At 67.2% G+C, this 55,787-nt stretch carries 51 protein-coding genes and 1 other annotated feature (1 of these 52 running past the window's edge); of the genes, 21 read left to right on the top strand and 30 right to left on the bottom strand.

The window, feature by feature from the left end; genetic code table 11:
- Positions 1-789 (bottom strand): TRAP transporter substrate-binding protein (locus ACTZWU_RS10820; RefSeq protein WP_444737370.1); only part of this gene is annotated, 789 nt, incomplete at its 3' end.
- A gap of 114 nt (positions 790-903) precedes the next feature.
- Between ACTZWU_RS10820 and ACTZWU_RS10825 the strand changes: the two genes are divergently transcribed.
- Complete coding sequence (locus ACTZWU_RS10825) at positions 904-1,581, top strand: IclR family transcriptional regulator (protein WP_444737371.1); 678 nt, start codon at positions 904-906, stop codon at positions 1,579-1,581.
- Between the two features lie 170 nt (positions 1,582-1,751).
- Here ACTZWU_RS10825 and ACTZWU_RS10830 read toward each other — a convergent pair whose 3' ends face one another.
- From ACTZWU_RS10830 to rsgA, 3 genes are all read right to left on the bottom strand, one after another.
- Positions 1,752-2,603 carry a universal stress protein gene (locus ACTZWU_RS10830; RefSeq protein WP_444737372.1) on the bottom strand — a complete coding sequence of 284 codons (852 nt, stop codon included), beginning with the start codon at positions 2,601-2,603 and terminating at the stop codon, positions 1,752-1,754.
- Positions 2,604-2,614: 11 nt separating this feature from the next.
- Positions 2,615-4,111, bottom strand: a complete 1,497-nt coding sequence (locus ACTZWU_RS10835) for a SulP family inorganic anion transporter (RefSeq protein WP_444737373.1) — start codon at positions 4,109-4,111, stop codon at positions 2,615-2,617.
- Between the two features lie 72 nt (positions 4,112-4,183).
- Positions 4,184-4,239, bottom strand: a sequence feature (sul1 is cis-regulatory element that is thought to sense ions involved in sulfur or methionine metabolism; They are found in Alphaproteobacteria).
- 201 nt (positions 4,240-4,440) lie between these two features.
- Positions 4,441-5,481, bottom strand: coding sequence for a ribosome small subunit-dependent GTPase A (gene rsgA, locus ACTZWU_RS10840; protein ID WP_444737374.1), 1,041 nt, complete (start codon positions 5,479-5,481; stop codon positions 4,441-4,443).
- A gap of 220 nt (positions 5,482-5,701) precedes the next feature.
- On the opposite strand from rsgA, the gene ACTZWU_RS10845 reads away from it, so the two are divergent.
- Entirely contained in the window at positions 5,702-6,733 is a 1,032-nt protein-coding gene (locus ACTZWU_RS10845; protein ID WP_444737375.1) for a fatty acid desaturase, read from the top strand.
- A 65-nt stretch (positions 6,734-6,798) separates the two neighbouring features.
- On the opposite strand, the gene ACTZWU_RS10850 is transcribed toward ACTZWU_RS10845, so the two are convergent.
- The gene (locus ACTZWU_RS10850) at positions 6,799-8,031 is read right to left on the bottom strand and encodes an aminopeptidase P family protein (protein WP_444737376.1); all 1,233 of its coding nucleotides are present in this window, start codon (positions 8,029-8,031) and stop codon (positions 6,799-6,801) included.
- Between the two features lie 106 nt (positions 8,032-8,137).
- Here ACTZWU_RS10850 and ACTZWU_RS10855 point away from each other — a divergent pair, with 106 nt between their 5' ends.
- A complete protein-coding gene (locus ACTZWU_RS10855; protein WP_444737377.1) occupies positions 8,138-9,058 on the top strand; it encodes a LysR family transcriptional regulator in 921 nt (306 codons plus the stop codon).
- A gap of 102 nt (positions 9,059-9,160) precedes the next feature.
- Positions 9,161-10,525: an MmgE/PrpD family protein gene (locus ACTZWU_RS10860; RefSeq protein ID WP_444737378.1), complete on the top strand. Its 1,365-nt coding sequence runs from the start codon at positions 9,161-9,163 to the stop codon at positions 10,523-10,525.
- Here the strand turns inward: ACTZWU_RS10860 and ACTZWU_RS10865 are convergent.
- Positions 10,522-11,448, bottom strand: coding sequence for a LysR family transcriptional regulator (locus ACTZWU_RS10865; RefSeq protein WP_444737379.1), 927 nt, complete (start codon positions 11,446-11,448; stop codon positions 10,522-10,524). The genes ACTZWU_RS10860 and ACTZWU_RS10865 overlap by 4 nt on opposite strands.
- Positions 11,449-11,458: 10 nt before the next feature.
- The gene (locus ACTZWU_RS10870) at positions 11,459-12,583 is read right to left on the bottom strand and encodes a zinc-binding dehydrogenase (protein WP_444737380.1); all 1,125 of its coding nucleotides are present in this window, start codon (positions 12,581-12,583) and stop codon (positions 11,459-11,461) included.
- 167 nt (positions 12,584-12,750) lie between these two features.
- Between ACTZWU_RS10870 and ACTZWU_RS10875 the strand changes: the two genes are divergently transcribed.
- From ACTZWU_RS10875 to ACTZWU_RS10905, 7 genes are all read left to right on the top strand, one after another.
- Complete coding sequence (locus ACTZWU_RS10875; RefSeq protein WP_444737381.1) at positions 12,751-13,737, top strand: cyclase family protein; 987 nt, start codon at positions 12,751-12,753, stop codon at positions 13,735-13,737.
- A gap of 40 nt (positions 13,738-13,777) precedes the next feature.
- A complete protein-coding gene (locus ACTZWU_RS10880) occupies positions 13,778-15,061 on the top strand; it encodes an ABC transporter substrate-binding protein (protein ID WP_444737382.1) in 1,284 nt (427 codons plus the stop codon).
- 63 nt (positions 15,062-15,124) lie between these two features.
- Positions 15,125-16,030, top strand: coding sequence for a branched-chain amino acid ABC transporter permease (locus ACTZWU_RS10885; RefSeq protein WP_444737383.1), 906 nt, complete (start codon positions 15,125-15,127; stop codon positions 16,028-16,030).
- Between the two features lie 9 nt (positions 16,031-16,039).
- Complete coding sequence (locus ACTZWU_RS10890; protein WP_444737384.1) at positions 16,040-17,032, top strand: branched-chain amino acid ABC transporter permease; 993 nt, start codon at positions 16,040-16,042, stop codon at positions 17,030-17,032.
- Positions 17,029-17,784: an ABC transporter ATP-binding protein gene (locus tag ACTZWU_RS10895; protein ID WP_444737385.1), complete on the top strand. Its 756-nt coding sequence runs from the start codon at positions 17,029-17,031 to the stop codon at positions 17,782-17,784. The genes ACTZWU_RS10890 and ACTZWU_RS10895 overlap by 4 nt, the downstream gene beginning before the upstream one ends.
- Entirely contained in the window at positions 17,784-18,464 is a 681-nt protein-coding gene (locus ACTZWU_RS10900; protein WP_444737386.1) for an ABC transporter ATP-binding protein, read from the top strand. Before ACTZWU_RS10895 ends, ACTZWU_RS10900 begins: the two co-directional genes overlap by 1 nt.
- 34 nt (positions 18,465-18,498) lie before the next feature.
- Positions 18,499-19,248 carry an SDR family oxidoreductase gene (locus ACTZWU_RS10905; protein WP_444737387.1) on the top strand — a complete coding sequence of 250 codons (750 nt, stop codon included), beginning with the start codon at positions 18,499-18,501 and terminating at the stop codon, positions 19,246-19,248.
- A gap of 21 nt (positions 19,249-19,269) precedes the next feature.
- Here ACTZWU_RS10905 and ACTZWU_RS10910 read toward each other — a convergent pair whose 3' ends face one another.
- The 4 genes from ACTZWU_RS10910 to ACTZWU_RS10925 are packed head-to-tail and all read right to left on the bottom strand — an operon-like array spanning position 19,270 to position 23,143.
- The gene (locus ACTZWU_RS10910; protein ID WP_444737388.1) at positions 19,270-20,064 is read right to left on the bottom strand and encodes an HpcH/HpaI aldolase/citrate lyase family protein; all 795 of its coding nucleotides are present in this window, start codon (positions 20,062-20,064) and stop codon (positions 19,270-19,272) included.
- Positions 20,058-20,879 (bottom strand): FAS1-like dehydratase domain-containing protein, encoded by an 822-nt coding sequence (locus ACTZWU_RS10915; protein ID WP_444737389.1) that lies wholly within the window; start codon positions 20,877-20,879, stop codon positions 20,058-20,060. The genes ACTZWU_RS10910 and ACTZWU_RS10915 overlap by 7 nt, the downstream gene beginning before the upstream one ends.
- A 3-nt stretch (positions 20,880-20,882) precedes the next feature.
- Entirely contained in the window at positions 20,883-21,980 is a 1,098-nt protein-coding gene (locus tag ACTZWU_RS10920) for a CaiB/BaiF CoA transferase family protein (RefSeq protein WP_444737390.1), read from the bottom strand.
- A complete protein-coding gene (locus ACTZWU_RS10925; RefSeq protein WP_444737473.1) occupies positions 21,980-23,143 on the bottom strand; it encodes an acyl-CoA dehydrogenase family protein in 1,164 nt (387 codons plus the stop codon). The genes ACTZWU_RS10920 and ACTZWU_RS10925 overlap by 1 nt, the downstream gene beginning before the upstream one ends.
- A 240-nt stretch (positions 23,144-23,383) precedes the next feature.
- Between ACTZWU_RS10925 and ACTZWU_RS10930 the strand changes: the two genes are divergently transcribed.
- Both ACTZWU_RS10930 and ACTZWU_RS10935 read left to right on the top strand, forming a co-directional pair.
- Positions 23,384-24,883 carry a fumarate hydratase gene (locus ACTZWU_RS10930; protein WP_444737391.1) on the top strand — a complete coding sequence of 500 codons (1,500 nt, stop codon included), beginning with the start codon at positions 23,384-23,386 and terminating at the stop codon, positions 24,881-24,883.
- A 123-nt stretch (positions 24,884-25,006) separates the two neighbouring features.
- On the top strand, positions 25,007-26,440 hold the full coding sequence (locus tag ACTZWU_RS10935) for an aldehyde dehydrogenase family protein (RefSeq protein WP_444737392.1): 1,434 nt from the start codon (positions 25,007-25,009) through the stop codon (positions 26,438-26,440).
- Between the two features lie 38 nt (positions 26,441-26,478).
- Here ACTZWU_RS10935 and fahA read toward each other — a convergent pair whose 3' ends face one another.
- From fahA to hppD, 3 genes are all read right to left on the bottom strand, one after another.
- The gene (fahA, locus tag ACTZWU_RS10940; protein ID WP_444737393.1) at positions 26,479-27,690 is read right to left on the bottom strand and encodes a fumarylacetoacetase; all 1,212 of its coding nucleotides are present in this window, start codon (positions 27,688-27,690) and stop codon (positions 26,479-26,481) included.
- A gap of 7 nt (positions 27,691-27,697) precedes the next feature.
- Complete coding sequence (gene hmgA, locus ACTZWU_RS10945; RefSeq protein ID WP_444737394.1) at positions 27,698-29,059, bottom strand: homogentisate 1,2-dioxygenase; 1,362 nt, start codon at positions 29,057-29,059, stop codon at positions 27,698-27,700.
- Between the two features lie 85 nt (positions 29,060-29,144).
- The gene (hppD, locus tag ACTZWU_RS10950; protein WP_444737395.1) at positions 29,145-30,242 is read right to left on the bottom strand and encodes a 4-hydroxyphenylpyruvate dioxygenase; all 1,098 of its coding nucleotides are present in this window, start codon (positions 30,240-30,242) and stop codon (positions 29,145-29,147) included.
- Between the two features lie 135 nt (positions 30,243-30,377).
- Between hppD and ACTZWU_RS10955 the strand changes: the two genes are divergently transcribed.
- A complete protein-coding gene (locus ACTZWU_RS10955; RefSeq protein WP_444737396.1) occupies positions 30,378-30,839 on the top strand; it encodes an Lrp/AsnC family transcriptional regulator in 462 nt (153 codons plus the stop codon).
- 4 nt (positions 30,840-30,843) lie between these two features.
- On the opposite strand, the gene ACTZWU_RS10960 is transcribed toward ACTZWU_RS10955, so the two are convergent.
- On the bottom strand, positions 30,844-32,118 hold the full coding sequence (locus ACTZWU_RS10960; protein WP_444737397.1) for a phospholipase D-like domain-containing protein: 1,275 nt from the start codon (positions 32,116-32,118) through the stop codon (positions 30,844-30,846).
- Positions 32,119-32,301: 183 nt separating this feature from the next.
- Here ACTZWU_RS10960 and ACTZWU_RS10965 point away from each other — a divergent pair, with 183 nt between their 5' ends.
- Complete coding sequence (locus ACTZWU_RS10965) at positions 32,302-32,988, top strand: superoxide dismutase (RefSeq protein WP_444737398.1); 687 nt, start codon at positions 32,302-32,304, stop codon at positions 32,986-32,988.
- Between the two features lie 48 nt (positions 32,989-33,036).
- Here the strand turns inward: ACTZWU_RS10965 and ACTZWU_RS10970 are convergent, their stop codons facing one another.
- From ACTZWU_RS10970 to ACTZWU_RS11010, 9 genes are all read right to left on the bottom strand, one after another.
- Complete coding sequence (locus ACTZWU_RS10970) at positions 33,037-34,065, bottom strand: trans-3-hydroxy-L-proline dehydratase (RefSeq protein WP_444737399.1); 1,029 nt, start codon at positions 34,063-34,065, stop codon at positions 33,037-33,039.
- Positions 34,066-35,739, bottom strand: a complete 1,674-nt coding sequence (lhpI, locus tag ACTZWU_RS10975) for a cis-3-hydroxy-L-proline dehydratase (RefSeq protein ID WP_444737400.1) — start codon at positions 35,737-35,739, stop codon at positions 34,066-34,068.
- The gene (locus tag ACTZWU_RS10980; RefSeq protein ID WP_444737474.1) at positions 35,736-36,737 is read right to left on the bottom strand and encodes a 4-hydroxyproline epimerase; all 1,002 of its coding nucleotides are present in this window, start codon (positions 36,735-36,737) and stop codon (positions 35,736-35,738) included. The genes lhpI and ACTZWU_RS10980 overlap by 4 nt, the downstream gene beginning before the upstream one ends.
- On the bottom strand, positions 36,738-37,973 hold the full coding sequence (locus tag ACTZWU_RS10985) for an NAD(P)/FAD-dependent oxidoreductase (protein ID WP_444737401.1): 1,236 nt from the start codon (positions 37,971-37,973) through the stop codon (positions 36,738-36,740).
- A 3-nt stretch (positions 37,974-37,976) separates the two neighbouring features.
- Positions 37,977-38,699, bottom strand: coding sequence for an amino acid ABC transporter ATP-binding protein (locus ACTZWU_RS10990; RefSeq protein ID WP_444737402.1), 723 nt, complete (start codon positions 38,697-38,699; stop codon positions 37,977-37,979).
- Complete coding sequence (locus tag ACTZWU_RS10995; protein ID WP_444737403.1) at positions 38,692-39,348, bottom strand: amino acid ABC transporter permease; 657 nt, start codon at positions 39,346-39,348, stop codon at positions 38,692-38,694. The genes ACTZWU_RS10990 and ACTZWU_RS10995 overlap by 8 nt, the downstream gene beginning before the upstream one ends.
- Before the next feature lie 10 nt (positions 39,349-39,358).
- Positions 39,359-40,024 (bottom strand): amino acid ABC transporter permease, encoded by a 666-nt coding sequence (locus ACTZWU_RS11000; protein ID WP_444737404.1) that lies wholly within the window; start codon positions 40,022-40,024, stop codon positions 39,359-39,361.
- A 77-nt stretch (positions 40,025-40,101) separates the two neighbouring features.
- A complete protein-coding gene (locus ACTZWU_RS11005; protein ID WP_444737405.1) occupies positions 40,102-40,911 on the bottom strand; it encodes a transporter substrate-binding domain-containing protein in 810 nt (269 codons plus the stop codon).
- Between the two features lie 180 nt (positions 40,912-41,091).
- The gene (locus ACTZWU_RS11010) at positions 41,092-42,603 is read right to left on the bottom strand and encodes an aldehyde dehydrogenase (NADP(+)) (RefSeq protein WP_444737406.1); all 1,512 of its coding nucleotides are present in this window, start codon (positions 42,601-42,603) and stop codon (positions 41,092-41,094) included.
- A 144-nt stretch (positions 42,604-42,747) separates the two neighbouring features.
- Here ACTZWU_RS11010 and ACTZWU_RS11015 point away from each other — a divergent pair, with 144 nt between their 5' ends.
- From ACTZWU_RS11015 to ACTZWU_RS11025, 3 genes are all read left to right on the top strand, one after another.
- Positions 42,748-43,776 (top strand): Ldh family oxidoreductase, encoded by a 1,029-nt coding sequence (locus tag ACTZWU_RS11015; RefSeq protein WP_444737407.1) that lies wholly within the window; start codon positions 42,748-42,750, stop codon positions 43,774-43,776.
- A gap of 53 nt (positions 43,777-43,829) precedes the next feature.
- Positions 43,830-44,534 carry a GntR family transcriptional regulator gene (locus tag ACTZWU_RS11020; RefSeq protein WP_444737408.1) on the top strand — a complete coding sequence of 235 codons (705 nt, stop codon included), beginning with the start codon at positions 43,830-43,832 and terminating at the stop codon, positions 44,532-44,534.
- 119 nt (positions 44,535-44,653) lie between these two features.
- Positions 44,654-45,616 carry a dihydrodipicolinate synthase family protein gene (locus ACTZWU_RS11025; RefSeq protein ID WP_444737409.1) on the top strand — a complete coding sequence of 321 codons (963 nt, stop codon included), beginning with the start codon at positions 44,654-44,656 and terminating at the stop codon, positions 45,614-45,616.
- A gap of 129 nt (positions 45,617-45,745) precedes the next feature.
- Here ACTZWU_RS11025 and ACTZWU_RS11030 read toward each other — a convergent pair whose 3' ends face one another.
- A complete protein-coding gene (locus ACTZWU_RS11030; RefSeq protein ID WP_444737410.1) occupies positions 45,746-47,533 on the bottom strand; it encodes an exostosin domain-containing protein in 1,788 nt (595 codons plus the stop codon).
- A gap of 31 nt (positions 47,534-47,564) precedes the next feature.
- Here ACTZWU_RS11030 and ACTZWU_RS11035 point away from each other — a divergent pair, with 31 nt between their 5' ends.
- Positions 47,565-48,818, top strand: a complete 1,254-nt coding sequence (locus ACTZWU_RS11035) for a hypothetical protein (RefSeq protein WP_444737411.1) — start codon at positions 47,565-47,567, stop codon at positions 48,816-48,818.
- 302 nt (positions 48,819-49,120) lie between these two features.
- Here ACTZWU_RS11035 and ACTZWU_RS11040 read toward each other — a convergent pair whose 3' ends face one another.
- The 3 genes from ACTZWU_RS11040 to ACTZWU_RS11050 form a co-directional block, all read right to left on the bottom strand.
- On the bottom strand, positions 49,121-49,483 hold the full coding sequence (locus ACTZWU_RS11040) for a hypothetical protein (RefSeq protein ID WP_444737412.1): 363 nt from the start codon (positions 49,481-49,483) through the stop codon (positions 49,121-49,123).
- Positions 49,484-49,698: 215 nt separating this feature from the next.
- Positions 49,699-51,102, bottom strand: coding sequence for an aldehyde dehydrogenase family protein (locus tag ACTZWU_RS11045; protein WP_444737413.1), 1,404 nt, complete (start codon positions 51,100-51,102; stop codon positions 49,699-49,701).
- Positions 51,103-51,175: 73 nt separating this feature from the next.
- The gene (locus tag ACTZWU_RS11050; protein WP_444737414.1) at positions 51,176-51,856 is read right to left on the bottom strand and encodes a helix-turn-helix domain-containing protein; all 681 of its coding nucleotides are present in this window, start codon (positions 51,854-51,856) and stop codon (positions 51,176-51,178) included.
- Positions 51,857-51,909: 53 nt separating this feature from the next.
- On the opposite strand from ACTZWU_RS11050, the gene ACTZWU_RS11055 reads away from it, so the two are divergent.
- Positions 51,910-52,965: a copper amine oxidase gene (locus ACTZWU_RS11055; protein ID WP_444737415.1), complete on the top strand. Its 1,056-nt coding sequence runs from the start codon at positions 51,910-51,912 to the stop codon at positions 52,963-52,965.
- 6 nt (positions 52,966-52,971) lie between these two features.
- On the opposite strand, the gene ACTZWU_RS11060 is transcribed toward ACTZWU_RS11055, so the two are convergent.
- Complete coding sequence (locus tag ACTZWU_RS11060) at positions 52,972-53,787, bottom strand: agmatinase (protein ID WP_444737416.1); 816 nt, start codon at positions 53,785-53,787, stop codon at positions 52,972-52,974.
- Positions 53,788-53,859: 72 nt separating this feature from the next.
- Between ACTZWU_RS11060 and ACTZWU_RS11065 the strand changes: the two genes are divergently transcribed.
- A complete protein-coding gene (locus ACTZWU_RS11065; protein WP_444737417.1) occupies positions 53,860-54,843 on the top strand; it encodes a siderophore-interacting protein in 984 nt (327 codons plus the stop codon).
- Between the two features lie 93 nt (positions 54,844-54,936).
- Here the strand turns inward: ACTZWU_RS11065 and ACTZWU_RS11070 are convergent, their stop codons facing one another.
- Positions 54,937-55,787, bottom strand: the 3' portion of a protein-coding gene (locus tag ACTZWU_RS11070) for an ABC transporter ATP-binding protein (protein WP_444737418.1). It continues 850 nt past the right edge of the window; 851 of the gene's 1,701 nt are visible here — the last part of the coding sequence; the start codon falls outside the window, past its right edge; the stop codon is at positions 54,937-54,939.

Genomic DNA, 55,787 nt, shown 5'->3' on the forward strand with positions numbered 1-55,787 from the left:
CAGCCATTCCATCGTCTCGGCCGCGGTCTCGTTGTAGATGGTGCGTTGCTCGTCCGTCAGGTTTTCCAGAAAGTCGGTGCTGGTTGTCAGGACGTAGTAGCTTTGCACATGGCCCGTCAGGTTCAGTGTGCTCTGCACCTCGTAGAACTTCTGCGCGTGGACTGCCGAAATCGGGTTTTCCTGCGCATCGAAGACGCCTTGACGCAGCGCGCCGTAAAGCTCGGAATAGGGCAGCGGGCCGGGCAGGGCGCCGAAGGCTGCAAAGACATCGCTGCGCAACTGGTTCGTGACCCGCAGCTTGACGCCAACCAGATCCTCGGGCGCGTTGATCGGCTTGTTCGCGGTCACATGCCGCGCGCCCCGATGGGCGACGCCGGTAATCGTGATGCGGTGGTTATCCTCCATGAACCGGGACAGTTCGTCCCCCAGTTCGCCAGTCCAGACGCGATAGCCGTGGTCGGCGTCATCAAAGACGAACTCGGCTTCCATGCACTGGAAGGGTTGAGCCATCCCCTGCAAAAGCGTCGGGCCTGAGATGCTGACCTGGATCTCGTTGCCGGCCAGTTGCTGAAGGACCTCGGTGCCCGAGCCGAGGGCGCCGCCATCGACAATTGTCATCTGCAACTCACCGTCCGAGCGCTCTTCCATGAGCGACTTCCAGTGCTGCACGGCCTGAACACTGAAGTCCGAGCTGTTGTTCTCGGTCCCGAGAGTGAAGCGGACCGGCGCAGCCGTTGCGGCGGTGGTGGCAAGCAGCAGGGCGCAGCCCGCCAAAAGCGGTTGTTTCATGACATCCTCCCGATGTGGTTGACGCGGGCTCTCCTGTGCCCGTTGCGGTTTCTGTAGACTGACGCCCAAGATTCTGGCAACGCAGAAGCCGCGTCGTTTCGCCAGGGAGAACGCATGCCAGCCGAGCGGACTGAATCAGTAGAGCGGGCCTTGTCGATTCTGACGGCCTTCAGCATCCGCAGACCCAGACTGACGCTGGCCGAACTTGCGGCAGAGACCGGCCTGCACAAGAGCACGATCCTGCGGCTGACGCGTTCGCTTGCGATCTACGGGTTCATTGATCGAGACAGCGATGGCCGCTTTTCGGTCGGGGCCAGCATCTGGCACCTGGGTCTGATCTTCCGGCAGGATTATGACACCGGGGAAACGATCCGGCCCATCCTTCGCAGGTTGGTGGACCATACCGGAGAAACCGCCTCGTTCTTCGTCAGGGCCGGCAACGACCGCGTTTGCCTCTACCGCGAGAACAGCCCGAGTCTGGAAAAATACGGCGTCGAGGAAGGGATGCGGCTGCGACTTGGGACTGGTGCCTCCGGTCTCGTGCTGCGCCGATATACCGGAGAGCACCTTCCCGACCTCTCGTCTTTCAACGAGACCGGGACCGTCAGCCTGGATGCGACACGCAACCCCAACATCGCCTCGATCTCGACGCCCGTCTTTTCGAGATCCGGCCGATTTCGCGGCGCGCTCACGATTTCGGGCCTCAACACCCGCTTTACCGGACAGGTGCGCCAGAACGCCATCGCAGGTCTGGAAGAAGCGGCTCGTGCGCTCGGCGACGAGCTGGATTGAGCACTGGAGCCGGTGGCCGAATTGCGCCCCCCGCCGCGCGGGATTCCGCACGGCGGGCGATTGCGGCGGCCAGGGCAGGGCGCAACCTGCCGTCATCCGGCTGGCGGCAGATCGGCGCTTAGGGGTGCCTGCGCCCGGTTCTCCGGATGCAGGTTGTCACATGAGCGAAGTCAGCGATAGAGCAGAACCGGGATCTTGACCGATTGCACCATCGCCGTCGTGGTCGAGCCGATGATCAGGCTGCGGATGCGGGAATGCCCGTAGGCGCCCATCACCAGAAGATCATGGCCTTCGGCCTCGACGATGGCCTGCAAGGCCTCGTCCGGTTCGCCATCGACGATGCGGGCATCCGCCGTCAGACCCGCGGCGGCCAGTGTCGCCACCGCATCGTCCAGCCGCGCGGCGATCTGCCCGCCGGTGCCGACATGAAGAAGCGTGATCCGAAGCCCTTGGAAGACGGCGCTGTTCGACATCCGCTCGATCGCCTTCATGGCCGAGGGGCTGCCGTCATAGGCGACCAGCACCGTGCCGATCGGCCTGAAGCCGCGCGCGGCGACAAAGACCGGCACCTGCGAGGCGCGCACGATCCGTTCGAGGTTCGAGCCCAGATGGCCGCTGGCGAAATCCGCGCCCTCGCCGCGCTTTCCGATGACAATGGCGCGCAGGTCCGGTTCGGCCTGCTGCACGGCCTCAAGGATGTCGCCCTTGCGCAGATGGGCCTTGACCGTGCCGACATTCTGCGCGCGCAGGATCGCCTCGGCATCCTCCAGGATCGCGCGACCGCGCGCCTGGGCAAGCCGCGCGCGCTGTTCGTCGGCCCGCGCCAACTCATCCAGCAGCGCCGAGCGCGCGCCGAGGCCGATCGCCCCGGACAGATCGCGCGGCGCGCCGCCCTCGCGGGGGCCCAGAACATGCATGAGGTCCACATCCGCGCTCAGGCGGCCTGCAATCCATGCGGTGTGGTGGCAGACGCTTTCCGAATAGGCCGAGCCGTCCACCAGCGCGAGTATCTTGTTGGTCATTCCGTCCTCCCTCAATGCGCGGTCAGCTTGTCGAGCGCGCCCGGCTTGTCATGGATCGCCAGCCTGTCGACCAGCGTCTCGGATGCCTCGTTCATGCCGATCAGGCTGACTTCGACCCCCTCGCGGCGGAACTTCAGGATCACCATGTCAAGCGCCTGAACCGAACTGATGTCCCAGATATGGGCGCGGCTGACGTCGATGATCACCCGCTCGACCACCTCGCGGAAGTCGAAGGCCGCGGCGAAATCCTCGGCCGAACCGTAGAACATCTGGCCCTCGACGATATAGGTCCGCGCGCGCCCGTCATCGGACAGGGTCGAGCGGATGCGGAACAGCTGCGCGATCTTGGCCGCGAAGAAGATCCCGGACAGCAGGACACCGACGCCCACGCCGATGGCCAGGTTGTGCGTCCAGACGACCGTCGCGACCGTCGCCAGCATCACCACCGAGGACGACCGCGGATGTGTGCGCAGGTTGAGGATCGAGGACCAGCTGAACGTGCCGATCGAAACCATGATCATGATCGCGACCAGCGCGGGCATCGGGATCAGGCCCACCAGATCGCCAAGCCCGACCACCAGGATCAGCAGCACCGTTCCGGCGGTGAAGGACGACAGCCGACCGCGCCCGCCCGACTTCACGTTGATGATCGACTGCCCGATCATGGCGCAGCCCGCCATGCCGCCGATGAAGCCGGTGGCTGTGTTGGCGATGCCCTGGCCCACGCATTCCTGGTCGCGGTCCGATCTTGTGTCGGTCAGCTCGTCCACGATGTTCTGCGTCATCAGGCTTTCCAGCAGCCCGACCAGCGCGATGGCGGTGGAATAGGGCAGGATGATCCACAGCGTCTCCAGCGTCAGCGGGATGTCGGGGATCAGGAAGACCGGCAGCGTATCGGGCAGCGCGCCCAGATCGCCCACCGTCCGCACATCCCAGCCCATCACCAGCGTCAGCGCCGTCAGCACGATGATCGTCACCAGTGGAGAGGGGATCGCGGTGGTCAGGCGCGGAAACAGGTAGATGATCGCCAGGCCCGCCGCGACCAGCGCCCAGGTCAGCCAGGTGACGCCCGTGTTGGCAAGGTCCAGTTCGGGCAGCTGCGCGATGAAGATCAGGATGGCCAGCGCGTTCACGAAGCCGGTCATCACCGATTTCGACACGAACCGCATGAAGCGCCCCAGCCGTGCCAGCCCCATCGCGATCTGGATCAGGCCCGCCAGAACTGTCGCCGCCAGCAGGTATTCCAGCCCGAAATCGCGCACCAACGTGATCATCAGCACCGCCGTCGCCGCCGTCGCCGCCGAGATCATGCCGGGCCTGCCGCCCACAAAGGCGATCAGCACCGCGATCGAAAAGCTGGCGTAAAGCCCGACCTTGGGATCGACGCCCGCGATGATCGAAAAGGCGATGGCTTCGGGGATCAGCGCCAGCGCGACGACAAGCCCCGACAGCAGGTCGCCGCGGATATTGCCGAACCACTGCGCGCGGTATTCGGAAAGAGAGATCATGCGTTTTCCAATGACCCGGCACGGGAGGTCTTTTGCAAGACGTTCCTCTTTGTGCTTCAGGGTTCTTCAAAGGATTGTCCGGCGGATCGGCGGCCGGAAGAGCCACCCGGAGTCTCACCGGGTCCTTGCTTGTGACCGCCTGATAGCGCGAACCCGCCGCAGGATCAAGAAAGCACGCCGCAGAACGCATCGGACCGTGCCCACCCCGGCCCCCCGCGCGCGACGGCTACGCCGCCAGCCGCTGCCATCGGCGCGCTTTCTTCGCTGACGGCTGGTTCCGTGGTCCGGTCTCGTTCGTCGCTGCGCGAAAGGCGCGAGGGGGGTCGACCTCATCTTTCGCGGGGTCTGGCCTGCGACCTGGCGACTTTGTTGCGGTGCGCGCGGGATTGGCCCGGTGTGGCCGAGCCGCTTTCGGTCAAGAGCTTGCGCCAACGAGCGACGCGGCGGGGGTCGATCGCCCCGGCAGCGACTGCTGCGCTGACGGCACATCCCGGTTCGTGGGAGTGCGTGCAGTTCCCGAACCGGCAGTGCGGGGCAAGCGCGACGATTTCTGCAAAGACGATGTCCAGCCCGTCAGAGATGTCGCTGACGTGAAGCGTCCTGATGCCGGGCGTGTCGATCACCCAGGCATCACCCGCGATGGCGTGAAGCGAGCGCGACGTCGTCGTGTGGCGGCCCCTGCTGTCGGCTTCGCGAATGGCGCCGGTCAGCTGCGCCTCGGCGGCTGCCTTGTCGGCAAGCGTGTTCAGCAGGGACGACTTTCCCACCCCTGACGAGCCGACAAGCGCAATCGTCTGCCCCGCGCCGCACCAGGGGGCCAGCACCCGTGCTGCATCCTTCGATCTTGCGTCCAGTGTTGCCGCCGCAACGCCGCTTTGCAGGCCCCTCACCTGATCCAGATACGGGGCGACATCCGCCACCCGGTCGGCCTTGGTCAGGACGATCACCGGCGTCGCGCCGGCTTCGTTCGCAAGGACGAGGTAGCGTTCCAGCCGCGCGACGTTGAAATCGTCATTGCACGAGGTCACGATGAACAGCGTATCCACGTTCGCCGCGATCAGCTGCGGCCCCCGGCGGCCTTCGGTGCGCCGCTGCAGCAATGTCCTGCGTTCGAGCCTTCGGACGAGCGTTCCGTCCGCGGGCTCTGCCAGAACCCAGTCCCCCACCGCGTGATCCGCCGGATCGGCTGAGGCGGGCAGCGTCAGCCTCTGCTCGCCGGACAGGGACAATGCCGTCAGCCTGGTCCGATGCACCGAAGAGATCCGCATCCGTGCAAGGCCCGTTTCGGAAGGGTCCAGCTGCCCCTCGAAGAAGCGCGACCAGCCAAGCTGGGTCAGGGTCCGCGATGTCTGATGGGAATAATCCGTCACGGTTTACCACTGAACCGGTCGCCGGAGGGATGCAAGGGCATGTTCGGAAAAAGCGGGCCTCATGCAGACGGAGGGCGAGGCGGACGACCGATACGCAGGATGCGCCGATCTGTCACCGCGCGCGGTGTCTTGCTCGGGAAACGGCGCTGCACTAAACGAGCGGGCACAAGCGCCGTGGTAGCCGTGGGGCATACGTGGCTCCAACTGCAAGGCGGCGACAATGACATCTTCCGACAAATCTGCGGCGCAGGTCCGGTCCGCAAAGGACTGGGTGCGGATCCTCGCAAAGTATCGAGACCCCTCGACGCGGCGCAGCATCTTCGAGCTTCTCGTGACCCTTGTGCCCTTCGCGTTCCTTTGGGGGCTGGCAGGGGCCGCCATTACGTTCAGCCCGTGGCTGGCACTTGGGATCGCGGTTCTGAACGGCTTCCTGCTCGTGCGGATATTCTGCATCCAGCATGATTGCGGCCATGCGTCGTTCTTTCACAGCCGCAAGGCGCAGGACTGGGTGGGGCGCTGTCTCGGGGTCCTGACCCTGACGCCATACGACGTCTGGCGGCGCACGCATTCCATGCACCACGCGCAGCACGGTAACCTTGATGAGCGCGGCATCGGGGACGTGCTGACGCTGACGGTCGATGAGTATCACGGCCGAAGCCGGGTCGGCAGGCTGATCTATCGCCTCTACCGTCACCCGCTGGTGCTGTTCGGCCTGGCGCCGAGCTATCTGTTCCTGCTGCAGAACCGTCTGCCGCTTGGTCTGATGCGGTCGGGCAGGCGCTACTGGATCTCGGCTATGGGGACCAATGCGATGATTGCCCTTCTCCTGGCGGGGATGATCTGGCTGGGCGGGCTGCAATACGTGCTGTTCGTCTATCTGCCCACCGTGATCGTCGCGGCGACCATCGGCATGTGGCTGTTCTACGTCCAACACCAGTTCGAGGAAACGCATTGGGCCGAGGCAGAAACATGGCAGCTGCATCACGCCGCGCTGGCGGGGTCGTCGCATTATGTCCTGCCGCAGCCCTTGCAATGGCTGTCGGCCAATATCGGCATTCACCACGTCCATCACCTCTACAGCCGCATCCCGTTCTATCGCCTGCCCGAGATCCTGCGTGATCACCCGGGTCTGGCCGACGCCCAACGGCTGACGCTTCTGGAAAGCCTGCGTTCGGTGAACCTGCACCTGTGGGACGAGAAGCTGAAGCGCCTCATCTCGTTCGCGGATGCCCGTCGCGGCCTCGCCGCCTGATCGCCCTCGCTTCAGCATGACCGGCTGCGCAAGGCGGCCATGCTGGCCGGGCGGCGCCGCAGCGGTCAGGCGACCGCTTTCGCGCCGGGCCCGACGATCAGATGCTCGGGTCCATAGGGAAACCCGGTGATGTTGCGATTGCCCCGGTCCTCGATCACCAGAATGTCGTGTTCGCGATAGCCGCCCGCGCCCGCCATGCCTTCGGGGATCGTGATCATCGGCTCCATGCTGACGACCATGCCGGGTTCCAGCACGGTCTCGCAATCCTCGCGCAGTTCCAGCCCGGCCTCGCGCCCGTAATAATGCGACAGCACGCCGAAGCTGTGGCCGTAGCCGAAGCTGCGATACTGCAGCAGGTTCTCGGCGGCATACATCTCGTTCAGTTCGGCCGCGATGTCCGAGCATCGAGCGCCCGGCACCAGCAGCGCCTTGCCGCGGTCATGGACCTTGCAGTTGAACTCCCACAGGCGGATATGCTCGTCGCTGGCCGCTTCGGCAAAGAGCGTGCGTTCCAGCGCGACGTAATACCCCGCGACCATCGGGAAGCAGTTCAGCGACAGGATGTCCCCGCGCCGGATCCTGCGCGCGGTCACCGGGTTATGCGCGCCATCCGTGTTGATGCCCGACTGGAACCAGGTCCAGGTGTCCATCAACTCGCCCTCGGGCCAGGTGCGGGCGATCTCGCGGACCATCGTCGCGGTGGAATGCAGCGCGACCTCGTGTTCAGGGACGCCCACAGCGGTTGCCTCGACGCAGGCCGCCCCGCCGAGATCGGCGATGCGCGCCATCTCGGTGATATGGGCGATCTCTTCGGCGGACTTGATCATGCGCAGCCGCATGGCGGGGGCGGCGATATCCACGAAATCGACGCCCGGAAACTGGGACTTCAGCAGGGACAGCAGGTCCAGATTGACGTGATCGAATTCGATCCCGATACGGCGGGCGCCGCCGATGATCTGGCGGATCGCGTGGAAGTAATTGTCCTTTTGCCAGTCGGTATAGGTGATGTTCTGGCCGAAGGTCCGCCGCCAGGGCTGTCCGCCATCGATGCCTGCGCTGATCGAGGTCGCCTTGTCGTGATCGACGAAGAAGCCGTATCGCCGCCCGAATTGGCAATACATGAAATCCGCATAGTAGTTGATGTTGTGGTACGAGGTGAACAGCGCGGCATCCACGCTGTTCGCGGCCATATGCGCGCGGATCGCGTCCAGCCGGCGCTGCATCTCGGCCGCCGAGAACGTGCCCTTGGCCTTGTCGCCGTTGCCGACGAAACTTTGCAGTCTTTCGCGTTCGGTCATCACATTCTCACTGGCGTTAGCTTTTCTGCAGGATGGCGTCGAGCCTTGCCAGCGTCAAAAGACGATTTATAATCACCCGATTAGGTTTTCTCATGAAAGGGCGCGAATGAGCCAGCCGCCGCTGAATGCCCTGCGCGCCTTCGAGGCCGTCGCGCGGACTGGCAGTTTCCGGGCCGCCGCCGAAGCCCTGTTCGTGACACAGCCCGCCATCAGCCATCAGGTGAAGCATCTTGAGCAATGGCTGGGCGCGCCGCTGTTCGACCGCTCGGGCCGGGTGCCGAAGCTGTCGCCGCGCGGCGCGGCGCTGGCGCGCGACCTCGCGGCGGCCTTTGACGGGATCGAGGCCGCCTGCCGCCGCGCCCGCCCCTCGGTCGCGGATGGAGCGGTGGTGGTCGCTGCGATCCCCTCGGTCGCCATCTGCTGGCTGATCCCCCGGCTGCCGAATTTCCGCGCAAGACATCCCGATATCCAGCTGCGGGTGATCTATGCCCATCACGGCCACGCTATCGACTATGCGACGACCGATCTGGCCTTCACCTTCGCGGATGCCACGCCGCAGGTCGCGGGCACCGTCTCGGCGCCGTTCCTGTCGGGTCTCAGCGTGCCGGTCGCCAGCCCCTCGCTGGTTGGCGCGCCCCCCGATCGTCTGTCGCTGGACTGGCTGCTGGGGGTGGGGCTTTTGCACGATGACGACCCCTTGGGGTGGCAAGCCTGGCTGCGCCGCGCGGGCGAGCCTGTGCCCGACCGTCTGCCCGGCGCGATCTTCGAGGATTTCAACCTGCTGCGCGCGGCGGCCCTGGCCGGGCAGGGCGTGGCCTTGTGCTCGCTGGCCATGATCCGGCCCGACCTGGCCGAGGGGCGGCTGGTCCAGCTGTCCGATCTGTCGGTGCTGGAGGATTTCGACTATTACCTGACCCAATCCCAACTGACCGAAGGCGACGCGGCGCGGCGCAAGGCCCGACGGACGTTTCTCGACTGGATCGAAGCCGAGCGTGAGCGTTCGGTTGCTGTGGCGGGCTTCGGATGACACGGTCCGCGCCCTGTATCCCGGCATAGGGCGGACCTATGGCCGCCACCACCGGTTTCTATTGGTGCGGCTCGGCGCTTCGTCGCAGGATTGCGGCAGGCAATGACGGAGAGGGTTATGGAACTCGGCATGTCCGGTCAGGACGACCCGGCGGGCTTTCTGGTCGATCTGGCGCTGATGCCCGAGAGGCGGCTGCCCCGGGACATGCTGGCCTTGGCGCGGCTGTCGCTGCTGGACTGGCTGGTCTGCGGGCTGGCGGGGCGCGCCGAGCCCCTGGCCGACAAGATGCGCCATTTTGCCCAGACCGAGGCCCAGGGTGGTTCGGCCAGCCTCTTTGGCGGCTCGACCGCACCGGCGAGGCTGGCGGCGATGGTCAATGGCGCGATTTCTCATGCGCTGGATTACGACGACACGCATTTCGATCATGTGGGCCATCTGTCGGTGGGGATCCTGCCTGCGGCCCTGGCCCTTGCCGAGGAGCGGGACCAGAGTGCCGCCGAGATCTGCGCGGCGTTCCTTCTGGGCGCCGAGGGGGCGATCCGTCTGGGGCGCGTGCTGGGTGCGGCGCATTACAATCGCGGTTTCCACCAGACCGCGACGGCGGGCGCCTTTGGCGCGGCGCTGGCGGCCGGACGGCTGGCCGGGCTGAACGCGCAGGGGATGCGGCGGGCGCTTGGGCTCTGCGCAACCCGGGCCTCGGGGCTCAAGTCGCAATTCGGGACCATGGGCAAGCCTCTGAATGCGGGGCTTGCCGCCGCGAACGGGGTCGAGGCCGTGCAGCTTGCCGCGCTTGGCCTCACGACGGCGGCGGATGGCATCTTCGGCCCGCAGGGCTTTGTCGAGACCCATTCCGACGCGCCCGACCCCGCCGCCTTGCGCGCCGATCCCCAGGATTTCCGCTTTCGTGAGAACCGCTACAAGTTTCACGCCTGCTGCCACGGCCTGCACGCGATGATCGAGGGCCTGCGCGCCGCCTGTCCGACGCCGCCCGATCCCGGCCAGATCGCGCGGATCGAGGTTCGGACCGCGCCGCGCTGGCTGCGGGTCTGCGACATCAAGCGCCCCGGCACCGGGCTGGAGGTCAAGTTCAGCTATGGCTGGCTGGCCGCGATGGTGCTGACCGGGCGCGACACGGGCGATGACCGCAGCTACACGGATGCGCTTGCCCTTGACCCGGCCCTTGCCGATCTTGCGGCTCGGGTCGAGGTCGGCGGCGACCATGATCTGACCGATCAGCAGGTGCGGGGCGAAATCGTGCTGACCAATGGTCATCGCATCGCCTTTGATCACGACTTGTCGCAGGCCATTCCCGCCTCGATCCTGCGCGCGCGGTTGCAGGCCAAGGCGCGGGCCTTGCTGGGCGCAGGGGCGGGGCCGGTGCTGGACCTCTGGGGCAGGCTGGACGGCGATCCGGCCTCGGTCCGCGCGTGCGAGATCGGGGCGCTGATCCGGGCGGGCGGGGGCTAGACCAGCTCGGCCTCCCAGATGCCGCGCTGGACCAGCTCGCGTGCGACGTCCAGGGTCAGTTGCTCGACCGAACGGCAGGCCCGCGTCATCACGCGCGCGGGGTTCGAGACCAGATAGACGGGCCTGATCATGCGGGGCTGGACGATGGGCGCGCGCAGCAATTCCCCGCGCTTGACATAATCATGGGCGGCCACCGGGGCGAAGATCGTGTAGCCCGACCCGCGCGCGACAAGATCCTTGATCTGGGTCATCGCGTCCATTTCGATCACGACGCGCAGGGACACGCCGATCTCGGTGCAGTAGTTCTCGATCGTCTGGCGCAGGCCGTTCGAGGTCAGGATCATGTCGAGGTTCTGCAGATCGCGCAACGCAACCGGCGCGCCGGGCGGCGACGCCAGGGGCCAGGCGTCCGGCGCGGAATAGAAGAACAATTCCTCGTTCATCACATGGGTCGCCCGCAGGTTTCCCGCCCCGGTCAGGTCATAGAGAAAGCCGATATCGACCATGCCGCTGTCGATCCAGTCCTTGATGTAGCCGCTCATCGCCTCGACGGCGCGCAGCCGCACCTCGGGCAGGTCGATCCGCACGGTCTCGGCCAGGGGCACGGACATCACCATCGAGCACGAGGGCGGCATCCCGAAACCCACCTTGCCGCGCACGGTCCCGCCCAGATCGCGCATATCCGCGACGCAACGGTCCAGGCTGTCGCAGATGCGGCGGGCGTGGTCCAGCAGGACGTGACCTTCCTGCGTCAGCAGCGATCCGCGCGGCGTGCGGTCGATCAGGCGGACGCCCAACTCCTCCTCCATCCGCTGTATGTGCTGCGACAGCGAGGGTTGCGCGACCCCAAGTGCCAAGGCCGCAGCCGAGATCGAGGGCGCCTCGGCGATGGCCATGAAATAGCGTAGCTGGCGGATGTCCATGCCGTTCCTCTCAGTCGAACTCGACGATCTGGCGGATGGCACGGCCATCGTCCAGCCTGTCCATCGCCAGGTTGATATCGGCCAGCTTCAACCGGTGGGTCAGCATCTTCTCGACCGGCAGCCGGCCCTGCGCGTGCAGTGCGAACATGCGCGGCAGGTCGCGTTGCGGCACGCAGGACCCGATATAACTGCCGCGCAGGCTGCGTTCCTCGGCCACAAGCTGAAGCGCGTTGAGCGGCATCCGCGCATCCGGATGGGGCAGACCCGCCGTCACGGTCAGCCCGCCCCGGCAGGTGCAGTTCCATGCCGCTTCCAGCGCCTGCACCGATCCGGCCAGCTCGATCGCCACATCGACGCCACCCCGGGTCAGGTCGCGGATCTCTTGCGCGGCATCGGGCCCGGCGGTGACGGTGCGGGTCGCGCCCATCGCGGATGCGGCTTCCAGCTTGGCGGGAAAGGGATCGACGGCGATGATCTCGCCCGCGCCGGCCGCCGCCGCGCCAAGGATCGCGGACAGGCCCACGCCACCCAGACCGAACACCGCGACGCGACTGCCCGGCCGGACCTGCGCGGTGTTGAAGACCGCGCCCGCCCCGGTCAGCATCGCGCAGGAGAACAGCGCCGAGACATGCGGCGGCAGGTCCGCATCGACCCGCACCAGCGATTGTCGCGCCAGCACGGCATGGGTCGCAAAGGCCGAAACGCCGACATGGTGATGGACGGGCGCGCCGTCCATCGACAGCCGCCTGTGGCCCGTCATCAGCTCGCCCCGGCCATGATGAGTGGCCGCCAGCGTGCACAGCGCGGGCCGGCCCTCGGCGCACATCGCGCAGCGCCCGCAGCCCGGCGCGAAAATACAGACGACATGATCGCCCGGGGCCAGATCGTCCACACCCGCGCCGACCTCCTCGACAAAGCCCGAAGCCTCGTGCCCCAGCACCATCGGCACGGGACGGGGCCGTGTGCCGTTGATCACCGACAGGTCGGAATGGCAGACCCCCGCCGCCGCCATGCGGATCAGCACCTCGCCGCGGCCGGGCGGGGCCAGTTGAACCGTCCGCAGGCTCAGCGCGCCCGCCGCCTCGAAGCCACCGGTGATCCCCGTTCGCGTCAACACCGCCGCCGTGATGTCCATGATGTCCCTCCCTCCGTGACGGGGCCAGTCTAGCCCGGCGCGCGCCATCGGCCATCACCTGCGGGTCGGGCGATAGCCTGAACCTATGGCCGAAATCATGATAGGGTATTGGCCGCTGCGCCAGTCCCCGGCCTAGGGTTTTCCATCTGTGGCTCTGGGAGGAAGCTATGGCTATTTTCACGACATCGAAGGCGTTCCGGTTTGGCAACATGGCTGCGGCCTGTCTGCTGGCCATCGGCGCGCAGGCAGGGGCCCACGGCACCGACGAAACGCCTGACTGGGCCGAGACCCGGTGGGGTTCGGGCGACCAGCTGGGCGCGGCCAATCACATGACGTCCGACCGCGTGCTGGAGGCCGCGCGGCTGGTGACCGAGGGCAAGGTCTACAGCCTTGGCATCACGGTCGGGTCGGACACCCCGGCCTTTCCGCCGCGCAGCATGTCGGTGACGGTGCTGCAACCCAATCAAAGCGGCAATTCCGGTCTGGGCGAAAACGCCTTCACCTATAATGACGACATCTTCATGGGCTGGCTGGGCATCGGCCCTCAGATCGATGGTCTGGGCCATTCGGGCGAGAACCATGTCTATTACGGGGGCCGCCGCTATGACGATTTCGCGCCGGCCTCGGGGCTGACCGAACTGGGTCTGGACCAGTTGCCGGGTCTGGTCGGGCGGGGCGTCCTTTTGGACATGACCCGCCATTTCGGCACGGACATGGTGGCCGAGGGCGTTCCCTACACCGCCGACGACATCCGCGCCGCCGCATCCGATCAGGGGGTCGAACTGCGCGAGGGTGACGTGGTCCTGTTCCATTCCAACTGGATGGAGCTGCTGGACGGCGACAATGCCGATCCCGCGCGCTTTGCCGCCGCCGAGCCGGGTCTGGGCGTCAGCGGCGCCGAATACCTGGCCGAGATCGGGGTGATGGCCGTCGGTGCCGATACCTGGGGCATGGAGGTCGTTCCCGCCGAGGTCGAGGGCGAGGCGTTCCGCGCCCACCAGATCCTGCAGGCCCATCACGGCATCTACATTCTCGAGAACATGGACACGCGCGAACTGGCCTCGGACGGGGTCAGCGAATTCCTGTTCGTGCTGGGGCAGGCGCGGGTGCAGGGCGCGGTCCAGATGATCATCAACCCCATCGCGATCCGCTAGGCGCCGCGACAGGCGCATCACGACAACAAGGGAGGACAGAATGAAACGGTTTCTTGCCACCACGGCGCTTTGCGCAATGCTGCCGGTCGCGTCTCTGGCGCAGGACAAGCCTTCGGAATTGCGCGTCGGGATGACGACCTTTCTGACGGGTTCGGCCTCGGTCTTCGGGGTTCCCGCGCGCGAGGGGATGGAGATCCTGGTCCGCCGCCTGAACGAGGACGGCGGAATCAACGGCGTGCCGGTCCGCGTGACCTATATCGACGAGGGCGCGGGCGCCGAGGCGCTGAGCAGCGAATTCCGCCGCGTCGCCGGCGAGGCCGAGGTGATGATGTCCGCGATCTCGTCGGGCAATTGCCAGACCCTTGCGCCTCTGGCCGAGGATCTGCAGGTGCCGAACCTGATGTGGGATTGCGGCACGCAGCGCATCTTCGAAGAGGCCGAATACGATTACGTCTTCCGCACCCAGGCCAATGCCACGGCCGAGATGATGGCCACCGTCCTCTATCTGCTCGAGGTCAAGCCGGATTTCCGGACCATCGCGGTGGTGAACCAGGATTACGCGTGGGGCCGTGACAGCTGGGATATCGTGTCGAACGCCCTGCGGGTGCTGAAGCCCGACGTGGAGGTCGTGGGCGAATTCTTCCCGGCCTTCGGTGCGCCGGACTACTCGGCCGAGATCTCGCGCCTGCAGGCTCTGCGGCCCGACGTGATCCTGTCCACTTCTTGGGGTGGCGATCTGGACACCTTCGTCCAGCAGGCCTTTCAGCGCGGTCTGATGAACAACACGACCTTCGTGCTGCCACTGGCTGAAAGCTCGCTGGAGCGGCTGGGTTCCAGCCTGCCTGCCGGTCACATCGTGGGCGCGCGGGGCGATCACTACTTCCTGCATCCCGAACGCCGCGACGACGAGGATTTCCAGGCCTTCATCACCGAGTTCCGCGAGACGACCGGCAGCCTGCCGATCTATTCGGTCTTTCACGCAGCCCAGGCGCTGGAGGCGATGAAGACCGCCTATGAGAAGGCCATCGCCGAGAACGGCGTCGACTGGCCGAACGAGGAACAGCTGCTGGCCGCCTTCGAGGGGCTTGAATTCCAGGCCTTCGGTCGCCCGATCACGCTGCGCGAGGACAATCAGGGCGTCGAGGCGCAGCTTTTGGGCATCAGCGCGCAGACCGCGGAATATCCCTTCGCGACGCTGGAGAACATCCGCATCTATGACGGCGCGCAGCTTCTGCCGCCGGTGGGCGAGGTCTCGTTGGACTGGATCCGGGGGCTGGACGCCTCGTATCTGGACGGGATCGCCGCCGACAGCTTCGAGAACTGATCCGATCCCGAACGGGGCCCGCCAGCGGGCGGGCCCCGCCCAACGCATCAAGGGGATCAGCCGATGAACCTTACCCTCTTTCTTCTGGCGCTGTTCGACGGGGTGTCCTACGCGGCGCTTGTCTTCATCGTGGCCCTGGGCCTGACGCTGATCTTCGGCGTCATGCGCATCCTGAACGTGGCCCATGGCTCGCTTTATGCGATCGGCGCCTATGCGACGGCGTCGCTGACGGCGTGGGGGCTGGCGATGGGCTTCGCGCCGATCCTGGCCTTTCCGCTGATGATCGTGTCGGCGGTGCTGGTCGGGGTGGCGCTTGGCGGTCCGATCGAATGGCTGCTGCTGCGCCGCATCTACAACAAGCCCGAAGTGCTGCAACTGCTGGTGACTTTCGCCGTGTTCATGATCCTCGAGGACGTGCAGCGGCTGGTCTGGGGCACGCAGCCCTATTTCCAGGCGACCGCGCTGCAGGCGCTTGGCAATGTCACCGTCTTTGGCGTGACCTACACGGTCTATCAGCTGATCCTGCTGCCGCTTGTGGCGCTGGTGCTGCTGGTCGGGCTGCGGATCTTCCTGCGCCACACGATCATCGGCAAGCTGATCCTTGCCACGACCGAGGACCGCGAGGCTGCCCAGTCCATCGGCATCGACGCGGACCGCGTGTTCCTGTTCACCTTCATCGTCGGCGCGGTGCTGGCGGGGCTGGGGGGCGCGCTGGCCTCGCCCACGACCTCGATCCTGCCGGGGATGGGCGCCGATATGATCGTGCTGTCCTTCGCCGTGATCGCCACGGCCGGGCTGGGCCAGATCGAGGGCGCCGCCGTCGCCGCGCTGCTGATCGGGCTTGGGCGGTCCTTCGCCGTCTATCTGTGGCCCGAAGTCGCGGTGCTGGTGCCCTACCTGATCATGGTGCTGGTCCTGCTGGTCCGCCCCGAGGGCCTGTTCGGCAGCCCCGTCGCCCGCAAGATCTGAGGAGAGGACATGACCCTGCAATCAACCGATACGCCGGTGCCGGTCCAGAACGCCCTGTCGCCGCGCAATGTCCTAACCGGGCTTGCCATCCTGATGCTGATGGCGGTGCCCGTGCTGCTGCCGCATCTGCAACTGCTGATCACGCTGGCCCTGGCCAAGGGGCTGGCGGTCGTCGGCATCACCGTGATCCTGCGCGCGGGTCAGGTCTCGTTCGGACATGCGCTGTTCTTCGGCATCTCGGCCTATGTCGGTGCGTTCCTGGTCACTGCGCTGCCGGGGGCGGACCTGGTTCTTGTGCTGCTGGCGGGTGTTCTGGGCGCGGGCCTGTCCGGCCTTGTCGTCGGGCTGTTCGTGGTGCGCTACCGAGGGATCTTCTTCGGTATGCTTAACCTTGCTTTTTCAATGATCTTCTGGTCGATCCTCGAGAAATTCTACCATTACACCGGCGGCGCCGACGGCATCCGGCTGACGCGACCCTCGGTATTGGGAATGCAGCTTGGCCGGTCCGATTTCGAGCTGGTCCTGTTCTATCTGGCCGTGGGGCTGGTCGTCACCTGCGGCTGGTTCACGCTGCGCTGGCTGGCCTCGCCCGCAGGGCAGTTGTTCCAGACGCTCAAGACGAACGAGACGCGGCTGGAATATCTGGGCCTCTCGCCGCGACGGGTGCTGCTGTCGGGCTATGTGCTGTCGGCGGTTCTGTGTGGGCTGGGCGGGTCGCTGATGGGAATGACGCAGGGCGTCGTGACGCCGGAATATGTCTGGTGGGTGCGCTCGGCCGAGATGGTCTTCATCGCGGTCCTCGGCGGGGCGGGCTCGGTCCGGGGCGCGTTCATCGGCGCGCTGATCTACGAGATGGTGCGCATCTACGCCTCGGCCTTCGCCGCCGATATCTGGCAGATGCTGCTGGGGGCCTTTCTGCTGATCATCATCCTGTTCGCGCCTGGGGGCATCATGGGCATCTTCGACCGGCTGATCGGCCGCAAACCCGGAGGCCGGACATGACCGCGCCCGCGCTTCTGGAAACCCGCGACCTGACCATCAGGTTCGGCGGCATCACCGCCGCCGACAAGGTCAGCGTCCGCATCGAGGCTGGCCGCAACCTGGCCATCATCGGCCCGAACGGGGCGGGCAAGACGACCTTTCTCAACATCTGCACCGGCTGGATCAAGCCGAGCGAGGGACAGGTCCTGTTCGAGGGCGAGGACATCACCCCCCTGCCGCCGCGCAAGATCGTCACGCGCGGCGTCGCCCGCGCCTTCCAGATCCCCCAGCTTTTTACCGAGCATACCGCGCTTGAGAACCTGTTGATCTCGGTCTCGGCGCGCGAGGGGCTTCGCAATCCGCTGCGCCCGATGCACCGGATCGCGCAGCGGGACGAGATGATGGACCTGCTCGAGATGGTCAATTGTGCCGATGTCGCGCACCGGCCGGTGGTGGAATTGTCCGAAGGGCAGCGCAAGCTGATCGACATTGCCGTCGCGCTGGCGCTGAGGCCGCGCCTGCTGCTGCTGGACGAGCCGACTTCGGGCGTGGCCTCGTCCGAAAAGCACAAGGTCATGGAGATCCTGATCGCCGCGCTGGCCAAGGCGCGTGTCACCTCGGTCTTTGTGGAACATGACATGGGGATCGTCAGCCGCCATGCCGACGAGGTCGCGGTCTGGAACACCGGAAAGGTCCAGATCCGCGGCACCCCGTCCGAGGTCCTGGCCCATCCCGACGTCATCCGCGACGTCATCGGAGAGGAGATCGCCTGATGCTGGAATTCCGCAATGTGGACGCCTCGATCGGGATCATCAGCATCCTGCGCGATCTGGATTTCCGCATCGAGCCGTCCGAGACGCTGGCCCTGATCGGGCGCAACGGCGCGGGCAAGACGACGCTGCTGCGTTCGGTCATGGGCTTCACCCGCATCACGGGCGAGATCCGGTTCGGCGATCAGCGCCTGGACATTGTTCCGCCGCCGAAACGGCCCGCGCTTGGCATCGGCTATTCGCCTGAGGATCGGCGGCTGTTCTCGGCCTTCACGGTCGAAGAGAACATCCTGCTGCCCGCGCAGGCCGCCCGGCTGGATGCCGCCGAGACGCGTCGCAGGCTGGGCCGCATCTACGAGATCCTGCCCGAATTGCGCGACATGGCCGCGCGACCTGCGGGCAATGTCTCGGGCGGGCAGGGCAAGATGGTCGCGCTTGGCCGGGCGCTGATGTCGGGAACGCGGCTGGTCATGCTGGACGAGCCCTTCCAGGGCCTGGCGCCCGCGCTGGCGCAGCGCTACGCGGCCGCGCTTCGGGCCTTGCGCGACGCCGACCACACGATCACGCTGGTCATCACGGAATCGAACCCCGCCCTTTTGCGCGGATTTGCCAGCCGGACGCTGGTGATCGAGCGGGGCGAGGTTTCCGAAGGCTCGCTTGAGCCGCAGCCGGTCACGGCCTGAGGGGCCCTGATCCATCACAATCAAAGGGGGGACCATGCGTCTCAAGGGGAAGACCGCACTTGTCACGGGGGCGGCCTCGGGCTTCGGCCGGGGCATCGCCGAACGATTCGCAGCCGAGGGCGCGCGCGTGGCCATCGTCGATCTGAACGAGGCCGGCGCGCGCAGCGTCGCAGACGGCCTGGGCGATGCGGCCATCGCCATCGGCTGCGATGTCGCCCAGGCCGATCAGGTCGGGGCCGCCGTTCAGGCCACGCATGACGCCTTTGGCGGGCTGGACATCGTGGTGAACAATGCCGGCTGGACGAACCGCAACCAGCCCTTGATGGACACGGACGAGGCCACGTTCCGCAAGATCTACGACATCAACGTCCTGTCGATCTTTCACATGACCAAGGCCTGCGTGCCCTTGTGGCGCGGCGCGGGGGGCGGCGTCATGCTGAATGTCGGATCGGTCGCCGGGATCAGGCCGCGCCCGGGCCTGACCTGGTACAATTCGTCCAAGGGCGCGGTGAACACGATGACGCGCTCGTTGGCCGTCGAACTGGCGCCGGACCGGATCCGCGTCTGCGGCATCGCGCCCGTGATGGGTGCCACCGGACTGCTTGAGCAGTTCATGGGCCTGCCCGACACGCCCGAGAACCGCGCGCGCTTCATCGCGACGATCCCGCTCGGGCGGCTGGCCGAACCGCAGGACATCGCCAATGCCGCACTCTATCTGGCCTCGGACGAGGCCGAGTTCCTGACCGGCGTGATTCTGGAGGTCGATGGCGGCCGCACGATCTGAAAGGCGGGCGGGCGGCAGAGGTCAGTCCTCTGCCGCCGCGATGATGGCACGGGCGCGGCGGCGGACGGGTTCGTCCACCATCGCGCCGTCCACGGAAACCGCACCGTCGCCCGATGCCAGAACCCGGCGCGCCCAGTCCAGTTCGGTCTGTGACGGGCGGAACGCCTGACGCAGTTCCGCGATCTGGCACGGATGGATGCAGAGCTTGCCGGCCATGCCAAGCGCGCGCGCCTCGGCGGCGTCAGCCCTGAGGTCGGCGGGGTCGTTCAAGCGCGCGGTCACCCCGTCCAGCGGCGGCGCGATCCCTGCCAGGCGCGAGGCCAGAACCAGTTCCAGCCGAACCGGGCGCAGGATATCGGCGCGGTGTTCGATCCCCAGATCGGCGCAGAAGTCGATGGACCCGAAGCCAAGCTGCACGACATTGAGCATGGCGGCCAGTCTGCGCACCTCGGCCAGACCGAGGGCGGTCTCGATCAGGGCCACGACCGGCAGGCCCGGCAGGGCCTGGGCCAGGGCGGACAGATCGGCCCGGTCCTGCGCCTTGGGCAGCATCATGCCATCGGGGCGCAGGGCCTGCAGCGCCTCGATATCGTGGCGATGCCAGGGCGTGTCGGTCGGGTTGATCCGCACGATCACCGGCAGGTCGGAAAACCCCGTCGCCAGAAACGCGCGCGCGCGGTCCTTGGCCTCGGGCGCCACCGCGTCCTCGAGGTCAAGGATCACCGCGTCGGCACCCGACGCCGCTGCCTTGGCAAAGCGGTCGGGCCGGTCGGCAGGCACGAAAAGCGGGCATCTGAGCGGGCCGAGGGTTACCATGACGCGCGCGCCTCGGTCGCCACGGGGCCGCCCTGTCGCGCGGTCCACAGCCGCAGGCCGTCGCCATCCGGGGCGGCGTGAAGCAGCGTCTGATCCCCCGCGAACAGCGGCGTCAGGCTGCGAAAGCTGAAGATCGCGGGGATGCGGCCACCCAGATCCTGCGCCAGATGCAGCAGCGCGGTCGCCTGAAGGGGACCATGCACGACAAGGCCCGGATAGCCCTCGACCTGCCGGGCATAGGGCGCGTCGTAATGGATGCGGTGACCGTTGAAGGTCAGCGCCGAATAGCGGAACAGGGTTGTCGGATCATGGGGCAGGGGGCGCGTCGTTTCGCCAGTCGGAGCGGGGGGCGGGCTTGACGCCCCGCCTCCGGCGTCGCGATAGACGATGTCCTGCCGTTCCGTCACCGACAGGCCGTCCGGGCCGGAAATCTCGTGTGTCAGGGTGACGAAGCACAAGGGCCCGCTGCCCCCTTGCTTCAGCTGCACATCCGTGATGCGGGACCGGCGCGTCACCCGATCACCGATCCGCAGCGGCGCATGAAGCGCGAAGCGGCCGCCCGCCCACATGCGCCTGGGCAGGGGGACCGGCGGCAGGAAGCCGCCCCGCGCCGGATGCCCGTCCGGCCCGAGCGCCCCGGCGGGCAGGGCCGGCTGCGTCAGGCAGAGATGGATCAGCGGCGGCGCCTCGGCGCCGTCCTCGACCGGGCCTTCGCGGCCAAAGGTCGCCAGAAACCGCGCGACAAGGCCCCCGGTCAGGGTCTCGGCGCGTTCCTCGCTGCGTCCGATCCAGTCGCGCAGATGGTCGATTTCCATGGCTCACTCGGCCTCCTGTCCCAAGTCCGGCACGGGGCCGTAGCGGCGTTCCTCGCCCCGGATGCGCGGCGCGGGGGCGGGATAGCTGACCGCACCGCGCGGTGTGTCCACCGTGATGCGGCGCAGATGCGGATGGGCGGACAACCCGCCCATGTCATTGACCGAGGCCAGCGCCACTTGCGCCTGTTCCAGCAGGTCCATGGCGCGCGCGGCCTTCATCCCGGCAAACGCCTCGGCCACAAGGGCGTCGGTCTGGTCCCGATGCGTCACGCGCGCCACATTCGTGGCAAAGCGCGGGTCGTGGCCCAGTTCCGGGCGGCCAAGGAAGATGCGCGCCAGGTTGCGCCATTCGCGGTCGCTCTGGACCGAGATCAGCACTAGCTGGCCGTCTTGCGTGCGAAACGTGCTGTAGGGCGAGATCGAGGGATGCGCGATGCCGATCCGGCGCGGCGACTGCCCGGCCTCGTGCGCCAGCAGCGGCACCGTCAGCCAATCGGCCATCACGTCGAACATCGAGATGGCGATATCGGCGCCGCGCCCGGTGATGCCGCGCTGGATCAGCGCCTCGAGGATGGCGGCATGGGCTGTCGCGCCGGTCGCCACATCGACGATGGACATGCCCACACGTGCCGGTTCCGATGGCCCCCCGGTGATCGAACAAAGGCCCGATTCCGCCTGGATCAGCAGGTCATAGGCCTTGCGGTCGGCCATCGGCCCGCCCTCGCCATAGCCGGTGATCGAACAGGCGATCAGGCGCGGATGGCGCTTCAGCAGATCGGCGGGCGCAAAGCCCAGCCGGGCCAGCGCGCCGCGCCGCAGGTTCTGGACCAGCACATCGGCGCCCGCCAGCAGATCGGCCAGCCGCGCCTTGCCCTCGGTTGTGGTCAGGTCCAGCACGACCGACCGCTTGCCCCGGTTCAGCCAGACGAAATAGCTGGACTGCCCGGCGGCCACCGTGTCGTAGCCGCGCGCGAAATCGCCCTCGGGGCGTTCGATCTTGACGACATCGGCCCCGGCATCGGCCAGACGAGAGGTGGCGAAGGGTGCCGCCACGGCCTGTTCGACCGCAACGACCTTCAGTCCCGACAAGGGCAGTCCCATCAGAAGCTCCGCGGCAGGCCAAGCACATGCTCGGCGACATAGGACAGGATCAGGTTGGTCGAGATCGGCGCGACCTGATAGAGCCGCGTCTCGCGGAACTTGCGTTCGACATCGTATTCGCAGGCGAAGCCGAAGCCGCCATGGAACTGGATGCAGGCATTCGCGGCTTCCCAGCTGGCCTTCGCGGCAAGGTATTTCGCCATGTTCGCCTCGGCGCCGCAGGGCTGGCCGTCATCATAGAGACGGCAGGCGCGATAGCGCATGAGGTTCGCGGCCTCGATCTCGATATAGCTTTCGGCGATGGGGAACTGGACGCCCTGATTCTGCCCGATGGGGCGGCCAAAGACGACCCGGTCGCTGACATAGCGCGTCACGCGGTCGATGAACCAGTAGCCATCCCCGATGCACTCGGCCGCGATCAACGCGCGTTCGGCGTTGAGCCCGGTCATGATGTAGCGAAAGCCCTGACCCTCTTGTCCGATCAGGTTCTCGGCGGGGATTTCGAGATTGTCGAAGAACAGCTCGTTCGTTTCGTGGTTGACCATGTTGGGTATCTGCCGCGCCGTCATCCCCGAGGCCAGCGCCTCGGCCACATCGACGAGAAAGATCGACAGGCCTTCGGATTTCTTCTTCACCTCGGCCAGGGGCGTGGTGCGCGCCAGCAGGATCATCAGGTCGGAATGCTGCACCCGGCTGATCCAGACCTTCTGGCCGTTGATGACGTAGCGATCGCCGCGCCGTTCGGCGGTGGTCTTGATCCGGGTCGTGTCGGTGCCGGTCGTGGGCTCGGTCACGCCCATCGATTGCAGGCGCAGTTCGCCGCTGGCCAGCCGGGGCAGGATCGCGCGCTTCTGTTCCTCGGAGCCGTGGCGCAGAAGGGTGCCCATATTGTACATCTGCCCGTGGCAGGCGCCCGAATTGCCGCCTGCGCGGTTGATCTCTTCCATGATGACCGAGGCCTCGGTCAGGCCGAGGCCCGAGCCGCCATACTCCTCGGGGATCAGGGCGGCCATCCAGCCGGCCTTGGTCAGGGCATCGACGAAAGCCTCGGGATAGGCGCGGTCGGCGTCGATCTGGCGGTGATAGCTGTCGGGAAATTCCGCGCAAAGCGCGCGGATGGCATCACGAATGTCCTCAAACGGATCGGCTTCGTTCACGTCAATGACCTCCCTCTGTCGGACCGCAATCGTTCCGGAATCTGGGACGGATCGCGCCGCGGCGGAAATATCGCTTTGTCATAAGGGCCATACGGCCAGACTATCGCCCGGCTGCCCCGCCTGCGGCGATTGCCCGCAGGTCGGGCCGCGATAGGCAAAGCCTCTGGCCGGCGGGCCGGGACAAGGCGGGGGATTGCGCGGGGTCGCGCCCGGGTCGATCATGCCGCCCGTATGGGGGCCGATCTGATGGACGCGATCACCGAAAGCCATGTCACCGACAGCGTGGCCGATGCGCTGCAATACATCGCCTGTTACCACCCGCCCGATTTCATCCGGGCGATGGCCGCGGCCCATGCGCGAGAGGAAAGCCCCGCCGCCCGCGACGCCATCGCCCAGATCCTGGTGAATTCACGCATGAGCGCGCTCGGCCGCAGGCCGATCTGTCAGGACACGGGCATGGTGAACCTGACCTTCCGCATCGGCGTCAGGGCGCGGCTGGACTGGCAGCGGCCTTTGCAGCAGATCGTCGATGACGGCGTGCGCCGGGCCTGGCGCCAGCAGGACAATCCCTTGCGCGCCTCGGTCGTCAGCGACCCGTTCGATCGGCGCCGCAATTCCGGCGACAACACGCCCGCCATGATCACCGTCGAGATGGTCGAGGGAGACCGCGTCGGCATCACCGTCTCGGCCAAGGGCGGCGGGTCCGAGAACAAGGCGCGCTTCACGGTGCTGGACCCCTCGGCCTCGGTCGCGGATTGGGTCGTCGCAGAGGTCCAGACGATGGGGGCGGGCTGGTGCCCGCCGGGCATTCTGGGCATCGGCATCGGCGGCAGCGTGGACAGGGCGATGGTCATGGCCAAGGACGTGCTGAACGAGGCCGTGGACATCGACGCCCTGATCGAAAGGGGCCCTGCCGACAGCGCCGAGGCCCTGCGGCTGGAGATCTATCACCGCGTGAACGCGCTTGGCATCGGCGCGCAGGGGCTGGGCGGTCTTGTCACCGTGCTGGACGTGAAGCTGCGGCATTTCCCGACCCATGCCGCATCCCTGCCGGTGGCGCTGATCCCGAACTGCGCGGCCACGCGGCATGTCCATCTCATGCTGGACGGTTCGCGTCCGGCGCGGCTTGATCCGCCTGACCTGTCGCTGTGGCCGCAGGTGGCGCTGGATGGCGCGGCCAAGGCTGCGCGCCGCATCGATCTGGACGCGCTGGATCAGGATGTGCTGGACAGCCTGCAACCGGGCGAGCGGCTGCTGCTGTCCGGCACGCTGTTCACCGGACGCGACGCGGCGCACAAGCGGATGGTCGATGCCCTGGACCGGGGCGAGGATCTGCCTGTCGATCTGCGGGGGCGCGCGATCTATTATGTCGGCCCCGTCGATCCGGTCGGGGACGAGGTGATCGGCCCTGCGGGTCCGACCACCGCGACCCGCATGGACCGCTTCACCGAACGCGTTCTGGCAGGGACGGGGCTCAAGGTGATGATCGGCAAGGCCGAGCGCGGCCCCGAGGCGCTGGACGCCATCGCCCGACACGGCGCGGTCTATATGGTCGCGGTCGGCGGAGCGGCCTTTCTGGTCGCACAGGCCATCCGCGAGGCACGCCCCGTCGCCTGGACGGATCTGGGGATGGAGGCGATCTATCGCCTGCGGGTCGAGGACATGCCCGTGATGCTGGCGGTCGATACGCGCGGCCAGTCGATCCACCGGACCGGACCTCAGGCCTGGCGCCGCGCCGCGCCATAGAGATCCGTTCTGGCGCCGAGACTGCGAAGATATTTCTCGGGCCGCGCGGCGCGTGGTTCTGATAGGTGCGCAACGGCCGGTCGATGGCCGTATGCCCGGACGAAATCGGCAAGGAGGTCAGGCATGTATCGGTTGTCTCACTGGATCGGCGGGGCATCCGTCGCGCCCGAAAGCGGCGAATATCTTCCTGCCACAAGCCCCATGACCGGCCGGATCGCGGGCCATGTCGCGGCGGGCAACGCGGCCGATGTCGCGCGCGCCGTTGCCGCCGCCAGTGCTGCCGCCGATGGCTGGCGCCGGATGCCCGCTGCCGAGCGGGGCCGCATCATGCTGGCCATCGCCGCCGCGATCCGCGCGGATCGTGACCGCCTGGCCGCGCTTGAGCGCGAGGATACCGGCAAACCCCTGACCCTTGCCCTGGCCGAGATCGAGGGCAGCGCTGCCTATTTCGAGTTCTACGGTAGCCTCGTCTATCTGCCTGCGGGCGACGTGCTGGACGTGGCGCCCGACCAGCATGTCTTCACCCGCCGCGAGCCCTTTGGCGTCGTGGGGGTCATCACGCCCTGGAACCTGCCGCTCAATCAGGCCGCGCGGGCCATCGCGCCGGCCTTGACGGCGGGCAATGTCGTCGTGGCGAAGCCGTCCGAGGTCACGTCGCAGACGACGGTGGAACTGGCGCGGATCGCCTCTGCGGCCGGGCTGCCGGACGGGGTCGTGAACATCGTCCTCGGCAGCGGCCCCGTGGCGGGCGAGGCGATCATCCGCCATCCCGCGATCCGCAAGGTCGCCTTTACCGGTTCGGTCGGCGTCGGGCAGGCGATCGGGCGCATCGCGGCGGAACGCATCATCCCGCTGACGCTGGAACTTGGCGGCAAATCGGCCAATATCGTGTTCGAGGACGCCGATCTGGATCGCGCCGCCGCCGAGGCCGTGCGCGGCTTCACGCTGAATGCGGGGCAGGTCTGTTCGGCCGGAACCCGCATCCTTGTCCATAGCGCGGTTCACGACGCGTTTCTGGACAAGGCCACGCAGGCCTTGGCGGCTCTGGTTCCGGGCGAGAGCCTTGGCCCGATCATCACCGCCCCGCAATTCGCCCGCGTCCAGAGCTTTTTCGACATCGCGCGCGAGGACGGGGCCGCGCTTGTGACGGGTGGCCGCGTGGCCGAGGTCGCGGGCTGTCCTGACGGATATTACGTCATGCCGACCCTCTATTCCGGGGTGACGAACGACATGCGGATCGCCCGGCAAGAGATTTTCGGCCCCGTCGGCGTCGTCATTCCCTTCGACACCGAGGCCGAGGCGATCCGCATCGCCAATGACAGCGATTATGGCCTGATCGGCACGATCTGGACCCGCGATGTCAGCCGCGCGCTGCGCGTCGCCGACCGGATCGAGGCGGGGCAGATCTTCGTCAATGTCTGGAACACGATGTCGGTCCAGACCCCGTTCGGCGGCCACAAGAACAGCGGCTATGGGCGCGAGAAGGGGATCGAGGCCCTGCACCATTACTGCCATCTCAAGACCGTGACGATCCGGCTTGACGAGGCCACGGACTGAGGGCGTCGCAGCGGCGCGATGCACGGCGTCGGAAAGGCTCAGGCCTCGGCAGGCAGGATCAGGCCGGTGCAGGGGCCAAAGCCGATGCGGTAGCCGTCGCCCCGGGCATGGGCGAAAAGGCCGATCTCGTCACCATCCTCGATGAAGCAGCGCGGCGCGCCGTTCACGGTGACGGGGCTTTGCCCGCCCCGCGTCATTTCCAGCAGCGCGCCGGTCTGGTCCGGGCTTGGCCCGGAAATCGTGCCCGTGCCGATCAGATCGCCCACCCGCATCGGGCAACCCGAGACCGCGTGATGCGCCACCTGCTGCGCGGACGAGTAATACATGACGTTGTAATTCGTCCGCGCCATGATCTGCCCGTTCATCGTCCAGCCGATCGTCAGGTCGTAAAGGCCGGGGCGGCTTTCCTGAAGATAGGGCAGCAGCGGGTTCGTGCGCGGGGCGCCCTTGCAGCGGAATGGCTCCAGCGCGGCGCGGGTGACGATCCAGGGGCTGATCGTCGTGCCAAGCGCCTTGGACTGGAACGGCCCCAGGGGCTGGTATTCCCAGGCCTGGATGTCGCGGGCCGACCAGTCGTTCAGCAGCACATAGCCGAAGATCATGCCCTCGGCCTCATCGACGCTCAGACGCTGGCCCATGCGGCTGTCGGCGCCGATGATGGCGCCCAGTTCAAGTTCCAGATCCAGCTTGCGGCAGGCGGTCCATTCCGGCCCGTCCTGGCCCCTGACCTGCCCCATCGGGCGCCGGATCGGCGTGCCGGACACCACCACCGACGAGGCGCGGCCGTTATAGCCGATGGGCATATGCGTCCATTGCGGCGGCAGGGCGTTTTCCGGGCCGCGAAACAGGCAGCCCACATTGAAGGCGTGGTGGCGTGAGGCGTAGAAATCGGTGAACTCGGTCACGCGGATCGGCAGATGCAGCGCGGCGTCCCTCATCGGCACCAGCGGCAGCGTCCGGTCTCCATCCTCGGCCAGCAGCGCCGTCAGGCGGGCGCGCATCGCGTCCCATGCGCCGCGCCCGCGCGCCATGAAGTCGTTCAGCGCCGGGCGGCGGAAGGTGCCGCCCGCGTCAAGGACGCCCCGATCCTCGCAGGCGGCCAGATCCAGGATCATGTCCCCGATGGCCAGGCCGCAGCGCGGTGCCCCGGAGCCGGTCGAAAAGACGCCATAGGGCAGGTTCTGGATCGGAAAGTCGCAATCGGGCGCATTGGCGCTGGCAACCCAGCTGTGCAGGGGCTGTCCGGTCATCGGCGGGTCACTTCACGCCCGGCGTGCCGTCGAACTTCTTTTCCAGCCGGTCCCAGACCTCGATGTAATCCTGCTGCATCGGCGCCTCGTGCGCGGCCCATTGAGTCAGATGCTGGGGAAAGCGGGTCTCGAACATGAAGGACATGGTGTTGTCCAGCTTGTGGGGCTTCAGATCGGCATTGCTTGCGCCCTCGAAGGCATCGCGGTCGGGGCCGTGGGGCAGCATACAATTGTGCAGGCTGATGCCTCCCGGCTGGAAACCCTGCGGCTTGGCGTCGTATTGGCCGTAGATGTTGCCCATCAGCTCGGACATGATGTTCTTGTGATACCAGGGCGGGCGGAAGCTGTGCTCTGCCACCATCCAGCGCTCGCGGAACAGGACGAAGTCAATGTTCGCCGTGCCTTCCTGCCCCGAAGGCGCGGTCAGCACCGTGAAGATCGAAGGATCGGGGTGGTCGAACAGGATCGCGCCCACCGGCGAATAGGTCCTGAGGTCGTATTTGTAGGCGCAGTAATTCCCGTGCCAGGCCACCACGTCCAGCGGGCTGTGGCCGATATGCGTCTCGTGGAACTGGCCGCACCACTTGATGACGACGCGGCTTGGCACCTCGCGATCCTCGAAGGCGGCGACGGGGGATTTGAAGTCGCGGGGATTGGCCATGCAATTCGCGCCGATGGGGCCGCGATGGGGCAGATCGAACTTCTGGCCGTAATTCTCGCAGACAAAACCGCGGGCCGGGCCGTCCAGCAGCTCGACGCGATAGACCAGGCCGCGCGGGATGATCGCGATCTCGCGGGGTTCCAGGTCGATCACGCCCAGTTCGGTGCAGAAGCGCAGCCGCCCCTCTTGCGGGACGATCAGCAATTCGCTGTCGGCGGAAAAGAAATACTCGTCCTCCATCGAGCGCGTGACCAGATAGACATGGCTGGCCATGCCGACCTGGATGTTCACGTCGCCCGCCGTGGTGATCGTTCGCATCCCGGTGATCCAGGTCAGTGGCTGGTCGGGGACCGGGATCGGGTCCCACCGGTATTGCCCGAGGCTGGTGACGTTCGGCACCACATTCGGCGCCGTCTTCCAGTGCGGCACGTCGATGGGCGTGAACCGCCCGGTGTGATGGACCGAGGGGCGGATCCGGTAGCACCATGTCCGTTCGTTCTGGCCGCGCGGCGCGGTGAAGGCGGTGCCGGAAAGCTGTTCGGCGTAAAGCCCGTAATTGCATTTCTGTGGGCTGTTCTGGCCCTGAGGCAGGGCGCCGGGCAGGGCCTCGGTCTCGAAATCATTTCCGAAACCGGGCATGTAGCCCTCGTGCGGGCCGGTCGTCGGCGTCGCGCGGATCATCCCTGTGGGCAGGTCATGAGTGGTCATCTGGGCTTTCCTTGGGCGGCGTTGACCGGCGGCTTGGCGCCGCGCCCGGTTCCGGGCGCGGCCCTGATGGATGCGGCGCGGGTGCTCAGGTCGTGGACAGCACGCCCCGGTCGATCTGGTCCTGTTCGATGCTTTCGAACAGGGCCCGGAAATTCCCCTCGCCGAAACCGTCATCGCCCTTGCGCTGGATGAACTCGAAGAAGATCGGGCCGATCACGGTTTTCGAGAAGATCTGAAGCAGGATGCGCGTCTCGCCGCCATCCACCACGCCCTCTCCGTCGATCAGGATACCGTGGCGGGCCATGTCCTCCAAGGGCTCTTGATGCCCGATCACGCGGTCCTTAGACATCTCGTAGTAGGTCATCGGGGGCTTTGGCATGAACTTCAGCCCGCGTTCCGCGATGGCGTCGGCGCTGCCGTAGATGTCGTTTGAGCCGACCGCGATATGCTGGATGCCCTCGCCATTGTAGCGCTTCAAATATTCGACGATCTGGCCCGTCTCGCCGCGATCCTCGTTGATCGGGATGCGGATACGCCCGCAGGGCGAGGTCAGCGCGCGGCTGTAGAGGCCGGTATATTTCCCCTCGATATCGAAGAACCGGATCTGGCGGAAATTGAACAGCCGGCTGTAGAAGTCGAACCACTTGTCCATGTTACCCTTAAAGACGTTGTGGGTCAGGTGGTCCAGATAGTGAAAACCCACGCCTTCGGGCTTGGGCGCGGCGAGGAAATCGAAATCCCCGGCATAGGGGTTCGCATCCGCGCCGTAGCAGTCGGTGAAATAGATCAGCGATCCGCCAATGCCCACGATCGCGGGCCAGTCCAGCGTCTTGTCGGCGCCCTCATAAGGGGTCGCGCCGTTCTTCACCGCATGATCGAAGGCATGGCGCGCATCCGCGACGCGCCAGCCCATCGCCGGGGCGCAGGGGCCGTGTTCGCCCACAAAGCGCATCGCGTGGCTGCCGGGTTCGTTGGTCAGGATATAGGTGATGTCGCCCTGCTGCCACAGCTCGACATCCTTGGTGCGGTGACGGGCGACAAGGGCGAAACCCATACGCTGGAACAGGGCGCGGGCCTCGTCTGGTTTGGGATGGGCGAATTCGACGAATTCAAAGCCATCGGTGCCGGCCGGATTGGCTTCGTTGATCGATGCGCGCGGGGCGTCATGCGGAAACGGTCCCATCGAGATCTCCCTCCTGAAAATATACTCACTGACGATCTCACGGACGCTGCGATGACGGCGCGCAATCTTTCAGTTAATTTCGTCCGGATATGCGTGTAGATTGCGTCAAGAATAGATTCGGCGCGAGGGATACGCATGATGGACGCAAGCGATGCGCGGCTGTTGATCGAATTGCAGCGCCGTGCCGACATCACCGCCCAGGATCTGGGTGCGATCCTGAACCTGTCGCCCAGCCAGGCCGCCCGCCGTCGCGCGCGGCTGGAGGCGCAGGGCGTCATCGCGGGTTACGGCGCGCGGCTTGATCCGACGCGGCTGGGCCTGTCAGTCCAGGCCTTCGTGCAGGTGCAGATGAGCGCCCACAGCGCCGACAATGCCGCCAGCTTCGTGCGGTTGGTCGCCAGCCTGCCGCAGATCGTCGGCTGCTGGACCCTGACCGGCGAGGCCGATTACCTGCTGCGCGTCTGGGTTTCGGACCTGCCCGCGCTGAACGATCTGATCCACCACCGCCTGTTGCCGCATCCGGCGGTGGCGCGCGTCCAGAGCCAGATCGTGATGGACCAGCCCAAGCCCGATTCCGGCCTGCCCGTCTGGGTCTAGGCCGTCAAAGCTGCGGTCGCAGCCAGCTTAGCAACCAGTCGCCCGCGCGGGTCGTCCAGGGCCGCGCCTGCCATTCGGCCAGCGTCACGGGGCGCGACTGCGTCAGATCGTCCTCGAAGACCGCGATCTGTTCGCGGGCAAAGGCGGCATCGAAGACGTTCAGGTTGGCCTCGTCGTTCAGCCGGAACGAGCGTTCGTCGAAATTCGTCGAACCGACCGAGGCCAGCGCCTCGTCCACGATCATCAGCTTGGCATGCAGGAAGGTCGGCTGGTATTCGTGGATCCTGACCCCGGCCTGAAGCAGAGGCCCCCACAGCGCGCGCGAGGCGCGGCGCACGGCGGGCTTGTTGATCTCGGGGCCGGGCAGCAGGATGTCCACCTCGATGCCGCGCGCGCGGGCATCGACAAGCTGTCGGATCGCCACGTCGTCGGGGATGAAATAGGGCGTGGCGATGCGGATATGGCTTTCGGCCCCCGCAAGCGCGGTCATCAGCATCATGTGGATATTGTTGCGGCTGCCCGTGCTGCTCAGCGCCATTTGCGCGGTCATGTCGCCGGTCGGCTCAAGCGCGGGAAAGAACGCGTCCCCGCGCATGATCTCGCCGCTATCCTCGACCCAGTTCGACACAAAGGCCCCTTGCAGCATGGCAACGACCGGGCCTGTGACGCGGTAATGCGTCTCGCGGAACTCGCCGGGGTGGCGGGCATCGCCCAGCCATTCATCGGCCACGCCCACGCCGCCAGTGAACCCCGTGCGCCCGTCCACGATCAGCAGCTTGCGGTGGGTGCGGTTGTTCATGCGGTCGATCGTGTACCAGTGGATCGGACGAAAGCGCGTCACCTGCACGCCCGCATCCTCCATCCGCGCCAGAAGGTCGGCCTCCATCGGTTTCGATCCGAACCAGTCCAGCAGCACGCGCACCTCGACCCCGGCGCGGGCGCGTTCGGCCAGCGCCTCGGCGAAGGTTTCGGCGATCTCGCCCGACCAATAGACATAGGTCTCGAAATTGATGCTGGTCTCGGCGCTGCGGATCGCATCCAGCATGGCGGCAAAGATCCGGTCGCCGTTCAGAAGCGTCTCGACATGGTTTCCATCAAGCAGGTTCGATCCGTAAAGCCCGTCCATGCTGCGCAGGAAGGCGGGGTCCGACGTGCCCATCACCGCCGCCACCCGGTCGCGCAATTCGCGCCGGTCGGGCATCAGGTTCAGCGCCGCGATCACCAGCGTGCCGACGCCCAGGGCGATGGCCAAAACGGTGCCAAGGGTCGGTCGCCTCATGCGGGGCTGTCCGGGCGGCGAGGGCAGGGGCAGGGCGGCAAGACAGGTCCTTTCCCGGGCCGCGATCTGGCCCGACGCAGGGAAAACGCCCCGCAAATTCCGCAGGTTCCGGGGCAGGGTCCGGTCGGGGGAACATTGCGGCCCGGCTGGGGTTGGTATCCCTGCCCAAACAGGAGATTTCCGATGAGACAGGCCCTTGCCATCGCGACGCTCAGCACCCTTCCTTTTGCCGCCCTTGCCCAGACCGAGGGGGAATTCACCCTGCCCGATCTGCCCTTTGCGACGGACGCGCTGGAGCCCGCGATCAGCGCCGAGACGATGGAACTGCATCACGGCCGCCATCACCAAGCCTATGTGGACAACCTGAACGAGGCGATCGCGGATGGCGAGGCCCCCTCGGACCTGTCGCTCGAGGAACTTGTCGCGGCGGCGGGCACCTTCACCGACAAGGTTCGCAACAATGCCGGCGGTCACTGGAACCACAGCTTTTTCTGGGAAAGCATGGCCGCCCCCGACGAGGTGGGTGAGCGGTCGCCCGAGCTGGCTGAGGCGCTCGAGGCTGTCTTTGGCTCGGCGGACGATTTCGCCACCGCCTTTCAAGAGGCCGGGGCGGGTCAGTTCGGCTCGGGCTGGGTCTGGCTGATCGTGAACGACCAGGACCAGCTGCAGATCACCACCACCCCCAATCAGGACAACCCCCTGATGGATGTGGCGGAAGTGAACGGCACGCCGCTTCTGGGCAATGACGTGTGGGAGCACGCCTATTACCTGACCTACAACAACCGCCGCGGCGATTACCTGAAGGCGTGGTGGGACGTGGTCGATTGGGGCGTCGTCTCGGAACGCTACGCCGCAGCTCTGGCCGACTAGGCCCGATCCGGCGGACGGCCCGCGACCTGCGTCGCCGGGTCGTCCGTCCTAGCGCGCGCCCCAGGTATCGCTGAGGCGGTAGCCCTCGGGCCAGGGATCATCGGGGTCCAGCATCTGTTGATGCGTGCCGGTGATCCAGGCGCGGCCCGAAATCTCGGGCAGGATGGCGGGCAGGGTGCCGACCTGCGTGTGGCCCAGAATTCGCCCGGTGAATTCGGACCCGATCAGCGACCGCGCCGTCAGGCTGTCGCCCTCGGTCATCTGGCCACGCGCATGCAGAACCGCCATGCGCGCCGACAGCGCGGTGCCGGTGGGCGAGCGGTCGATCTTGCCCGGCCGGATCGCCACGGCGGCGCCGGTGTGCAGCGCACGCCCCTCGCGCCGCAGCGGGCCAGCGAACAGGCAGAAAGAGATGTGACGCCAATCGGGATTGCCGGGGTGGTGAAACCCCAGCTGTTCATTCGCGGCCTCGGTGATCCGCACCCCGAGGCGCGCCATGTCATGCGCCTCGTCCGGGGTCAGGGAAAAGCCCAAGGCCTCGGCATCCACAAAGACGAAACTGTCGCCGCCATAGGCGGTATCGACGCTGAGGCGGCCCATCCCCTCGACCTCCAGCGGGGCGTCGAGACGCGCGGCAAAGCTGGGCAGGTTCTGGACGAAGATCCGCCGCGCCTTGCCGCCGCTGCATTCCGCGCGCACCCGCACCAGCCCGCCCGGCGCTTCCAGCACCAGATGCGTCTGGGGTTCCTGCATCGGCAGGATGCCCGCATCCAGCAGCACCGTCGCGACGCAGATCGAGTTCGACCCCGACATGGGGGGCGTGTCCTCGGGCTCCATGATGATGAAGGCCGCGTCGGCCTCGGGGTGTTTGGGGGGCACCAGCAGATTGACATGCCGAAAGACGCCGCCGCGCGGCTCGTTCAGGACGAAGTTGCGCAGGCTTTCATCCTGCGCGATCCAGCGCGACTGTTCCCACAGCGTGTCGCCCGGCGGCGGCGCGACGCCGCCCACGATCACATCGCCCACCTCGCCCTCGGCATGGGCCGAGATGACATGAACCAGTTTCGTCGTCCGCATCTAGTCCTCCAGCCAGCGGGGTAGGGTCAGGGGCGCGCGTCCCGTCCGCGCGGCCTGCGCACAGGCGGCGATGCCGCCGAAGCGGACCTGCCGCCCCGAAAGGCCCGGCCCGTAATGCGCGTATTTGCCGGAATTCGTCATCAACGCGCGGGTGGCGGGCGGAAAGACGGGTTCCGAGATCGAACACCAGCAGAGATCGGGCAGAACCTGCACCCCTGCGTCGGTCAGCCGGTCCAGCGTGCCGTCGGCACGGATCAGGTCGATCACGGCGCGGCCAGCGGTGACGATCGTGGGGATCAAAACCGGCCCGTCCAGCGCGCCGGCCAGCGCCCGGCATTCCTCGGCCGAGGCATGTGGGCTGCCGATGGCGACCAGCTGGACCGCCTCGGGGCCCGCGTTCAGCGATTGCCAGCCGCGCCGCATATCCGCCGCGCCGATGGGGCGGTGATCGGCCTCGGGGTGGATGCGGTCGGCCTCGGGGGTGATGCCCTCGACATGCAGCATGGGGGCGGCGGAACTGGTGCCGAACGCCGCGCAGAGCGCCTTGAGGTTCTCGGGCGTGGGTCCGGCCGCCGCCACGCCCCGGATCAGCGGGATGCGGTCAGGCGAGGCCTGGCCCGCCAGATAGCCCAGAAGCGGCCAGAACGCGTCGTCGATGCCGTGGGGCAGGGCCACGTCCAAGATGCGGCGCGCGGCGCGGTGCTGGTCCAGATAGACCCCGGCCAGAGGCGCCCGGCCCGTCATCGCGATGCACAGGTCCAGAAAGTCCGGATGCTTGGGCGTGCGCGCGCCAAGGACGGAATTGGCGTAGATCACCGCGTTCGATTCTGCCCAGGCGATGGGTTCGTCCCGCGCGGGCGCGCTGTCCAGCAGATAGGGCGCACAGGTAAAGCTGGGCTGGCAGCCCATCCGCACATAGGCATCGGCCAGCCTCTGCGCGGGGTCCCCGAACAGGACCGGCACGCCCTGCGCCCGCCAGTTGCGGTGATCGACCGAGATCGCGTTCATCGTCGTGGGGATGCGGACCCGCGCGCCCAGATCGGCCATGGCTTCGGCAAAGGTCAGGTTGGCGGGGCTGGCATAGATGCAGCCGTCGATATGGCCCTGCGTGACCGAGACCAGCCGTTCCGCGCCTTGCAACCGCGCCATCCGGCAGAGGATCCGCATCGCCTGCTGCACCGCGCGCCCCTCGGCCCCGTCCAGCATGGCGCGGTCGGCATCGGACAGGTCCGGTTCGGGCGCGGGCAGTGGGGCCAGCGGCAGGGGCTGGCCGTCGGCCTCCAGCGTATCGGCGGTGATGCGGATGTGGCTGGCGCGGGCAAGGGTCGCGTGCAGATCGGGCGGGCAACGCAGGACCGGGATGGGGCGGTCGAACATCTCGGCCGCGATCAGCGCGCCAAGGGTCACGACGTCCTCGGGCTCGGAAAAGATCAGCGCGGCGGGCGCCCGACCGTTCAGCGCCATGTCCAGCAGCACGCCCGACCCGGTGCAGGACCCCCGCGTCGTGGGCATGACCAGAACCGCGCCGGTCAGGCATTGCCCGTGCAGCGGGTGATGCACGTCGATGACCGTCGCATTGGACGGGTCGATGCCGCCCCAGAAGCTGATCGGCTCGTCCGTGGCGATGACCGGGCCTTCGGCGGTGCCGGGCAGGATGAGATGCGCGGCGCTCATGTGACGACGAAGCCGTGGGCATAGGGGTCGCGGTCGTCGATGAAGATCGTGTTGATCCCCGTCTGCCGCGCCCAGCCCCCGATCGAGGGGATGATCGCGTCCCGTCCGGCAAGCCGCGTCGCGCCCTCGACCCGGCCCTTGAAGATCGAGCCAATGATGCTTTCGTGCCAGAATTCGTCGCCCACGGCCAACCGGCCCTTGGCGGCCATTTGCGCCATCCGGGCCGAGGTGCCGGTGCCGCAGGGGCTGCGGTCGATGGCCTTGTCGCCGTAGAACACCGCGTTGCGCGCATGGGCGCCGGGTTGGGTGGGCGCGCCGGTCCACAGGATGTGGCTGAGGCCCGCGATCTGCGGATGTTCGGGATGGACGAATTCGTATTTCTCGTTCAGCGCGCGCCGCAGCAGGGGCGACCAGCCGATCAACTGGCCCGCCGTGTGGTCCGCGATGTCGCGAAAATTCTTCTGCGGATCGACGATGGCGTAGAAATTGCCGCCATAGGCCACATCCACGACGATCTCGCCCAGACCCTCGACATGGGCGGTCAGCCCCTCGGCATGCAGATAGGACGGCACGTTGGTCAGGCGCACTTCCTCGACGAAGCGGTCGGGGCGCGTGTAGGTGATATCCACCTTGCCCGCGGGCGTGTCGATGGACAGCCGCCCCGGCTGGCGCGGCGTGATGAGGCCGTTTTCCAGCGCCATGGTGATCGTGCCGATCGTGCCGTGGCCGCACATGGGCAGGCAGCCCGAGGTCTCGATGAACAGCACGCCCACCTCGCAATCGGGGCGGGTCGGCGGATAGAGGATCGCGCCCGACATCATGTCATGGCCGCGCGGCTCGAACATCAGGCCGGTGCGGATCCAGTCGAAATCGCGCAGGAAATGCGCGCGGCGTTCCAGCATCGTCGCGCCTTGCAGCAGGGGCGCGCCGCCGCTGACCAGCCGGACCGGATTGCCGCAGGTATGCCCGTCAAGGCAAGAGAAGGTATGCATGACCAGTCAGAACCTCTGAGGAGAGAACGAAGCGATGGCGACCGGCGGAGCGGCACCCGTCACCAGATCGGCGACGATGCGGGCCGTGCCTGCCGATTGGGTCAGGCCCAGATGGCCGTGGCCGAAGGCATGGATCACCCGGGCGGATGCGCGCGAGCGTCCGATGGCGGGCAGCGTGTCGGGCAGCGAGGGGCGAAACCCCATCCATTGCGTGCCGCCCTCGGTCCGCAGGCCGGGCAGGAAGGCGCGGGCCTTCTGCAGCATCGCCTGCGCGCGTTTCCAGTTCGGCGGCAGGTCGAGGCCCCCCAGTTCCACCGCCCCGCCCACCCGGATGCCGCCGGACAGCGCGCTGACGACAAAGCCATGCCCGCCAAACGTCACCTGCATCCGCAGATCGAAGGCGTCGCGGGGCAGGGTGGTGTTGTAGCCGCGCTCGGTCTCCAGCGGGATACGGTCGCCCACCCCGCGCGCAAGTTGGCGGGCATGGGCGCCCGCCGCCAGAACGACATGATCGGCCTGCCAGTCACGCCCCCCGGCCTCTTGAAGGGTCACGCCTGAGGCATCGGCACGGATCGCGCTGATCGCCGCGCGTTCGATCACGCCGCCCGTGGCGTGCAGGCGGTCCGCCAGCGCCAGAACGTAATCGCGCGGATCGGCGATGGAATACCAGCCCGGCGTGAAGGTGCCGTGGGTGAAACGCGGCGACAGGCCCGGCTGCAATTCGGCCATGCCGTCGGCGTCCAGATGTCGGAACGCGATCCCGTGATCGGCGCGGGCCTGCCAGCCGGGCAGCGAGGCGTCGAATTCGGCCTGCGATTCATAGACCTGAAGGTTGCCGCGCTTTCGCAGCATGCCCTGCGTGCCGGTGGCGGCCAGAAAGGGCTCCAGCTCGGCGCGGGACAGGTCCATCAGCGTGGTCTGGGCGGCGGTCGATTGCGCGACCCGGTCCGGCTGGCAGGCCCGCCAGAAACGCAGCATCCAGGGCGCGATCCGCAGCGCATAGCGCGGCGGCACCGAAAGCGGCCCAAGCGGGTCCAGAAGCCAGCGCGGCGCCTTGCGCAGAAGCCCGGGCGAGGCCAAGGGCAGGATGTCGGTGAAGGCGAAGGCCCCGGCATTCCCGGCCGAGGCGCCCGCCGCCGGACCCTCTCGGTCCAGCACGGTCACGTCAAGCCCGCGCTGACGCAGCATCAGGGCCGATGACAGGCCGATGACGCCCGCGCCGATGACGATGACCTGCGGCATGGATCAGGCCGTGGCCGCAAGGAAGGTGCGCAGCTCGGCGTTTTCGGGCGCGCCGAAAAGCTGGGCGGGGGGCGCGATCTCGGCCATGACGCCCTTGTGGAAGAAGGCCACCCGGTCCGAGACCTCGCGCGCGAACTTCATCTCGTGGGTGACGCAGATCATCGTCATCCCCTCGGAGGCCAGCAGGCGCAGCGTGTCCAGAACCTCGCCCACAAGCTGGGGGTCCAGCGCCGATGTCACCTCGTCGAACAGCATGTAATCGGGCGACATGGCCAGAGCGCGGGCAATGGCCATGCGCTGCTGCTGCCCGCCCGACAGGCGGCCCGGATAGACCGTCAGCTTGTCGCCAAGCCCCACATGGTTCAGCTGGCGCACGGCCTCGGCCTCGGCCTCGGGCTTGGGGCGGCCCAGAACCTTGCGCTGCGCGAGCATCACGTTTTCCAGCACGGTCAGATGCGGAAAGGCGTTGAACTGCTGGAACACGATCCCGATGCGGCGGCGCAGCTTGTTCAGGTCGGTCCCGCGGGCGTGAACCTCGGTCCCGTCCACGAGGATGCGGCCGCTGTCGATGGGCTCGAGCCCGTTGATGCAGGTCAGAAGCGTCGATTTGCCGGACCCCGAGCCGCCGATCACGGTCAGCACCTCGCCCTTGGCCACGGTCAGGTCGATGCCTTTCAGAACCTCGAGCGGGCCAAAGGATTTGCGGACATTCTCGATTTCAATCATTGGACCATTTCCTTTCGAGATAGCCACCAAGCCGCGCGATGGGGAACGAGATGAGGAAGTAGAACAGCCCGCAGATCATCAGCAGGAACAGAGGCTCTTGCAGGCGGGTGATCAGGATCTGCGCCGATTTCAGCAGCTCGACCACCTGCACGACATAGACAAGCGCACTGTCCTTCATCACCCCAAGCGCCAGCCCGATCCAGGATGGCAGCGCGATCCGCGCGGCCAGGGGCAGCGTGACACTGGTCATGTCCTGCCGCCAGGTCATCCCGAGCGAGCGCGCGGCGCGGCGCAGGGTCGGCGGCACGGCCTCGATCCCGCCGCGCACGATCTCGGCGCAATAGGCCGAGGTGTAAAGCGACAGCACCGCGCAGGCGACCGTGAACCCCGAGATGCGCCAGCCCAGAACCGTGGTCACGAAGGCATTGGCCAGCACAAGCTGGATCAGCAGCGGGATCGACCGGAAGATGTCCAGCACAAAGGTCAGGGGTGCCGCCCACCAAGGGCCGATCTGGTGGCGCAGGATGCCGAAGGCGATCCCCATCACCGTGCCGAAAAAGACCGAGATGGCGGTGACGATCAGCGTCATTCCGGCGCCGCGCGCCAGAAAGATCAGGTCGTTCGTGCTGAGGGCCGTATCAAAGAACATCATCGCCCCCTCAATAGCGGAACAGCCGCGCCGCCAGCAGGCGCGCCGACAGAGTGACGGTCTTGGTGATCAGGTAGAAGATAACCGCGGCGATGGCGAACAGCTCGAAGGTGCGGAAGGTGCGCGCGTTCAGGTCGCTGGTCACGCCGTAAAGGTCGGTGTTCATCGCCACCACCGTGCCAAGCGAGGTCATCAGGATTGCCCAGACCATCTGGTTCGTCATGGGCAGGAACGAGATCCGCAGCATCTGCGGCATGACCACGTAACGGAAGGCCTGAACCGGCGTCATCCCCAATGACCGCGCGGCGCGGGTCTGCGTTTCGGGGATGCCTTTCAGCGCGCCGCGGAAATTCTCGGCCAGATAGCCCGCGTTGTTGAAGGCGATGCCGATCAGCAGCGACAGATAGGGCGACAGGTGGATGCCGAAACCGCCCAGGCCGAAATGGACCATGTAGATCTGGAACAGCGCGGGCGTGTTGCGCGCGATCTCGACCCAGGTCGCGGCGACGCCGGACAGGATGCGGCTGCCCGACATGCGGAACAGCGTCAGGATCACCGCGATCGAGATGCCGATCACCATCGACAGGATCGCGACTTCCAGCGTCACCAGCGCGCCTTCCAGCATGCGCGGCAACGAGTTGAGGGCCTGCGCCCACCGGAAATTGTAATTGAACATGACGCCTCTGACCGCGAAAGGGCGATGATGACTGGCGGGGCGCGCCGCGATGGCGCGCCCCCGTTCAGCTCACTCGATCAGCGATAGACGCCCTGGATCGTCAGATCGGCGGGCTCGCCTTCGCCGATCCACTTCGCGTAAAGCTCGGCGTAGCGGCCGGTGCGGACCTGCTGGTTGATGAACAGGTTCATGTAGTTGATCAGGCCGTATTCCTCGCGCAGCGTGATCAGCGCGACGTAATCCGGCACCATCGGCGCCTTGTCCACGATGCGGATGCCAGGGAAGTTGCCCGAGGCGACATTGGCCTCGGCCACCTCGACGGTCGAGACGGTCGCGTCCAGTTGGCCCTGGCTCAGCGCCAGGAACACATCGGCCTGGTTCTGATAGGGACGGAACTGCCCCTCGCCCCATTCGGCGACCTTCTCCTCGAGCCAGATCGCTTCGTAGGTGCCGGCGGTGGCGCCGACGGTCTTGCCGCGCATGCCCTCCCAGTCGGCCATGTCCACGCCCTCGTTGGCGACGACGGCGTTCTCGAACGCGTAATAGGGGATCGAGAAGCCCACCGTCTTGGCGCGCTCCAGCGTGTCCGAGGTCGAGGCGACGGCCACATCCACACGGCCCGACATCAGCGCGGGAATGCGTTCGGGGAAGGTGGTCTCGACGATCTCGGCCTCGACGCCAAGCGCGGCGGCCAGATCGTTGCAGTAATCGACGTCAAAGCCGATCGGCTCGTTGTTGCTGTCGCGCGAGCCCATCGGCGGAAAGTCCAGCACGACCGCGCAGCGCAGCACATTGGCCGAGATGATGTCGTCCAGCTTGTCGGCAAAGGCCGGGGTGGTCAGCCCGGCCGCCAGCATCAGCCCCGAGGCGAGAATACCGGTTTTCATGAAGTTCCCCCTGATTGTCAGTGACTCGTTTTCTTGGTCCGTCCGCCGACTATCGAAGCAAGCGGCGCGCAGATCAAACAAAAAATACAAAAATTATACAAGAAGGATGCAAGATGGCGTCATGCGCCGCCGGCTCCCGTCCCCTTCCCGGACACGGGGCGCGGGGATTGCGGGCCGTCATCAGGCCTCGGGCGGCAGCAGCGATGCGGGCATGTTCTGATAGCAGACCGGCCGCAGGAAGCGCCGGATCGCCATCGTCCCGACCGAGGTCGCTCCGAAATTGGTCGAGGCCGGATAAGGCCCGCCATGCACCATCGCATCCGCGACTTCCACCCCGGTCGGAAAGCCGTTCGCCAGGATGCGCCCGGCCTTGCGTTCCAGAACCGGCATCAGCTGCTGCGCCAGCGCGGTGTCGTCAGCGCCCAGGTGCAGCGTCACGGTCAGCTGCCCCGCAAGGCCGCGCGCAATCGCCATCATCTCGTCTGCCGAGGCCGCGCGGACGACCAGCCCGAGCGGGCCGAACACTTCCTCGGCCAGCCTGTGATCCGCCATGAAGGCTTCGGCCCGGGTTTCGAACAGGTTCGGGCGTGCCGTGCGCCCCTCGGCATCGGTCGTCAGCACCGCCGATACGTCGGGATGCCCCGCCATGCGCCGCTGCCCGTCGCGATAGGCTTCGGCGATGCCGTCCGTCAGCATGGTCTGCCCGGCCACCTCGCTGAGCGCCTCGGCGGCGCTGGCCACGAAGGTATCGGCATCGGCGCCGTCGATCACCACGGCGATGCCGGGATTGGTGCAGAACTGCCCTGCCCCCAGACAAAGCGACGCCGCCCAATCCCGCCCAAGCGGCCCCGCGCGTTCGGACAGCGCACCGGGCAGCGTGAACATCGGATTGACCGAACCCAGTTCCCCGAAGAAGGGGATCGGCTCGGGCCGCGCGGCGCAGAGATCAAACAGCGCCCGCCCCCCCGCCAGTGACCCCGTGAACCCCACCGCCCGGATCAGCGGATGCTGCACCAGAGCCGCGCCCACGCTGCGGTCGCCGCCCTGGATCAGGCTGAAGACGCCCGGATCGACATTGCAGCGCGCGATGGCGGCGGCGATGGCTTGGGCCACGATCTCGGCGGTGCCGGGATGGGCGGAATGGCCCTTGACCACGACCGGGCAGCCCGCCGCCAGCGCCGAGGCCGTGTCGCCCCCCGCCGTCGAGAAGGCCAAGGGAAAGTTCGAGGCCCCGAAGACCGCGACCGGACCGACCGGCCGCTGGATCAGGCGCAATTCCGGGCGCGGCGCGGGCTTGCGGTCGGGCAGGGCGGCGTCATGGCGGCGGTCGAGATAGTCGCCTTTCTCGACATGATCCGCAAAGAGACGCAGCTGGCCGGTGGTGCGGCCCCGCTCGCCCTCAAGCCGGGCGGCAGGCAGGCCGGTCTCGGCGGTGCCGATGGCGGTGATTGCCGCGCCCCGTGCCTCGATCTCGTCGGCAATGGCGCGCAGAAGGCGCGCATGGGTCGCCGCGCCGGCATGGGCATAGGTCTCGAACGCGGCCTCGGCGGCGCGGCAGGCGCGGTCCACCAGCTCCGGCGAGCCCGCCGCGAAATCATGCGACGGCCCCTCGGCGGGTTCCGAGGCAAAGGTCCCCGCGCCCGCAACCCATTCTCCGGCGATCAGGTGCTTTCCCGTCAATGTGGTGGTCATCGGCATCTCATTCCTTGTTGCAGCTTTGCGCGCCGTTCGGCGGATCGGCGTTCACTGCCTTCGGATCGGCGCAAGCCTTGCGGTTTTGTAGACATCTTGTATGCAATAGGTCAACCCGCCCCACTTGCCGCGAAAGGTTGCGCCATGACCGCCATCCCCGTCGAGGACCTGACCGCCCGCGTCGCCGCCATCCTGCGCGGCGCCGGCATGAACGACACGCAATCGGACGCGCTTGCCCGGATCATCGTGGCCGGTGAACGCGACGGCTGCAAGTCGCATGGCATCTACCGGATCGAGGGCGTCCTGCGGACCCTCCGCGCGGGGCAGGTCAATGGCCTGGCCGAACCGCGCCTGCTGCCCGATGACGGCAAGGCGATCATTCGCGTCAATGCGGCGCGCGGCTTTTCCACGCCCGCCTTTGAGTTGGGCCTGCCGCATCTGGTCGCGCGGGCGCGCGATCTGGGGCTGGCGGCGATGGTGGTGAACGATTGCACGCATTTCTCGGCGCTGTGGCCCGAGGTCGAGGCCGTCACCGATCACGGGCTTGCCGCACTGGTCATGTGCCCCAGCTATGCCAGCGTTGCGCCTGCGGGCGGGACCAGCGCGCTGCTGGGCACGAACCCGCTGGCCTTTGGCTGGCCGCGTCCAAGCGGGCATCCCTATGTGTTCGACTTCGCAACCTCGGTCGCCGCGCGCGGCGAGATCGAGCTGCTGCGCCGCGCGGGCAAGCCCCTGCCCGAGGGCTGGGCCATCGGCCCGGACGGGGCCCCCACCACCGACCCCGAGGCCGGTCTGGCGGGCGCGATGCTGCCCTTTGGCGGACACAAGGGATCGGCCATCGGCACGATGATCGAGCTGCTGGCGGGCATCATGATCGGCGACCTGACCAGCCCCGAAGTGCTGAAAGAACTCGGCACCACCACGCTGGCCCCGTTCCACGGTGAGCTGGTGATCGCCATGTCGCCCGAAGCCTTTGCCGCCGGCCGCCCCGGGGATCCCTCTGCCCGTGCTGAACTGCTGTTCGGCGCGATCACGGGGCAGGGCGCGCGCCTGCCTTCTGCCCGCCGTTTCGCCGCCCGTGCCGCATCCGAGGCAGAGGGCATCCACCTGACCGAGGCCGAGACCGCCCTGCTGGACAAGATGGCGCGGCTTGGTCTTGACGCGGTGGATTGAGCCCGGTCAGACGATTGAGAACCCCAACCCTTTCCTGATCGACCGGAGTGCCCATGCTCAAGCCCGAAACGCACAACCAAGCGGAACGCAAGCGGGGCTCGGGGGTCCGGGTCGTCTATGAATCGCTGCGCGACGAGATCCTGGACCTGACGCTGGCGCCGGGCAGCCCCATCGACGAGGTGCAGCTGGCCGAGCGGTTCAACATGTCGCGCACCCCGATCCGCGAGGCTTTGGTGCGCTTGGCGGGCGAAGGTCTGGTCGAGACGCTGCCCAACCGTTCGACGATGGTGTCGAATATCGACTTTCTGAACCTGCACACCTTCTTTGACGCGCTGACGCTGATGTATCGGGTGACCACGCGGCTGGCCGCACAGAACCACCTGCCCGGCGATCTGGACCGCATCCGCGCCCATCAGGCCGATTTCGCAGCCGCCGTCGCCGCACAAGAGGCCCTTGCGATGATCGCCACCAACCGCGAATTCCACGCGGCCATCGCCGAGGCCGGACGCAATCCCTATTACACCGCCCTGTTCCTGCGCCTGCTGGACGAGGGGCGTCGCCTGCTGCGGCTGTACTACCAGTCCTTCGACGACCGGCTGCCGCAGGAATTCGTGGACGAGCACGAGGCGATGATCGCCGCCATCGCCGCCCGCGACGTCGAGGCCGCAGACCGGCTGTCGCGTAGCCACGCCAACCAGATCGTGCGCCAGATCCAGCAGTTCTTCGCCCGAGAGGTTCGGCAGGATATCGCTCTCTGACCGACGGTTCTTGTCGACAGCTTGCATATTGTTGTCGACAACGAAAATGCAAAGGCTATTCTGCTCGTTGACCGGGGGCGGGACCGTTCCCCGAACTTGCGCGAATCAAGGAGCTTTCGATGGACAAGACAGTCTTTCACGGCGTCATCCCGGCGCTGATGACCCCCTGCACCGCAGACCGCAAACCCGATTTCGACGCGCTGGTGCAGAAGGCCACGCAGCTGATGGCGGCGGGAATGTCGGGGGTGGTCTATTGTGGCTCGATGGGGGATTGGCCGCTTCTGACCGATGCCGAGCGGATGGAGGGCGTCGCCCGTCTGGTCGAGGCAGGCATCCCCGTGATCGTCGGCACCGGCGCGGTCAATTCGCGCCTTGCGTCCGAACATGCCGCCCATGCGGCGCGTGTGGGGGCGGCGGGGCTGATGGTCATTCCGCGCGTCCTGTCGCGCGGCTCGTCCGCGGTCGCGCAGCGCCATCACTTCAAGGCCGTCCTGTCGGCCGCGCCCGACCTGCCCGCGGTGATCTACAACAGCCCCTATTACGGCTACGAGACCAAGGCGGACCTGTTCTTTGCCCTGCGCGCCGAGCATCCCAACCTGATCGGCTTCAAGGAATTCGGCGGCCCGCGCGCGATGACCTACGCGGCCGAGCACATCACCAGCGCCGATGATGACGTGATCCTGATGGCGGGCGTCGATACCGGCGTCTATCACGGCTACGTCAAATGCGGCGCCAGCGGCACGATCACCGGGATCGGCAACGTCATCCCGCACGAGATCCTGCATTTCGTCTCGCTGGCGAAGGCGGCGGCCTCGGGCGATGTCGAGGCCCGTGACCGCGCCCGCGAACTGGGCGAGGCGCTCGAGGTGTTGTCCTCGTGGGACGAGGGCGCGGATCTGGTCCTCTACTACAAGTATCTGATGGTCCTGCAGGGCGATGCCGAATATGCGCTGCATTTCAACCCGACCGACGCGCTGACCCCCAGCCAGCAGGTCTGGGCCAAGACCCAGTTCGACCAGTTCCGCACCTGGTATGCAGCCTGGACCGCGCGCCACGGCATGAAACAGACACGCGCCGCCTGATCCGGTCTGTCCCACCCGCGCGGGTCAGGTGACCGGAGACGGTCGTTCCCCGCGCGGCAGGCCGTGTCATCTGCCCAAGGCCGACGCGGGCGCATCGCCTGACGGGCAAGGTCGATGCGTAGGCGCTGCTCAGGCGGCGCTTGCGCTGCGCGCGGGGGCCTGATGCGACGCGTCCTTGGACGTGTCGTTGCCGGTGACGAGCCGATGCACATCGCCCACAAAGCCGTCAGGGCCATAGCATGCGGCAAGCCGCAGCAGCGCCCTGCGCATCGCACGCAGTCGGGCGGTGTTGCTGGCGATGGCGTCCAGCCGGCGGGGCAGGTCAGCGACGGCTTCGGGCGTTTCGGGAACCCGCAGGGTCGCCTGATTCCACAAGTCGGGATCGCCCGGCGCCGACCAGCCATCCGCGAGGATCACGGGGATCGAGCCGTTCACCATCGCCTCCCACAGGCGGATCGAGTTCGGCCCCGACCCCGACGGACACAGGGTAAAGACGCTCTGGTCCATCATTTCCTTGAAGTCGTTGGATGTCTTGTCATCGACCAAGGCGCCTTCGACGCTGCGGTCCAGAACCTGCTTGTGATAGACGACGCGTTCGTAATGCCAGCTGTCGCGGTCGATGACGCGGCCCTTCGGATGGTCTGCCAATTGTTCGATGATATGGGTGCGGACCTGCGTCAGGTAGTTCTTCTGCGCGCGCGCGCCCACGAACGAGAACAGCCATTTCCGGCGCCGGTCCAGATCCTCGGGCCCGCGCGGAAGCTGCTGGACGGGATAAAGCGGGAAGGGATGCAGCCGCATGGCGGGCGCCGCCTCGAAGGGGCCGCCATCATCGGTCAGGTGCGACCAGAACAGGTCCGTCACCCCGGCGCGCTGAAAGACCTGGCCGAACTGGCGCGACCGGATGTGCTGGGCGACCGTCACCACGCGGTCATAGACCGACAGCCGCTCGCGCAGCGCGTCGAGCGCCGCCAGCATCGCGCGTGTCTTGGCGTGGTCGGGGCCGAGCTGGGCCAGAAAGTCGATCAACGTGGCGAAAGGAAATCCCAGATAGACGGTCTCGTAAAGGCCGTGCTGATCGGGCAGCAGCGCGCGCATCCGCTCGAATGCGTGCTGTTCGGTGATGGCGGGATATTGCCAATCGGCGTCATGGGCCAGCCATGCCGGGCGGGGCTTGCGGCGCAGGGCTTCTTCCCGTGACCATTTCTCCAGCGTGCGGTTCACCTTGATCTCGTCGATCTGGTCGCTGCGTTCGGACCAGAGCTCGATCGACAGGCGCGCCGGAACGGTCAGGTCGGCGCCCGGCTTGACCATCGCCATGCCGCCGATCAGGCTGCGGTCGCCCTTCTTGCTGTAATAGCGCAGCCCCGTCTCGTGCAGGTGGATCGAGCGGATGACGGGGAAAGGATTGTAGATCGTGTAGCCTTCGGTGGCGAAGACATAGGCGATGCGGTTGTCGCAACGCGGCACGCCAAGCGGGATGTCCACGCGCCGCGAAAGCCGCTCGGACGACTCGGCCGAGGGCACGAAGGCCCAACTGTCCTGTGACCAATGCGGGTTCGGATGGGGAATGTCGCTGTCGCCCTGACGGTCGAACCGGCTGAGCGCGACAAAGGCGTTCCCGTCCTGCCGGAAGATCGTGCAGAGACCGGTGATCGTTCTGTCGAAATGAATGTCGCTGTTGGCCAGCAGCGCGATCTGGCCGGGGCAGAGCCGTTCAGCCGCGCGGACCCAGTCCAGATAGCCCGGCCGCCTGCCAAGCCGGATCAATTGCAGGGAGCTGTCCTGGCGATGGGGAACCGTGTCGTCATCGACCAGCAGCACAATCCGGCTGAAAAGGCCGCTGTCGAGGTTCACGTCGAGGCAGCGGCGCAGTTCTTCGGCCCGCTCGGGGTCACGCGGGGTGTAGTAGGGCACGATCATCGTCCTGGGCGCGGGTTCGCGGCCGTTGCACGAGGCGCGGCTGCGCCGTCTCGGGCAACGCCCGGAACATGCCGTCATCCTGAGTCCGGGCCTCGATCACACGGATCGGGGCCAGACAGGCTGGCTGATCGCGGGCAGCGAGCGGACGACGCTGCTGGACGGCTGGATCGCAGGCAAGCCCGGTCAGGCCGAGGTCACGCGATGGGGCGCCGCCGGGCTGCAGGCTGTCAAGCGGCCAAGCGCCGCGCTGCGGCAGCTCTTCCCCAATCTGCTGGATCTGGGGCGCCTGACGACTCGGCTCTGGACGCTGGATGAGTTGCTGGCCGAGCTTGCGCCCTTGCCCGCCCCCCTCTCGCTCTGGATCGACATGCCGGGCGCCGAGGCAGAGATCCTGTCGCTTGTGCTGCGATCGAACGCGATGGACCGGCTGGCCCATGTCTGGCTGCGCTCTGGCGCGGAAAGCTGGTTCGAAGGCGCGTCGGACAGTGCCTCGCTTGAACGGATTGCGACCGGGGGTGGTCTGACCCCTGCCGGACGTGACCTGAGCGACCCCGATTTTCCTGACCTTCTGTTCAGCGCACCGGGCCATTCGATGGCCGAGGGCGCAGGTCCCGACATTCGCCTGTCGGCCAAGGCGCGGCTGGAAAAGATCGTGATGCTTGAAGCGCGGATCGTGGATCTGGTCGCAGATAACGACGCGCTGCGCCCCAGGGCCGAAGATCAGGCCCGGATGATCGCCTCGCTCGAGGCCGCTGCGACGAAAGCCGGTGAGGCGACCGCACAGATGGCCAGCGACCTGGCATCGATGCAGGCTCAACTCGAGACGGCATCGAACGAGAAGCAGATCCTTGAGGCCCGGATCGTGGATCTGGGCGCGGATAACGACGCCCTGCAGGCCAGAGCCGAGGATCAGGCCCGGGTGATCGCCTCGCTTGAGGCCGCATCGACGAAAGCTGATGAGGCGACTGCGCAGATGGCCAGCGAACTGGCATCGACGCAGGCTGAAGTCGCGCGGCTTGCGGCTGAGCGCGACGCGGCGCTGAGCGAAAAGCAGCTCTTGGCGGATAGGGCCGCAGATTTGGAAGCACGCGACAGCAAAGCGGATAATCTTGCCGACCGGCTTGCCGCCGAACGGGATGCGGCGCTGGATCGACTGGCCGCGATGACCGAGCGCAATGATACGCTCTCTCGCCAGAACGACATGGCCCGCGACGAGTTGCGCCGCGCCGAAGGGCAGGTCGCGCTGATCCGTGACCTGTTGCTGCGAGACGCAGGGTGAAGAAGAAGCGCGACAAGACGCGCGAGGGCGTGGCGACTGTGATCCGGTCCGAGCCAAATCTGCGGCCGATCGCCGTGGATAGCCTGGTCGAACAATGCCGGACGCGCTGGCAGCAGGGGGCCTGGCACGAACTGGCCGCCCTGGACCAGACCCGTCTGGCGCAGGACCCCGACCGCGCGATCATTGCGCTGCTGGTCTCGGTCGCGCACCAGCATCTGGGTCGTGGGGACATGGCCCGCGATCTGGCGCAGAAAGCCGTCGCGTGGGGTGCCGATCCGGGTCAGGCGGCGCGGCTGCTTCTGTCAGCGCTGAGCAATTCCCTCGGGCGCGTGTCCTTGTGCCTCGATGAGGGCGACCGCGCGCGCGAGCATTTCGAGGCCGCCGTCGAACTGATCGAGCCCCGGGCGGATGTCCGGCGCCTTGCACAGACGCGGCTGCTGCACGAGATGGGCAATCTGGGCCTGATCACCGAAGCTGTCGCCGCCTTTGATGAAAGCCTGCAGGCGCAGATGCAGGATGGCGCACCTGCCCTGACCATCGAGGACCTGGCCCGCGAAATGGCATGGCTGCGCGAGCGGGTCGCGGAAGACCAGCGCAGCCGGACCGTCTCGCTCGGCCTCTCGCAATCCGACGGTGCCGAGGCGCGCCGCGATCGAAAGCCTCAAGAAGTCCTTTCCGCTGCGCCTCACCGAGACCGCGTCGGTCGCGGTCTTCACCTTCGAGCGCGAGGCCGTGACGACGATCTGACCTCGTGCGACGGGGCCGGGCGGACATGCCCGGCCTCACATGCCCGGACGCCGCGTCGATCAGGGCGATTTCAGCGCGGTGCCCGTGCGTCCGGCCCGGCCCGACCAGGCGTCCGCCAGCAGCTATTCTGCGCCTACCCGAAGACCGCCTGCAGGTCGGTATATTCGGCCAGTCCTTCCTCGCCGAATTCGACGCCAAGGCCCGATTGCTTGACGCCGCCGAACGGCACGTCGGGGCGGATCGCACCATGCGCGTTGATCCAGACCGAGCCGCATTCAAGACGCAGCGCAAGGGCGCGCGCGGCCTTGGGATCACTGGTCCAGATCGAGCCGCCAAGCCCGTTCGGGCTGTCATTGGCGGCGGCGATGGCCTCGTCGATGTCGTGGTAGCGGATCACGGGCAGGGCGGGGCCGAACTGCTCCTGATCGACCAGCGAGTCGCCATTGCCCAGCCCCGCGATGATGGTGGGCGGAAAGAACAGCCCCTCGCCCGGCGCGCCACCCAGAAGGACGCGGCCCCCGGCCGCTGCGGCCTCGACCAGGCGCGAAAGCTTGTCGAACTGCATCCGGTTCTGGACCGGCCCGAGGATCGAGCTTTCGTCGAGACCCGGCCCCACCGGGATCTGGCAGGCAAAGGCCACCAGCGCGTCGCAGACGGCGTCGTGGGTGCTGTCATGGACATAAAGCCGCTTCATCGCGGCGCAGGTCTGGCCATTGTTGATGAAGGCGCCCCAGAAGAGGCCCTCGGCGATGGCGGCCGGATCGGCGTCCGGCAGCACGATCCCGGCATCATTGCCGCCCATCTCCAGCGTCAGGCGCTTCATCGTGGGGGCGGCGGCCTGCATCACCTTCTGGCCCGTCGCGCAGGATCCGGTGAACACGATCTTGCGGATGTCGGGATGCGCGGCCATCGCCGCACCCTGGTTCACCGCGCGATCATCGCCGGTCACGATGTTGACCACGCCTGGCGGCAGCAGATCGTTCATCAGTTGCACCAGCCGCAGCGTCGCCAAGGGCGTCAGCGGCGACGGCTTGATGACCACGGTATTGCCGCTGCGCAGCGCGGGCAGGATGTGCCAGACCGCGATCATCACCGGAAAATTCCAGGGCGTGATCGAGCCCACGACGCCAAGCGGCTTGCGGTGCAGGACCACGCGGCCCGAAGCGTCGTCCTGAATGACCCTGGGCGCAAGCTGCAGTTCCGCCGTGGCTGCGGCCCAGGCTTGCGCGCCGCCCATTTCCCAACGCGACCCCAGACCGTTCAACGGCTTGCCCTGTTCGCGCGTCAGGATCTGCGCCAGTTCTTCGGCATGATCGCCCAGGGCGCGCGCGATGGCGCGGCAGGCCTGTTGGCGGTCGGCGTCCGGGGTCTGCGACCAGCCCGGAAAGGCCGCCTTGGCGGCGGCGACTGCCCGGTTCAGATCGGCCAGATCCGCGTTCGGCGCATGGCCGACAACCGCGCCTGTGGCGGGGTCGTGGACGGCGAAGCTGGCGCGGACAGGGTGGGGCGCGCCGTTGATTATGATGTCGAAAGCCATGTCGTTTCCTCCCGCTGGTTGCGCGATACGGCCCCTCCGCCGTTCCACGCGTCATGCGCCTAAGGCTAGCGCGTCACGACAGGCCGATCTTGGACGATTGCGCCGAAGGATTGGCGGATCGCGCCGAAGCCTCGATCCCGGCCGGGGTGGTGCCGAACTGGCGGCGGAACTGGCGGTAGAAATGCGACAGGTCCTGAAAGCCGCAATCATGGGCGATGGCGGCGATGCTGTCATCCTGCCCCCGGGCCTTGGCCTCAAGTCGGGCGCGGGCGGCCTTGAGGCGGATCAGCGCCAGCCGCCGCGACACCGTGTCGCCGTGATCGGTGAACACGCGCTGCACCTGACGGCGCGACGTGCCCAGATCGGCCGCCAGCGCGTCCAGCCCATAGCCCTGCCGGAACGCCCCGCGTTCCAGCCGCTGCAGCGCAGATCGATAAAGCCGCGCGCCCTGATCTTCGGTCCCGCGCTCATCGGCCCAGAGCGATGCCGCGACGATGCCCAGCAGCGCCTCGGCCATGGCGCAGGCATCCTCGCCCTCGTCGATCATGGCCGCGAGGATGGCATTCAGCGCCGCGCCCCGTGCGGGATCGGTGCGAAGCACCCGCCCGCCGCCGCAGGCGCGCCCGAACCGGGCCAGCGCCTCGGCGCGCGGCAGATGCAGCGAGATCTGCCGGGACCGCTGCCCGCGATAGGAAAAGACCGAGGGGCAGCGCCGCATCGGCCAGAAAGAAGTCTCCGCGCCGCAGCGCCACATCCCGGCCGCCCTGCATGATCCGGCTGCCGCCTTCGGCCTGACAGATCAGGAACATGTGTTCGCCCGGATCGCGACGGATCATCGCGCGGTCGGGGCGGCTGGCCAATTCGCTGGTCCTGGGTTGCGATTGCCTGGGCAAGATCCATTATCTAGACGCCACGGTCGTGGATGATTTCTGCCAGCCCGTGGTGATCCCCAATGCCGTCTGCATTCACGAGGAAGATTTCGGAACGCTTTGGAAGCACACCGATTTCATGTCCGGTCAAGGCACCGTCCGGCGCCAGCGGCGGCTGGTCATCAGCTTCTTCGTGACGGTGGGCAATTACGATTACGGCTTCTACTGGTATCTCTATCTGGATGGCCGGATCGAGCTGGAATGCAAGGCGACGGGCATCGTCTTCACCTCGGGCCATCCGGGCGGCGAATACGATTACGCCACGCTGATGGCGCCCGGACTGGGCGCGCCGATCCACCAGCACATGTTCTCGGCCCGGCTGGACGTGGCGATCGACGGCGACCGCTGCCATGTCGACGAACTGGACGTGGCGCGCCTGCCGATGGGGCCGGAAAACCCGCTTGGCAATGCGTTTACCCGCACCGTCACGCGGTTGCGGACCGAAGGTCAAGCGCAGCGCGATGCCGATAATGCGGTGGGCCGCGTCTGGCGCATTGCCTCGTCCGAGGCCAGAAACCGCGTGGGCGAGCCCACCGCCTATGTGCTGCTGCCCGAGGGGCAGCCGGGCCTGCTAGCGGCCGAAGGCGCCTCGATCCGCAAGCGTGCGGGTTTCGCGACCCGGCATCTGTGGGTGACGCGCCATGACCGCGACCAGATGTGGGCGGCGGGCTATACCCCGAACCAGCATCCGGGTGGGGCGGGGCTGCCGTCCTATGCCGCCGCCGACCGCGACATCGACGGGCAGGATATCGTCGTCTGGCACAGCTTCGGCCTGACCCACTTCCCCCGACCCGAGGACTGGCCGGTCATGCCGGTCGATTACGCGGGCTTCAAGCTGCGCCCCGAGGGCTTCTTCGACCGTAACCCGACCCTGGACGTCCCCGAGGACCCCAATGGCCGCGACCACTCCAGCCGCTGCTGCGCCGGGGATTGACCTTCCTCAGCGCTGGCGCCCGCGCGTGACCTGATCGGCCATCAGGCAGAGCAGCTCGAACATCATCGTCGCCCCGACCAGCGCGGTCATGCCGCCGATATCGAAGGGCGGCGAGACCTCGACCACATCGGCGCCCAGGATATTGACCCCCGCGAGCCGACGCAGCATCTGCTGCGCTTCGCGGGTGGTCAGGCCGCCGATCTCGGGGGTGCCGGTCCCCGGCGCCATCGAGGGGTCGATGGCGTCGACGTCAAAGGTCACATAGGCGGGGCGCTCTCCGACGATTGCGCAGGCCTCGGCCATCACATCATCCACGCCGCGCCGGGCGACCTCTTCGATATAGAGGATGCGGATGCCCTGTGCCTTGGCCCAGTCATGCTCGGCCGGATCATAGACCGAGCCGCGAATGCCGATCTGCACGATCCGGGCCGGGTCCAGGATGCCTTCCTCGATGGCGCAGCGAAAGGGCGTGCCATGCGTGAAGCGGTTGCCGCCGAAATAGCTGTCATTCGTGTCGGAATGGGCGTCGAACTGGATCAGGCCAAGCGGCTGGCCCGCCGCCCCTGCGACGGAGCGCAGGACCGGCAGCGTGGTCAGATGGTCGCCGCCGACCGACAGGGGCCGCGCGCCCGTGGCCACGATCCGGGCCATTCCGGCCTCGATCCGGGCCAGCCCGTCCTGCAGGTCTATCGGGTTCACCGGAAGGTCGCCCAGATCCGCGACATTGGCGATCCGGTAGGGCGCGACCCCCGAGACGTGATGCGCCGCGCGCATCAGGCTGGACATGTTGCGCACCTCTCGCGGGCAAGCCCCGGCTTGCACGAATGGCGGCGTAATTCTTGACAAAATTACTAAATTGAACGATCCCTGTCGTGTCGTTCAGGGGATCGCGCCATGTCACAGATTTTCGCATGCCGTCTGTCGGGCGAGGTTCGTTCGGCCTCGGGTGCCGCCATCGCCGCCCTGAAGGCCCGCGCCGCACAATGGGAGACGCCCGTCCACGAGACGCCCGAGCGGCTGGTTCTGACCCTCTGGGGCGGCGAACTTCGCCTGATCCCCGAACGCGACTGTCTGCGGATCGAGATCCTGGGCGCAGAGCGTCGCCAGACCGGCCTGTTGCAGGACATGGCCAGCGAGGTCCTGGCCGAAGCCGGGCTGGGCGTCGCCTGGGATCATGTCGATGTCGGCGCGTTGGCGCCCGGTCTGGCGGTGATGCGGGTGGCCTCGGTCCGGCGGCTCAGCCCCGGCTTCCTGCGGATCAGGCTGGTCGGGCCAGAGGCTGCGCGTTTCGGGCAGGGCGGGCTGCATTTCCGGCTGCTTCTGCCCCCGCCGGGCCGCGCCCCGGTTTGGCCGCGCATCGCGCCAAGCGGCCGGACGATCTGGCCCGGGGCCGAGGACGCGCTGCATCGCCCGGTCTACACCGTCGCCGCGCAACATGGCGATTGGCTGGATTTCGACATTTACCGCCATGCGGGCAGCCCGACCTGTGACTGGGCGATGTCGGGGGTCGAGGGCTCTGAGGTCGCCATCATGGGACCCGGTGGCGGCTGGCTGCCAGCGGCTCGGCAACTTCTGCTGTTCGGAGACCAGACCGCGCTGCCCGCGATCCGGCGGATCATCGCCCTGCAACCGCTCTGCGCGCCCCGGATGCGGGTCGTCGGGGCCTGGCTTCAGGCGGATCCGTCGGATCTGGTGGACGCGGACCGACGGCTTGTCATTGTCCCCGATGCACTGGCCGCTCTGCGCGCCACGCCCATCCCCGAGGATGCGCATGTCTGGTTTGCGGGCCATGCCGAGGCCGCGCGGCTGGCCCGTGAGGAACTGACCAGCCGCGGACTTGGCCGCAAGGCCTTTACCGCCGCCGCTTATTGGAGCTGACCGCGCGGCCCCTGCGCCGCGGGGGTCCGGGGGCCCCGCAGCCTTCAGGCCCCCCTCGATGGGGGGCGTGAAGGCTTCCTTGTCCCGCCGCGCTCAGGCCGCAAGCCGCGCATAGGTGCCGCCGCGTGCCATCAGCTCGGTATGAGTACCGATCTCGGCGATCCGGCCCTCGTCCATCACGACGATCCGGTCGGCATTGCGGATCGTGGCCAGACGGTGCGCGATCACCAGCGTCGTGCGCCCGACCGACAGTGCGTCCAGCGCGGCCTGGATCTCGCGTTCGGTCTGGCTGTCCAGTGCGCTGGTCGCCTCGTCCAGGATCAGGATGGGCGGGTTCTTCAGGAAGGCCCGCGCAATGGCCACGCGCTGCTTCTGCCCCCCCGACAGCATCACGCCGCGTTCGCCCACGATCGTGTCCAGCCCCTCGGGCAGGTCGTCGATCAAACGACCCAGCTGCGCCTTCTGCGCGGCCTCCAGGATCTCGGCATCGCTGGCGCCAAGGCGGCCATAGGCGATGTTCTCGCGCAGGCTGCCCCCGAACAGGAACACATCCTGACTGACCAGCCCGATCTGGCGGCGCAATCCGTGCAGGCGCATCTGCGCAAGGCCCAGACCGTCGATGGTGATGCGCCCCTCGGTAGGCTCGTAAAAGCGCGGCAGCAGCGCCAGAAGCGTGGTCTTGCCCGCCCCGGAAGGCCCGACAAAGGCGATCGTCTCGCCTTCGCGCACCTCCAGATCAATCCCCGACAGGATCGGCCGGCCGGGTTGATAGGCGAAGCCCACGCGCTCGAACCGGATCCGGCCGCGCAGCTCGGGCGCCTCGATGGCATCGGGGCTGTCCGCGATCTCGGGTTCGGTTGCCAGCAATTCGCGATAGCGGCGAAAGCCCGCGATGCCGCGCGGATAGGTCTCGATCACGGCCGCGATCTTCTCCAGCGGGCGGT

It is taken from the genome of Paracoccus sp. NSM (assembly GCF_052379855.1).
Lineage (GTDB): Bacteria > Pseudomonadota > Alphaproteobacteria > Rhodobacterales > Rhodobacteraceae > Paracoccus.

What these genes read in the sequence shown, in the direction of transcription:
- ACTZWU_RS10825 (WP_444737371.1), top strand. Translation starts at nt 904, where the DNA reads ATGCCAGCCGAGCGGACTGAATCAGTAGAGCGGGCCTTGTCGATTCTG.
- ACTZWU_RS10830 (WP_444737372.1), bottom strand. Translation starts at nt 2,603, where the DNA reads ATGACCAACAAGATACTCGCGCTGGTGGACGGCTCGGCCTATTCGGAA.
- ACTZWU_RS10835 (WP_444737373.1), bottom strand. Translation starts at nt 4,111, where the DNA reads ATGATCTCTCTTTCCGAATACCGCGCGCAGTGGTTCGGCAATATCCGC.
- ACTZWU_RS10845 (WP_444737375.1), top strand. Translation starts at nt 5,702, where the DNA reads ATGACATCTTCCGACAAATCTGCGGCGCAGGTCCGGTCCGCAAAGGAC.
- ACTZWU_RS10850 (WP_444737376.1), bottom strand. Translation starts at nt 8,031, where the DNA reads ATGACCGAACGCGAAAGACTGCAAAGTTTCGTCGGCAACGGCGACAAG.
- ACTZWU_RS10855 (WP_444737377.1), top strand. Translation starts at nt 8,138, where the DNA reads ATGAGCCAGCCGCCGCTGAATGCCCTGCGCGCCTTCGAGGCCGTCGCG.
- ACTZWU_RS10860 (WP_444737378.1), top strand. Translation starts at nt 9,161, where the DNA reads ATGACGGAGAGGGTTATGGAACTCGGCATGTCCGGTCAGGACGACCCG.
- ACTZWU_RS10865 (WP_444737379.1), bottom strand. Translation starts at nt 11,448, where the DNA reads ATGGACATCCGCCAGCTACGCTATTTCATGGCCATCGCCGAGGCGCCC.
- ACTZWU_RS10870 (WP_444737380.1), bottom strand. Translation starts at nt 12,583, where the DNA reads ATGGACATCACGGCGGCGGTGTTGACGCGAACGGGGATCACCGGTGGC.
- ACTZWU_RS10875 (WP_444737381.1), top strand. Translation starts at nt 12,751, where the DNA reads ATGGCTATTTTCACGACATCGAAGGCGTTCCGGTTTGGCAACATGGCT.
- ACTZWU_RS10880 (WP_444737382.1), top strand. Translation starts at nt 13,778, where the DNA reads ATGAAACGGTTTCTTGCCACCACGGCGCTTTGCGCAATGCTGCCGGTC.
- ACTZWU_RS10885 (WP_444737383.1), top strand. Translation starts at nt 15,125, where the DNA reads ATGAACCTTACCCTCTTTCTTCTGGCGCTGTTCGACGGGGTGTCCTAC.
- ACTZWU_RS10890 (WP_444737384.1), top strand. Translation starts at nt 16,040, where the DNA reads ATGACCCTGCAATCAACCGATACGCCGGTGCCGGTCCAGAACGCCCTG.
- ACTZWU_RS10895 (WP_444737385.1), top strand. Translation starts at nt 17,029, where the DNA reads ATGACCGCGCCCGCGCTTCTGGAAACCCGCGACCTGACCATCAGGTTC.
- ACTZWU_RS10900 (WP_444737386.1), top strand. Translation starts at nt 17,784, where the DNA reads ATGCTGGAATTCCGCAATGTGGACGCCTCGATCGGGATCATCAGCATC.
- ACTZWU_RS10905 (WP_444737387.1), top strand. Translation starts at nt 18,499, where the DNA reads ATGCGTCTCAAGGGGAAGACCGCACTTGTCACGGGGGCGGCCTCGGGC.
- ACTZWU_RS10910 (WP_444737388.1), bottom strand. Translation starts at nt 20,064, where the DNA reads ATGGTAACCCTCGGCCCGCTCAGATGCCCGCTTTTCGTGCCTGCCGAC.
- ACTZWU_RS10915 (WP_444737389.1), bottom strand. Translation starts at nt 20,879, where the DNA reads ATGGAAATCGACCATCTGCGCGACTGGATCGGACGCAGCGAGGAACGC.
- ACTZWU_RS10920 (WP_444737390.1), bottom strand. Translation starts at nt 21,980, where the DNA reads ATGGGACTGCCCTTGTCGGGACTGAAGGTCGTTGCGGTCGAACAGGCC.
- ACTZWU_RS10930 (WP_444737391.1), top strand. Translation starts at nt 23,384, where the DNA reads ATGGACGCGATCACCGAAAGCCATGTCACCGACAGCGTGGCCGATGCG.
- ACTZWU_RS10935 (WP_444737392.1), top strand. Translation starts at nt 25,007, where the DNA reads ATGTATCGGTTGTCTCACTGGATCGGCGGGGCATCCGTCGCGCCCGAA.
- fahA (WP_444737393.1), bottom strand. Translation starts at nt 27,690, where the DNA reads ATGACCGGACAGCCCCTGCACAGCTGGGTTGCCAGCGCCAATGCGCCC.
- hmgA (WP_444737394.1), bottom strand. Translation starts at nt 29,059, where the DNA reads ATGACCACTCATGACCTGCCCACAGGGATGATCCGCGCGACGCCGACG.
- hppD (WP_444737395.1), bottom strand. Translation starts at nt 30,242, where the DNA reads ATGGGACCGTTTCCGCATGACGCCCCGCGCGCATCGATCAACGAAGCC.
- ACTZWU_RS10955 (WP_444737396.1), top strand. Translation starts at nt 30,378, where the DNA reads ATGATGGACGCAAGCGATGCGCGGCTGTTGATCGAATTGCAGCGCCGT.
- ACTZWU_RS10960 (WP_444737397.1), bottom strand. Translation starts at nt 32,118, where the DNA reads ATGAGGCGACCGACCCTTGGCACCGTTTTGGCCATCGCCCTGGGCGTC.
- ACTZWU_RS10965 (WP_444737398.1), top strand. Translation starts at nt 32,302, where the DNA reads ATGAGACAGGCCCTTGCCATCGCGACGCTCAGCACCCTTCCTTTTGCC.
- ACTZWU_RS10970 (WP_444737399.1), bottom strand. Translation starts at nt 34,065, where the DNA reads ATGCGGACGACGAAACTGGTTCATGTCATCTCGGCCCATGCCGAGGGC.
- lhpI (WP_444737400.1), bottom strand. Translation starts at nt 35,739, where the DNA reads ATGAGCGCCGCGCATCTCATCCTGCCCGGCACCGCCGAAGGCCCGGTC.
- ACTZWU_RS10985 (WP_444737401.1), bottom strand. Translation starts at nt 37,973, where the DNA reads ATGCCGCAGGTCATCGTCATCGGCGCGGGCGTCATCGGCCTGTCATCG.
- ACTZWU_RS10990 (WP_444737402.1), bottom strand. Translation starts at nt 38,699, where the DNA reads ATGATTGAAATCGAGAATGTCCGCAAATCCTTTGGCCCGCTCGAGGTT.
- ACTZWU_RS10995 (WP_444737403.1), bottom strand. Translation starts at nt 39,348, where the DNA reads ATGTTCTTTGATACGGCCCTCAGCACGAACGACCTGATCTTTCTGGCG.
- ACTZWU_RS11000 (WP_444737404.1), bottom strand. Translation starts at nt 40,024, where the DNA reads ATGTTCAATTACAATTTCCGGTGGGCGCAGGCCCTCAACTCGTTGCCG.
- ACTZWU_RS11005 (WP_444737405.1), bottom strand. Translation starts at nt 40,911, where the DNA reads ATGAAAACCGGTATTCTCGCCTCGGGGCTGATGCTGGCGGCCGGGCTG.
- ACTZWU_RS11010 (WP_444737406.1), bottom strand. Translation starts at nt 42,603, where the DNA reads ATGACCACCACATTGACGGGAAAGCACCTGATCGCCGGAGAATGGGTT.
- ACTZWU_RS11015 (WP_444737407.1), top strand. Translation starts at nt 42,748, where the DNA reads ATGACCGCCATCCCCGTCGAGGACCTGACCGCCCGCGTCGCCGCCATC.
- ACTZWU_RS11020 (WP_444737408.1), top strand. Translation starts at nt 43,830, where the DNA reads ATGCTCAAGCCCGAAACGCACAACCAAGCGGAACGCAAGCGGGGCTCG.
- ACTZWU_RS11025 (WP_444737409.1), top strand. Translation starts at nt 44,654, where the DNA reads ATGGACAAGACAGTCTTTCACGGCGTCATCCCGGCGCTGATGACCCCC.
- ACTZWU_RS11045 (WP_444737413.1), bottom strand. Translation starts at nt 51,102, where the DNA reads ATGGCTTTCGACATCATAATCAACGGCGCGCCCCACCCTGTCCGCGCC.
- ACTZWU_RS11050 (WP_444737414.1), bottom strand. Translation starts at nt 51,856, where the DNA reads ATGTGGCGCTGCGGCGCGGAGACTTCTTTCTGGCCGATGCGGCGCTGC.
- ACTZWU_RS11055 (WP_444737415.1), top strand. Translation starts at nt 51,910, where the DNA reads ATGTGTTCGCCCGGATCGCGACGGATCATCGCGCGGTCGGGGCGGCTG.
- ACTZWU_RS11065 (WP_444737417.1), top strand. Translation starts at nt 53,860, where the DNA reads ATGTCACAGATTTTCGCATGCCGTCTGTCGGGCGAGGTTCGTTCGGCC.